Annotated in this window: 51 protein-coding genes and 1 riboswitch (2 of these 52 cut by a window edge); of the genes, 19 read left to right on the top strand and 32 right to left on the bottom strand. The window is 70.2% G+C overall.

Annotated features, from left to right (window positions below; translation table 11 throughout):
• On the bottom strand, positions 1-405 hold the start of the coding sequence (locus BUE42_RS14895; protein WP_083614154.1) for a peptidase inhibitor family I36 protein. 1,278 nt of this gene lie to the left of the window's left edge; 405 of the gene's 1,683 nt are visible here — the first part of the coding sequence; the start codon lies at positions 403-405; its stop codon lies beyond the left edge, outside the window.
• Here BUE42_RS14895 and BUE42_RS14890 point away from each other — a divergent pair.
• Positions 404-1,936 (top strand): YifB family Mg chelatase-like AAA ATPase, encoded by a 1,533-nt coding sequence (locus BUE42_RS14890; protein WP_073465889.1) that lies wholly within the window; start codon positions 404-406, stop codon positions 1,934-1,936. The genes BUE42_RS14895 and BUE42_RS14890 overlap by 2 nt on opposite strands.
• 37 nt (positions 1,937-1,973) lie before the next feature.
• Positions 1,974-2,894: a DUF72 domain-containing protein gene (locus BUE42_RS14885; RefSeq protein WP_073465888.1), complete on the top strand. Its 921-nt coding sequence runs from the start codon at positions 1,974-1,976 to the stop codon at positions 2,892-2,894.
• Here BUE42_RS14885 and BUE42_RS14880 read toward each other — a convergent pair.
• From BUE42_RS14880 to metH, 14 genes are all read right to left on the bottom strand, one after another.
• The gene (locus BUE42_RS14880) at positions 2,857-3,069 is read right to left on the bottom strand and encodes a hypothetical protein (RefSeq protein ID WP_073465887.1); all 213 of its coding nucleotides are present in this window, start codon (positions 3,067-3,069) and stop codon (positions 2,857-2,859) included. The genes BUE42_RS14885 and BUE42_RS14880 overlap by 38 nt on opposite strands.
• A gap of 68 nt (positions 3,070-3,137) precedes the next feature.
• Positions 3,138-4,949, bottom strand: a complete 1,812-nt coding sequence (dsbD, locus tag BUE42_RS14875; protein WP_073465886.1) for a protein-disulfide reductase DsbD — start codon at positions 4,947-4,949, stop codon at positions 3,138-3,140.
• 12 nt (positions 4,950-4,961) lie between these two features.
• Entirely contained in the window at positions 4,962-6,098 is a 1,137-nt protein-coding gene (locus tag BUE42_RS14870) for a DUF3570 domain-containing protein (RefSeq protein ID WP_235002367.1), read from the bottom strand.
• Positions 6,085-6,309 (bottom strand): DUF4266 domain-containing protein, encoded by a 225-nt coding sequence (locus tag BUE42_RS14865; RefSeq protein ID WP_073465885.1) that lies wholly within the window; start codon positions 6,307-6,309, stop codon positions 6,085-6,087. Before BUE42_RS14865 ends, BUE42_RS14870 begins: the two co-directional genes overlap by 14 nt.
• 28 nt (positions 6,310-6,337) lie before the next feature.
• Positions 6,338-6,844, bottom strand: coding sequence for a TlpA family protein disulfide reductase (locus tag BUE42_RS14860; protein ID WP_073465884.1), 507 nt, complete (start codon positions 6,842-6,844; stop codon positions 6,338-6,340).
• Positions 6,841-7,230 (bottom strand): hypothetical protein, encoded by a 390-nt coding sequence (locus tag BUE42_RS14855; RefSeq protein WP_073465883.1) that lies wholly within the window; start codon positions 7,228-7,230, stop codon positions 6,841-6,843. The genes BUE42_RS14860 and BUE42_RS14855 overlap by 4 nt, the downstream gene beginning before the upstream one ends.
• Positions 7,227-8,654, bottom strand: coding sequence for a S8 family serine peptidase (locus tag BUE42_RS14850; RefSeq protein ID WP_073465882.1), 1,428 nt, complete (start codon positions 8,652-8,654; stop codon positions 7,227-7,229). Before BUE42_RS14850 ends, BUE42_RS14855 begins: the two co-directional genes overlap by 4 nt.
• Positions 8,651-9,205, bottom strand: coding sequence for a hypothetical protein (locus BUE42_RS14845; RefSeq protein WP_073465881.1), 555 nt, complete (start codon positions 9,203-9,205; stop codon positions 8,651-8,653). Before BUE42_RS14845 ends, BUE42_RS14850 begins: the two co-directional genes overlap by 4 nt.
• Positions 9,195-9,830, bottom strand: coding sequence for a sigma-70 family RNA polymerase sigma factor (locus BUE42_RS14840; RefSeq protein ID WP_073465880.1), 636 nt, complete (start codon positions 9,828-9,830; stop codon positions 9,195-9,197). The genes BUE42_RS14845 and BUE42_RS14840 overlap by 11 nt, the downstream gene beginning before the upstream one ends.
• 53 nt (positions 9,831-9,883) lie before the next feature.
• On the bottom strand, positions 9,884-10,594 hold the full coding sequence (locus BUE42_RS14835; RefSeq protein ID WP_073465879.1) for a TorF family putative porin: 711 nt from the start codon (positions 10,592-10,594) through the stop codon (positions 9,884-9,886).
• A gap of 4 nt (positions 10,595-10,598) precedes the next feature.
• The gene (locus BUE42_RS14830; protein WP_073465878.1) at positions 10,599-11,210 is read right to left on the bottom strand and encodes a glycine zipper 2TM domain-containing protein; all 612 of its coding nucleotides are present in this window, start codon (positions 11,208-11,210) and stop codon (positions 10,599-10,601) included.
• 84 nt (positions 11,211-11,294) lie between these two features.
• Positions 11,295-12,767 (bottom strand): DUF1501 domain-containing protein, encoded by a 1,473-nt coding sequence (locus tag BUE42_RS14825; RefSeq protein ID WP_073465877.1) that lies wholly within the window; start codon positions 12,765-12,767, stop codon positions 11,295-11,297.
• Positions 12,768-12,789: 22 nt separating this feature from the next.
• Positions 12,790-14,550, bottom strand: a complete 1,761-nt coding sequence (locus tag BUE42_RS14820; RefSeq protein WP_235002365.1) for a DUF1800 domain-containing protein — start codon at positions 14,548-14,550, stop codon at positions 12,790-12,792.
• Positions 14,551-14,809: 259 nt separating this feature from the next.
• A complete protein-coding gene (gene metH / locus BUE42_RS14815) occupies positions 14,810-17,590 on the bottom strand; it encodes a methionine synthase (RefSeq protein ID WP_073465876.1) in 2,781 nt (926 codons plus the stop codon).
• A 58-nt stretch (positions 17,591-17,648) separates the two neighbouring features.
• Positions 17,649-17,723, bottom strand: a riboswitch (S-adenosyl-L-homocysteine riboswitch).
• Between the two features lie 203 nt (positions 17,724-17,926).
• Between metH and BUE42_RS14810 the strand changes: the two genes are divergently transcribed.
• A complete protein-coding gene (locus tag BUE42_RS14810) occupies positions 17,927-18,472 on the top strand; it encodes an OmpA family protein (protein WP_083614152.1) in 546 nt (181 codons plus the stop codon).
• 12 nt (positions 18,473-18,484) lie between these two features.
• Here BUE42_RS14810 and BUE42_RS14805 read toward each other — a convergent pair whose 3' ends face one another.
• The 9 genes from BUE42_RS14805 to BUE42_RS14765 form a co-directional block, all read right to left on the bottom strand.
• Complete coding sequence (locus tag BUE42_RS14805; protein ID WP_073465874.1) at positions 18,485-19,342, bottom strand: DUF3037 domain-containing protein; 858 nt, start codon at positions 19,340-19,342, stop codon at positions 18,485-18,487.
• Position 19,343: 1 nt separating this feature from the next.
• Positions 19,344-20,141: a HipA domain-containing protein gene (locus tag BUE42_RS14800; protein WP_143171510.1), complete on the bottom strand. Its 798-nt coding sequence runs from the start codon at positions 20,139-20,141 to the stop codon at positions 19,344-19,346.
• Positions 20,142-20,216: 75 nt separating this feature from the next.
• Complete coding sequence (locus BUE42_RS14795; RefSeq protein WP_073465872.1) at positions 20,217-21,281, bottom strand: homocysteine S-methyltransferase family protein; 1,065 nt, start codon at positions 21,279-21,281, stop codon at positions 20,217-20,219.
• 96 nt (positions 21,282-21,377) lie between these two features.
• Complete coding sequence (locus BUE42_RS14790) at positions 21,378-22,121, bottom strand: zeta toxin family protein (RefSeq protein WP_073465871.1); 744 nt, start codon at positions 22,119-22,121, stop codon at positions 21,378-21,380.
• Complete coding sequence (locus BUE42_RS14785) at positions 22,118-22,480, bottom strand: hypothetical protein (protein ID WP_073465870.1); 363 nt, start codon at positions 22,478-22,480, stop codon at positions 22,118-22,120. The genes BUE42_RS14790 and BUE42_RS14785 overlap by 4 nt, the downstream gene beginning before the upstream one ends.
• An 85-nt stretch (positions 22,481-22,565) precedes the next feature.
• Positions 22,566-24,620 (bottom strand): putative bifunctional diguanylate cyclase/phosphodiesterase, encoded by a 2,055-nt coding sequence (locus tag BUE42_RS14780; RefSeq protein ID WP_073465869.1) that lies wholly within the window; start codon positions 24,618-24,620, stop codon positions 22,566-22,568.
• 138 nt (positions 24,621-24,758) lie between these two features.
• On the bottom strand, positions 24,759-27,065 hold the full coding sequence (locus BUE42_RS14775) for an ATP-binding protein (protein WP_073465868.1): 2,307 nt from the start codon (positions 27,063-27,065) through the stop codon (positions 24,759-24,761).
• A 90-nt stretch (positions 27,066-27,155) separates the two neighbouring features.
• A complete protein-coding gene (locus BUE42_RS14770; RefSeq protein ID WP_073465867.1) occupies positions 27,156-27,428 on the bottom strand; it encodes a BTH_I0359 family protein in 273 nt (90 codons plus the stop codon).
• A gap of 66 nt (positions 27,429-27,494) precedes the next feature.
• Positions 27,495-28,469 (bottom strand): DUF3108 domain-containing protein, encoded by a 975-nt coding sequence (locus BUE42_RS14765; protein ID WP_073465866.1) that lies wholly within the window; start codon positions 28,467-28,469, stop codon positions 27,495-27,497.
• A gap of 109 nt (positions 28,470-28,578) precedes the next feature.
• Here BUE42_RS14765 and BUE42_RS14760 point away from each other — a divergent pair, with 109 nt between their 5' ends.
• Positions 28,579-29,580 carry a fumarylacetoacetate hydrolase family protein gene (locus tag BUE42_RS14760; protein ID WP_073465865.1) on the top strand — a complete coding sequence of 334 codons (1,002 nt, stop codon included), beginning with the start codon at positions 28,579-28,581 and terminating at the stop codon, positions 29,578-29,580.
• Positions 29,581-29,702: 122 nt separating this feature from the next.
• Here BUE42_RS14760 and BUE42_RS14755 read toward each other — a convergent pair whose 3' ends face one another.
• Positions 29,703-30,116: a VOC family protein gene (locus tag BUE42_RS14755; RefSeq protein ID WP_073465864.1), complete on the bottom strand. Its 414-nt coding sequence runs from the start codon at positions 30,114-30,116 to the stop codon at positions 29,703-29,705.
• A 41-nt stretch (positions 30,117-30,157) separates the two neighbouring features.
• On the opposite strand from BUE42_RS14755, the gene BUE42_RS14750 reads away from it, so the two are divergent.
• A complete protein-coding gene (locus BUE42_RS14750) occupies positions 30,158-31,138 on the top strand; it encodes a TraB/GumN family protein (protein WP_073465863.1) in 981 nt (326 codons plus the stop codon).
• Between the two features lie 89 nt (positions 31,139-31,227).
• Here the strand turns inward: BUE42_RS14750 and BUE42_RS14745 are convergent, their stop codons facing one another.
• Complete coding sequence (locus BUE42_RS14745; RefSeq protein WP_083614150.1) at positions 31,228-33,042, bottom strand: S8 family peptidase; 1,815 nt, start codon at positions 33,040-33,042, stop codon at positions 31,228-31,230.
• Between the two features lie 228 nt (positions 33,043-33,270).
• Between BUE42_RS14745 and BUE42_RS14740 the strand changes: the two genes are divergently transcribed.
• From BUE42_RS14740 to BUE42_RS32210, 8 genes are all read left to right on the top strand, one after another.
• On the top strand, positions 33,271-33,951 hold the full coding sequence (locus BUE42_RS14740; protein ID WP_073465861.1) for a PhaM family polyhydroxyalkanoate granule multifunctional regulatory protein: 681 nt from the start codon (positions 33,271-33,273) through the stop codon (positions 33,949-33,951).
• Between the two features lie 13 nt (positions 33,952-33,964).
• On the top strand, positions 33,965-35,197 hold the full coding sequence (locus BUE42_RS14735; RefSeq protein WP_073465860.1) for an FIST signal transduction protein: 1,233 nt from the start codon (positions 33,965-33,967) through the stop codon (positions 35,195-35,197).
• Positions 35,194-35,748 carry a GNAT family N-acetyltransferase gene (locus BUE42_RS14730; protein ID WP_073465859.1) on the top strand — a complete coding sequence of 185 codons (555 nt, stop codon included), beginning with the start codon at positions 35,194-35,196 and terminating at the stop codon, positions 35,746-35,748. Before BUE42_RS14735 ends, BUE42_RS14730 begins: the two co-directional genes overlap by 4 nt.
• A 55-nt stretch (positions 35,749-35,803) precedes the next feature.
• A complete protein-coding gene (locus tag BUE42_RS14725; protein ID WP_073465858.1) occupies positions 35,804-37,309 on the top strand; it encodes an FAD-linked oxidase C-terminal domain-containing protein in 1,506 nt (501 codons plus the stop codon).
• Positions 37,309-38,400: a glycolate oxidase subunit GlcE gene (gene glcE / locus BUE42_RS14720; RefSeq protein ID WP_073465857.1), complete on the top strand. Its 1,092-nt coding sequence runs from the start codon at positions 37,309-37,311 to the stop codon at positions 38,398-38,400. Before BUE42_RS14725 ends, glcE begins: the two co-directional genes overlap by 1 nt.
• 16 nt (positions 38,401-38,416) lie before the next feature.
• Complete coding sequence (gene glcF / locus BUE42_RS14715; protein WP_073465856.1) at positions 38,417-39,664, top strand: glycolate oxidase subunit GlcF; 1,248 nt, start codon at positions 38,417-38,419, stop codon at positions 39,662-39,664.
• 126 nt (positions 39,665-39,790) lie between these two features.
• Entirely contained in the window at positions 39,791-39,994 is a 204-nt protein-coding gene (locus tag BUE42_RS14710) for a CsbD family protein (protein ID WP_073465855.1), read from the top strand.
• Positions 39,995-40,076: 82 nt separating this feature from the next.
• Positions 40,077-40,286, top strand: coding sequence for a hypothetical protein (locus BUE42_RS32210; RefSeq protein ID WP_143171509.1), 210 nt, complete (start codon positions 40,077-40,079; stop codon positions 40,284-40,286).
• On the opposite strand, the gene BUE42_RS14705 is transcribed toward BUE42_RS32210, so the two are convergent.
• The 3 genes from BUE42_RS14705 to BUE42_RS14695 all read right to left on the bottom strand — a co-directional run bounded on the left by BUE42_RS14705 (position 40,264) and on the right by BUE42_RS14695 (position 45,293).
• Entirely contained in the window at positions 40,264-41,244 is a 981-nt protein-coding gene (locus BUE42_RS14705) for a DMT family transporter (RefSeq protein WP_143171513.1), read from the bottom strand. The genes BUE42_RS32210 and BUE42_RS14705 overlap by 23 nt on opposite strands.
• Before the next feature lie 78 nt (positions 41,245-41,322).
• Positions 41,323-42,654 (bottom strand): alpha/beta hydrolase family protein, encoded by a 1,332-nt coding sequence (locus tag BUE42_RS14700; RefSeq protein ID WP_073465853.1) that lies wholly within the window; start codon positions 42,652-42,654, stop codon positions 41,323-41,325.
• Positions 42,654-45,293, bottom strand: coding sequence for a tannase/feruloyl esterase family alpha/beta hydrolase (locus BUE42_RS14695; RefSeq protein ID WP_073465852.1), 2,640 nt, complete (start codon positions 45,291-45,293; stop codon positions 42,654-42,656). Before BUE42_RS14695 ends, BUE42_RS14700 begins: the two co-directional genes overlap by 1 nt.
• Before the next feature lie 164 nt (positions 45,294-45,457).
• On the opposite strand from BUE42_RS14695, the gene BUE42_RS14690 reads away from it, so the two are divergent.
• The gene (locus BUE42_RS14690) at positions 45,458-46,387 is read left to right on the top strand and encodes a LysR substrate-binding domain-containing protein (RefSeq protein WP_073465851.1); all 930 of its coding nucleotides are present in this window, start codon (positions 45,458-45,460) and stop codon (positions 46,385-46,387) included.
• On the top strand, positions 46,384-47,361 hold the full coding sequence (locus tag BUE42_RS14685) for a Bug family tripartite tricarboxylate transporter substrate binding protein (RefSeq protein WP_073465850.1): 978 nt from the start codon (positions 46,384-46,386) through the stop codon (positions 47,359-47,361). Before BUE42_RS14690 ends, BUE42_RS14685 begins: the two co-directional genes overlap by 4 nt.
• Here the strand turns inward: BUE42_RS14685 and BUE42_RS14680 are convergent.
• Entirely contained in the window at positions 47,333-48,190 is an 858-nt protein-coding gene (locus tag BUE42_RS14680; RefSeq protein ID WP_073465849.1) for an AraC family transcriptional regulator, read from the bottom strand. The two genes, BUE42_RS14685 and BUE42_RS14680, sit on opposite strands and share 29 nt — an antisense overlap.
• 27 nt (positions 48,191-48,217) lie before the next feature.
• Between BUE42_RS14680 and BUE42_RS14675 the strand changes: the two genes are divergently transcribed.
• Positions 48,218-49,417 (top strand): hypothetical protein, encoded by a 1,200-nt coding sequence (locus tag BUE42_RS14675; protein WP_143171508.1) that lies wholly within the window; start codon positions 48,218-48,220, stop codon positions 49,415-49,417.
• 17 nt (positions 49,418-49,434) lie between these two features.
• Here the strand turns inward: BUE42_RS14675 and BUE42_RS33015 are convergent, their stop codons facing one another.
• Positions 49,435-49,572, bottom strand: a complete 138-nt coding sequence (locus BUE42_RS33015) for a hypothetical protein (protein WP_159445422.1) — start codon at positions 49,570-49,572, stop codon at positions 49,435-49,437.
• Positions 49,573-49,618: 46 nt separating this feature from the next.
• On the opposite strand from BUE42_RS33015, the gene BUE42_RS14670 reads away from it, so the two are divergent.
• From BUE42_RS14670 to BUE42_RS14660, 3 genes are all read left to right on the top strand, one after another.
• A complete protein-coding gene (locus tag BUE42_RS14670) occupies positions 49,619-50,857 on the top strand; it encodes a CaiB/BaiF CoA transferase family protein (RefSeq protein WP_073465847.1) in 1,239 nt (412 codons plus the stop codon).
• A gap of 29 nt (positions 50,858-50,886) precedes the next feature.
• Entirely contained in the window at positions 50,887-52,662 is a 1,776-nt protein-coding gene (locus tag BUE42_RS14665) for a sensor histidine kinase (RefSeq protein WP_073465846.1), read from the top strand.
• A 296-nt stretch (positions 52,663-52,958) separates the two neighbouring features.
• Positions 52,959-55,640, top strand: coding sequence for a TonB-dependent receptor plug domain-containing protein (locus BUE42_RS14660; protein WP_073465845.1), 2,682 nt, complete (start codon positions 52,959-52,961; stop codon positions 55,638-55,640).
• 58 nt (positions 55,641-55,698) lie between these two features.
• On the opposite strand, the gene BUE42_RS14655 is transcribed toward BUE42_RS14660, so the two are convergent.
• A protein-coding gene (locus tag BUE42_RS14655) for a helix-turn-helix domain-containing protein (RefSeq protein WP_073465844.1) crosses the window boundary here: on the bottom strand, positions 55,699-56,181 show its 3' portion. It continues 255 nt past the right edge of the window; 483 of the gene's 738 nt are visible here — the last part of the coding sequence; the start codon falls outside the window, past its right edge; its stop codon occupies positions 55,699-55,701.

The raw sequence follows: 56,181 nt of genomic DNA, 5'->3' as shown, positions 1-56,181 counted from the left end.
TGTCGGCACCGTCGGTGCGAGCACGCGGTACGACGACAGCGCATCGTTGAAGGCGCGGTTGACCAGGTTCGGCTCGTCCGCCGTCAGCGCCAGCGCGGCGCCGCCCTGCCCGATGTGCTCGTACAGCGTCACCGACCAACCGGCCGGCACCCGCACCGACGACACCCGGTCGTTCCAGCCGCCGGGTGTGGCCGCGGTGCCGGCCTCGGCACACCAGCTTGCCCCCTGGTAGTTCGCGTGCTCGCAGAAGCACACCGACGCCGCCTGAGAAGCTGCAACCTGCGGCTGGTGGATGTAAACGCAGGGTCGTTCAGGCTTGTCCAGAGGGACAGATGCCCCGTGTCGGTGGATCACCTCCCTGGGCAGAATCGCGCGCCTCTCACCTCCGAAGCAGGGAACGCGCATGACATTGGCCGTCGTCCACAGCCGGGCCCTCGATGGCCTGGCGGCACCCGAGGTCACCGTCGAGGTGCACCTGGCCAACGGCCTGCCGAACTTCACGCTGGTCGGGCTGGCCGACACCGAGGTCAAGGAAGCGCGCGAGCGGGTGCGCGCCGCGCTGCAGAACAGCGGCCTGGCCTTCCCGCACAACAAGCGCATCACGGTGAACCTGGCACCGGCCGACCTGCCGAAGGAGTCGGGCCGCTTCGATTTGCCGATCGCGCTCGGCATCATCGCGGCGCAAGGCGGGCTGGACCTGCAACGCCTCGCACGCTACGAATTCGCCGGCGAGTTGTCGCTCGCCGGGGACCTGCGGCCGGTGCGCGGCGCGCTGGCCATGGCGCTCGCGCTGCAGACGCAAGGCCCACCGGCCCGCGCGCTGGTGCTGCCGGCGGCGAGCGCCGAAGAGGCGGCATTGGTCGCGGGCATCGAGATCCACGGCGCGAAGCACCTGCTCGAGCTGGTCGAGGCGTTGCGGCCGGATGACCCCGACAACCCGACGCCGCGCGAGCCGCTGCCGCGCGCGCTGCCGCCGCGCATCGGCACGCCACCGACCTTGCCGGACATGAGGGACGTCAAGGGCCAGAGCGGTGCCAAGCGCGCACTCGAGATCGCCGCGATCGGCGGCCACAGCCTGCTGATGATCGGCCCGCCCGGCACCGGCAAGTCGATGCTGGCGCAGCGCTTCGCCGGGCTGCTGCCCCCGCTGACCGCGCAGGAGGCGCTCGAATCGGCCGCGGTGCTCAGCATCAGCGGCGGCTTCCGCGCCGAGCACTGGCAGCAGCGCGTGATGCGCAGCCCGCACCACGGTGCGTCGGCGGTGGCGCTGGTGGGCGGCGGGTCGCCGCCGCGGCCGGGCGAGATCTCGCTCGCGCACCACGGCGTGCTGTTCCTCGACGAGTTGCCCGAGTTCCCGCGCGCCGCGCTCGAAGCCTTGCGCGAGCCGATGGAAACCGGCCGCATCACGATCTCGCGCGCAGCGCGGCAGGCCGACTTCCCGGCGCGCTTCCAGCTGATCGCCGCGATGAACCCGTGCCCCTGCGGCCACCTCGGCAACCCGCAGCGCGCGTGCCGCTGCTCGCCTGATCTCGTGCTGCGCTACCAGGCCCGCATCAGCGGCCCGCTGCTCGACCGCATCGACCTGCAGGTCGAGGTGCCAGCGCTGCCGGCCGAGGCAATGGCCGCGGCCCCCGATGGCGAGGCAAGTGCGCCGATCGCGCGGCGCGTCGAGGTGGCGCAGCAGCGTGCACTGGCACGCCAGGGCTGTCGCAATGCGCAGCTGGCCGGGGATGCGCTCGACCTGCATTGCGCGCTCGACACCGCCGGTGCGGCCTTCCTGCGTTCGGTGTCCACCAAGCTGGGCTGGTCGGCGCGCAGCTTCCACCGCGTGCTGCGGATGGCGCGCAGCATCGCCGACCTGGCGGGCCGTCCCGCCATCGCGACGGCCGACCTGGCCGAGGCCATCCAGTACCGGCGCGCGCTGGCGCCCGGCTGAGCCCCCATCGCAGGCACGCGGCTTGCCGCTCCGTTGCATGGCCACCGGCATCGTTCGAATCGGCATCTCGGGCTGGCGCTACGCGCCCTGGCGCGGCGTCTTCTACCCGCCGAAACTGCCGCAGCGGCAGGAGCTGTCCTTCGCGTCGCGCATGCTGCCGAGCATCGAGATCAACGGTTCGTTCTATTCGCTGCAGCGGCCTTCGTCCTACGAGGCCTGGCACGACGACACGCCCGGCGATTTCGTGTTCTCGGTCAAGGGCCCGAAGTACATCACCCACCTGCGAAAACTGAAGGACGTGCGCACGCCGCTGGCCAACTTCTTCGCCTCCGGCGTGCTGGCGTTGCGCACGAAGCTCGGGCCGGTGCTGTGGCAGTTCCCGCCACAGCTGGCCTTCGACGCGGAGCGCTTCGACACCTTCTTCGCGATGCTGCCGCACGACACCGACGCCGCGCGCGCGCTGGCCCGCGAGCATGACGACCGCCTCGACGACCGCAGCTGGCTGAAGGCCGGCCCGGCGCGGCGCCTGCGGCATGCGGTGGAGATCCGGCACGACAGCTTCGTCGACCCGGCCTTCATCGCGCTGCTGCGCCGCCACCACATCGCGCTGGTCGTCGCCGACACCGCGCAACGTTGGCCGCTGCTCGAGGACCTGAGCGGTGACTTCGTCTACCTGCGGCTGCATGGCGACAAGGAGCTGTACGCCAGCGGCTATGGCGATGCCGCGCTCGACCACTGGGCGCAGCGCATCGAGGCGTGGCGACACGGTCGGCAGGTGCCGGATGCGCGGCTCGCGTCGCCGCGTGCGGCACCCCGGCGCGCAAAGCGCGACGTGTTCTGCTACTTCGACAATGACGTGAAGGTGCACGCGCCGTACGACGCAGCCCACCTGGCCGCGCGGCTCGGCCTGCCGACGGGGCTCAGCTCATCCGCGCCGGCGGCAGCACCGGCATCCTGAACAGCCTCCCGTCGGGCAGCACGACGTAGTGGCAGGTGCTGCCCGGCCTCTCGGTGACGGTCATCGACGCGCTGCGCCACGAGCGCATGTCCTTGGGGTGGGGATCGTGCAGGTCACGCAGCGTGAGGGCGGCGTGGGCCGGCGCGGAATTCGGAGCGGCTTGATGTGTGTTCATGTGTTCATTTTGTTGAGCACATGCAAGAACACGGCATCACCGGCGAACCGGCGTGCAGCGGCGCGAAGTCAGCGCCGCTGGTCGAGGTGCTCTCGGAAGCTCGCCGCATCCAGGAAGCCCACCACGCGCGCGTCGCTGCGCTCCTCGCCGCCCGGCGGGAAGAACAGCAGCGCCGGCGGCCCGAACAGGCCGTACTTGCGCATCAGGGCCTTGTCCTGCGCGTTGTTGGCCGTCACGTCGACGCGCAGCAGCGTCATGCCGGCCAGCCGCTCGCGCACCGCGGCATCGGTGAAGGTCAGCGACTCGAACTCCTTGCAGGCGACGCACCAGTCGGCGTACAGGTCGACCATCACCGGCTTGGTCGACGCACGCACCGCGGCATCGAGTGCCGTGAGGTCGGCCACCGGCTGGAACGGCAGCGCGGTCTCGCGCGTGGCGCCTGGCTGGCCCGAGCCGGCGAGGTGCTGCAAGGGCTGCAGCAGGTCGCGCCCGCCCGATGCGATGCCGGCCAGTTGCAGCACCGCGAGCACCGCCAGCAGCAGCCCGACGCCGCGCGTCGCCGCGCGCCCCGGCGACATGCTGCCGCCATCGAACGCGCCGAGGTACACCGCGCTTGCCAGCAGCAGCGCGGCCGCGCCGAGCATCAGCCCCCACGATGGCAGCACCGGCGACACCATCCACAGCGCCACCGCCAGCAGCATCACGCCGAAGAAGTGCTTCACGCGGTCCATCCACCCGCCGGCGCGCGGCAGCAGCGATCCGGCCGACACGCCGACCAGCAGCAGCGGCACGCTCATGCCGGCGGCGAGCGAGAACAGCGCGATGCCGCCCAGCCACACGTCGTGCGTGCGGCTGATGTAGACCAGCGCACCGGCCAGCGGCGCCGCGACGCAAGGGCCGACGATCAGCGCCGACAGGCCGCCCATCACGAACACGCCGAGGTAGCGCCCGCCCTGCAGCCGGCCCGACACCTCGCTCAGCTTGCTCTGCAGCGCATTCGGCAACTGCAGCTCGTAGACGCCGAACATCGACAGCGACAACCCGGCCAGCAGCAGCGCGAACGCGCCCAGCACCCAGGCGTTCTGCAGCGCGGCCGCGAGCCCTTCGCCGAGCAGGCCGGCCGTCATGCCGAACGCGGTGTAGACGAGCGCCATGCCGAGCGCATAGGCCGACGCCAGCGAGAAGCCGCGCCAGCGCGACACCGTGCCGCGCTGGCCGACGATGATCGACGACAGGATCGGCAGCATCGGCAGCACGCAGGGCGTGAACGACAACAGCACGCCGGCCAGCAGGAACACGCCGGCGACCGTCAGCAGGCTGCGCGATTGCAGCGCGCTCGCGAAGCGGCCGGTCTCGGGGGCAGCGGGCGCAGTCGTGGCCGGCACGGCCACGGAGGCCATCGGCGCTGTGGCGCTGTCCGCATCGGCCACCGCCGCGACGGTCCATCCACCGGCTCGCGGCTTCAGGTCGAACGCATGCGTCGCCGGCGGGTAGCACAGGCCCTTCTCGGCACAGCCCTGGTGGCCCACGGTGAGACGGAACGGCGGCGCATCGGCGGCGATGGGCAGCACCATCGTGAGCTCGTCGTGGAAGTACTCGACCTCCTTCTGGAAGGTCTCGTCGAACTTGGTCTTGCCGCGCGGGATCGCCACGGCCGCGCCCGCCGCCGCGGCCGGCGCGGCCTGCACGCTCAGGCGTTCGCGGTACAGGTAGTAGCCCGGTGCGATCGCGAAGTGCATCGCGACGTGCTGCGCGTCCTGCGCCTGCACGGTCAACCGGAACGCGGCTTCCGGGTCGAGGAAATCGTCGGCCGCAGCGGCGGCCGGCAGAGGCAGCAGTGCCGCCATCAGCCACAGCGCCCGCAACATCAGGTTCTTCATCGATGCTCTCCGTCAGAATTGGCGGCTCACACCCAGCTGCACCGAGCGTGCCCGGAACGGCTCGAGGTTCGGCGACCCGTCGCCACCGGCGCGCCAGCTGCCGCGCTGCTCGTAGGCCTCGACCTTCGCGTCGACCGACCACAGCGCGTCGAGCTTGTACTCGGCCTTCAGCCCCAGCGTGAACGCGCCGAACGCCGACAGCCGCTGGTCGCCCGAGTTCAGCTGCCCCGGTGACAGCGCCGGGTAGACCGGCGCGCCGTTCGCATCGACCTGCGCCCTGGCGTAGAAGTCCGCCGCGCCCTGCGTGTAGTAGCGCAGCAGCGGCGTCAGCGCGAACTGCCCGCCGAACGGCTGCACCCACTCGGCCTGCAGCGTGTGGGCGCGCACGCCGTAGCTGTCGCGGTACGCCCGCCAGCTGCTGCGCAGCGTCGCGCCGAGGTCGGCGAGGTGGTGGTTCCAGCGCGCCAGCAGCGAAGCCTGGCGCCGCCGGTCGGGGCGGAAGTCGAGGTCCTTGTACGGATCGTCGAAGTAGCCGTGGCCGAGGCTGTGGCTCAGGTCGAGCTGCACCAGGTCGACCGGCGACACCGCCTGCGTGACGCCGACGATCACATCGGTGCCGCTGCGCGTGCGGCGGTCGATGCCGACATTGCCGCCGTCGGTCGGGTGGATGCGGTCGCGGTTGCCGCCGATGCCGGCATGCCAGGTGGTGTTGTTGTCGTCGCTCGACCAGCTGCCGTTGAACGACAGCGCGTCGGAGTCGTAGTCGTGCTCGCGCGAGACGCTCGCGCCGATGGAATAGGTCGCACGATCCAGGTAACGCGTGACCCGCACATCGCCGGCGCGCCGCGTCTCGTGCATCGTCGATGCGCTGGAGACTGCGCTCTGCCAGCGCGGCGTCGCGCCCGACAGCGAGTCCAGCACCGCGGTGCCCTCGACCGACCAGCCGGGATTGATCGGTGCCAGCAGGTAGAACGACGGCGAGTCGACGGTGATGCGGTGCAGCCCGGGCTGCGAGTCCTCGTAGTGCAGGTGCTTGATCGCGACCAGGCCGTGCTCCGGCGCGCCCTGCGCCTGCACGCTGCCGGCCCACACGCCGGGCAGCGCGAGCGCCGCCAGCACCAGCGCGCCGCGTGCGTCAGTTGCAGCCACAGCCGCCTCCGCCGACGCCGTAGCCGCCAGAGGCCGCTTCCTTGCTCGCATAGATGTGCTGCGCATAGCGCTCACCGAGCGCATCGCCGCCCATCGTCATCTCGGGGCGAGCCAGCTGGCCCTTCTCCCACGGCTGGGGCGGCGCCCAGGCGGAACATCCGCCGAGCACGGCCAGGCACAGGCAGCCCGCTGCCCGAAGCATCGATCGCATCGAAGATCCTTGAATTGAAAAGAGAGAACTACGGTGTCGCGAGCGCCGCCGCCAGCCTGGTTTCCAGCGCCTGCCGCTCGTCCTCGCGGAAGCCCTGGTGCACCATCAGCACCTCGCCGTTGCGCCCGATCAGCACCGAGGTCGGCATGCCCTTCACGCCGAAGCGCTTGGCCGAGGCACCCGCCGCATCGAACGCAAGGCCGAAGCGCGCCGGCACCTGCGCGAGGAACGCGTCGGCATCGGCCCGCTTCGCATCGAGGTTGATCGCGACCACCTGCAGGCCCTTGGCGCCGTACTTCGCCTGCATCTCGTTCATCCACGGGAACGACTGCCGGCACGGCCCGCACCACGAGGCCCAGAAGTCGACGTAGACGAGCTTGCCCTTCAGCGCCGACAGCCGCGGCGCCGCATCGACGGCGGCCGGCAGCTCGACGTCGGGCGCCGGCTGGCCGGCCTCGACCGCGAAGGCCACCGGCAGCACACCGATCCCGGCCGCCGCGAGCAGCGCGGCGGCCAGCGTGCGCTGCCAGCTCATGAGCAGCTGGCCGTGACGACGTGGTCGTGCTGGGCGCCGAGCGTCGAGGTCACGGACACCGCCTGCCCGGCCTTCAGCAACTGCAGCTGCGCCGGCGTGAAGGTCACGCTGTGGGCGTGCGACGCCGTGCCGGTGATGTTGTAGGTCTTGTCGGTGGTCGAGTCGAGGTCGGCGGTCGCGATGGCCAGCACGTGGCCATGGTTGCCGGCGATCTGCCCGCCGGACGAACCGCAGCTCTGCGGGCCCGGACCGGGCGGCGGGGCGGGGGCCGGCCCCGGAGCGGGCGCCGGGCTGTAGTCGCTGCCACCGCCACCGCAGGCCTGCAGGAACAGCAGCACCGTGCTGCCGGCGGCAGCCCCCAGGAATCCCTTGCGTGTCATCGTCATTGCATCGCTCCTCTTGGTCTTTCATCGACCGGTTCGACAGGCGGGCCCGTCGGCCCGCGGCGGGAAGCGCACGGTCCGCGACCGTCCTGCTCCTGTCGGTGTGTGCGGGTGGGAGCGAAAAGAGTTGCAAGCGCTTCGCACGCATTGATCGACGCGCCGCTGCGGCCACGTTCGAGCGCGCTGCGCACCGCGGCGGCGTCCTGCGACGGCGCGGCCTCGAGCAGCAGCGCCGCGACCGCGCTCGCGTGCGCGGCGGCCAGCGACGACCCGGAGCTGTAGTCGTAGCGGCCGCCGGGCTCGAGCGTCAGGATGTCGCGGCCCGGCGCGCGCAGCACCGCGTCGGGGGTACCGTCCTTCGCACGGTCCGTCGTGCTGTCTGTCGTGCTGTCGACCGCGATCACGCCGGCGATGCCGGTCGGGAAGCCATGCGGCCGGCCGTCCGGCGGCATCGCGCCGATCACGATGCGCCCGCGGCCGAGTGCGTTGCCGACCAGCCGCGTGAGCAGCGGATCATCGGGCCCGCCCAGGCTCAGGTTGATGATGCGGGCGCCGTCGTCGATGCTCGCGCCCAGCGCCTGCGCCAGCGTGAACGAGTTGCAGCGCGCCCCGCCGCCGTCGGCAGCGCTGCGCTGCCAGCACGCCTTGTAGACTGACAGCATCGCCTGCGGCGCGATGCCGACGATGCCCTGCCGGTTGTTCGCGACCGCGGCGATCACGCCGGCCACCTCGGTGCCGTGGCGGTCGGCATCGAACTGCGCCGCGTTGCCGTCGACGAAATCGCGCGTCGCGGCGATGCGGCCCTGCAGGTCGGGGTGCGTGGTGTCGACGCCGGTATCGATCAGCGCGATGCGCACGCCCTGGCCGCGCGCGAGCTGGTGGGCGTCGACGGCGTCGAGTTCGGCGAAGCCGCGCTGCAGGTCGACGTACGGGTCGTTGTAGGCCGCGACGGACGCAGGCGACGCGGGCAACGCGCGCGCGGCCTCCGGCGCCGCCAGCGTGTCGAAGTCCTGCAGCGGCTGCGCCAGCTCGACGCGCGGATCGCGCGCCAGCGCGGCCAGCACCTGGTCACGCTCGGCACCCGGCGCGATCTCCAGCACGACGCAGTGCACATGCAGCGCGCTGATCGGCCACGCGGCGATCTCGCGCAGGCCGTGCTCGCGTTCGATCGCCTCGAGCACCGACCGCGCCTCGCTGCCGGCACCGTAGCGCTGGCTCGCGTTGTAGGAGGCCAGCGTCGAGCCGGCCTGCGTCACGACGCGCTCGCGCGGGTTCGCGACCGCGACCACGATCAGCCGTTGCGGATGCTCGCGCAGCAACTCGGCATCGGCGGCGTCGCGCGGCAGCGCCGCCGACGGCGCGGCACAGCCGGACAACAGCACCAGGCCCGCCGCTGCCGCGAAGGCCGCGGCCAGCGCGCGGATCATCGTGGGCCGCCGACCGGCTCGACCAGCCGCATGCCGGGCGCCGCGCGCAGCGCCGCCACCTTGGCAGCCACCTGCTGCGCACTCGCAACGCGCGCCTGCAATGCAAGCCCATAGGCGCCGGCCGCGTTCGGCCCGCTGACGATCTGCAGCTCGAGCCCGCGCAGCAAGGCCTGCAGCTCATCGGCGCGCAGCGTCGGCGCCGGCGCGATGCGCAGCGCCACGGTGGCCGGCTCGCCCGCCGGGGCCGACAGCGTCTGGTAGGCCGGTGCCGCGTCGCGCCACAGCAGTCCGGCGCCGAGCACCGACAGCCCGATCGCCTCGACGACGACCGCGGCGACGAGCCACTGCACCAGCGGTCCGCCGCTGCGGCGACGCCCACGGCGCTCTGCCGGCGCGGACTCCGCTTCAGATTCGGTCTCGTCGATGCGCCGCATCAACCGCTTCAGCCCCGCGTCGGCATCGGTGAGCGGCGGCTGCGGCTCGGCCATCGCCTGGCGCAGTGCACGCTGCCAGGCCAGGTCGGTGGAGCCATCATCGGCGTCATGCTTCATCGTCGTACTCCTTGCGTCCCGCGGGGCGCCCCTTCGACAGGCCGGCCAGCATCGGCAGCACCTGGCGCAGCTTGACGCGGGCGTGGAACATGCGCGCCTTCACGGTGCTGAGCTCGCAGTCCATGATCTGCGCCACTTCCTCGAGCGAATGGCCGGCACCGTAGGCCAGCTCCATCGTCGCGCGCTGCTCGGCGTTGAGCCGGCGCATGCCCTTGGCGACCCAGTCGGCCAGCTCGTGGCGGGCGTGGGGGTCGTCGAGGGCATGCAACTGGTGGGCCGATTCATCGGCCGGCGCCTCGGCCGGCTCCTTGCCATGCTCGCGCAGCGTCTTCAGCGCGCTGCGCCACGCGATGCCGAGGATCCAGGTCGACACGCGCGACTCGCCGCGGAACTCGCCGGCCTTCTGCCAGACGATCCAGAAGGTGTCGTTGATCACCTCCTCGACCACGTCGGCGCGGCGCGTCAGCCGGGCCAGGAAGCGGTCGAGGCGGCGGTGGTAGGCCCGGTACAGCGCCTCCAGCGCCGCGCGCTCGCCGTCGGCGATGCGGCGCAGCAGCACGGCCTCGTCCGCATCGTCGAGGCGGGCGGGGGCGGGGCGGGCGCGGATCAGCGAAAGCAGCGGCATGTCGGTGTGTACGCGCGAGCGCCGCGAAAGTTGCAACTATTTTTCGGTGCCGATCAGAAACCGAGCGCGAGGCTGCCGACCCAGCGGGCGTCGGCCGCCGCGCCGAACCACTCGCGCGCCCGGTGGTCGCTCGCCACCCGCGACAGTTCGACCTGGACCTTGCTGCCGATGCGCCCGCTCAGGCCGACATGCCCGTAGTCGTAGCTGAAGCCGGCGCGGCGCTGCTGGTCCTGGTGGCCGAGCCCGGCCGTCAGCGCGAAAGAGACGCCGCCCGCCCTGCCGAGCGGCTCGCGCAGTACCAGGTCGGCGGCCCAGCCGCTGCGGTGGCCGTTCGGCGACGCGGTGGTCTGGCGCAGCGCGGTGACCGAGCCGAACACGCGGTCGCGCCATGCGAGCGTGGCACCGAACTCGTCGCGGTCGAAGCTGCGCAGGTAGTCGTCGAACGGGTAGGCGTAGTGCGTCGCCGCGAGCTGGGCGCTCCAGTCGTCGTCGAGGCGGAACGCATAGCCGGCGCGGGCGTACAGCTGGGTCGTCCAGCCCTGGTCGGTGGAGGGCCGCAGCGTGGCGATCCCGACGCCCGCCAGCCAGCCGTCGGTGGTGTCGACCGCCACGCCGGCCTGCAGCGCCGGCTTGGCATTGCCGAGCGCGATGCCGCGCACCAGCAGCGCCGAACTGGCGCCCAGCGTGTAGTCGACCTCCTGGGCCCAGGCACCGGACAGGGCCAGTGCCGCTGCGGCCGTCGCGACGGCGCGCAGCAGGGACATCACGTCAAGCCTTCGGCAGCGGGATCGCCTTCAGCGTGCTGCCTTCGACCTCGAAACGGCCGCCGACCGCGGGAGCGGTCTGTTGCGTGACGGTGCGAATCGTGCCGTCGTCCATGCGCAGGCGCACCTGGTAGACGGTGGTGCTGCGGGCGCGCTTCTCGACCTCGTGGCCGGCAAAGCCGCCGCCGACGGCGCCGAGCACCGTCATCGCCTTCTTGCCGTTGCCGCCGCCCATCTGGTGGCCGACGACGCCGCCGAGCACGCCGCCGGCGACCGCGCCGAGGCCGGTGCCTTCACCCTTGCGGGTTTCGGTCTTCACGCTCTCGACGGTGCCGCAGGTCGCGCAGATGTCGGCGGCCGCGGTGGTGGTGGCGGCTGGGGCTGGCTTGGCGGCGTGCGCTGTCTTGCCCTTGGCGGGGGCCACCGCCGCGACCGGTGCGGCCGGCTCGACCGGGGCCGGCTTCGGCGCGGAAGTCAGTGCAGCGGCGAGCGCGCCGGCGCCGACCACGCCCAGGCCGCCGGCGACCCACCAGGCGGTGCGGCGCGGTGCGGCCGCGGCGGCCCCCGGCGTGGCCGAGGGATCGAGGGCGAGGCTGCTGGAGGTGGTGTTGTCCATGGGGAATCCTGGTTCAAGAAAAAGAAGTCGTCGGAAAGGCGGTCGGGACCGCCGCGGGGCGCCCGAGCGTGGCAGGCGTGATCATCAACCCAGGAAGCCCAGATTTCGTTTCGAAAAGTTGCCGAGGTTCGGAAAAACCATGTCGAGGTTGGCATCGCTGACGCCGAACCACTTGCCCAGCGTCGCGCCGACCTGGTCGACCGCGATGCCCGGCAGCAGGCTGCCCGAGCCCACTTCGTCGTCGTGGTTGATGCCGACCTGCGGGAAGCGGCCGTAGAGTTCGCCGCCCTTGACCGCGCCGCCATGCACGAAGTGGTGGCCGCCCCAGCCGTGGTCGGTGCCGTCGCCGTTGCTGGTGAAGGTGCGGCCGAAGTCCGATGCGGTGAACAGCGTCACCTGGTCGCGCACGCCCAGCGTGCCGAGCGTCGCGTCGAAGTAGTTGATCGCGTGCGAGATCCGCGCGTACAGGTCGGCATGCGCCCGGTTCTGGTTGTCGTGCGTGTCGAAGCCGCCGATGCTGACGAAGAACACCTGCCGCTTGGTGCCGAGCGCGGTGCGCGCGCCGATGATGCGCGCCACCGTCTGCAGCTGCTGCGCGAGGCCGTTGTTGGCGTTCGCCCGCTGCGCCGGGTTGAAGTACTGGGTCGGCGCGGTGACGGTCGACGCGGTGAAGGCGCTCTGGAACGCGGCCTGCGCGTCCATCGAGCGGCGCACGATCACCTGGTGCTCCTTGCCGAGCAGGTTCTGGTTGTCGGCGGTGATGATCGACTTGAAGGCGGTGGTCGCCGCGGTCGAGCCGAACAGCGAGCCGGTCAGGCCGCCGATCGCGGTCGCGCCGTTGTTCGTCACCTGGTACTGGAACACCGAGTTGCCGGCCATGTAGACCGCATTGCCCTGCACCGAGATGTTGGTGAAGGTCGAGGTGCTGTTGTTGCCGGCCAGCAGGTCGCCGAAGCGGCCGCCCCAGCCGACGCGGGCGCCTTCCGGGCCGAGCGCCTGCCACATCGACTGCTGGTCGTTGTGCGAGAACAGCTTGGCCGGGCGCGTCTTCGTGCCCTTCTGGTAGTCGGCCTTGGTCAGCGGCGTCACCAGCGGCCCGGCGTTGGCGATGATGCCCAGCCGGCCTTGGTCGAACAGCGCCTTCGTGTCGGTCATGCTCGGGTGCAGCGCGAACTTGCGCGCCGCGTTCTCCGGGTTCGCGAGGTTCTTCGGCGCGATCGACAGCACGCCGCCGAGCGCTGCCGGCGAGCCGGCCGCGCCGGTCGCGTCGGCCACGGTGCCGACCGGCTTCAGCGCGATCGGGTCCGGCGCGGTCGCGCGCAGCGTGCTGTAGGTCTGCCACGACGCGTCGTCCCACGGCAGCACCATGTTGGCGGAGTCGTTGCCGCCGTACATGAACAGGCAGACGATGGCCTTGTAGTCGCTCGCGGTCTGCGCGACGGCCGCGCCCATCGTGGCCATGTTCAGCGCGAAGGGCAGGCCGGCCGAACCGACGGAGCCCGACAGGATCGTCGCGCGGCGCAGGAATTCGCGGCGGGAGGCTTGGTTGTTGGACATGTCGCTGTTCCTCACTTCTGCGTCACTTTTGGGTCAGGTAATCCGACGAGGCCATCGTCAGGAAGACGGCGATGGCCACCCGGTCCCGCGTGGCGGCGTCGATGTCGGTCTGGTTGATGACCTTGCCCGCGGTGTCCTTGCGGACCGGCGGGATCATGCGGCCGTTGACGGCCGACAGCAGCTGCGCGCGCAGCGTCGTCGGCATCTGCCCGGACATCATCAGCAAGTTCAGCCGGTCCAGCAGGTCGTCCGGCTTGGCGGCCAGCGCCTGCTCGGCCGAGAAGTCGATCTGCACGTCGCGCCCGGTGTTGATCGCGATCCAGCCGCGCAGGTAGTTCAGGTAGCCGGCCACCGACACCTCGTTGGCCAGTTGCAGCTCCGGCGCGACCAGGTCGGCCGCCTCGATGCTGGTGTTCGGCGGCGTGTAGCCCGGGCGGTAGAAGTTGAACACCGTTGGCGAGCGCATCGCGGTCTGGCCCAGGCGGTTGGCCGGGTCGTCGGTGTTGTCGATGCCCTGGAACTTGCCGGTCGTCGACGTCGCGTGGAAGGTGCGCAGCAGGTGGGCCAGCCGCATCACCGGCTCGCGCAGCTTGCCGAAGTCATTGCGCGAGGTGTCGACGGTGCGCGCCTCGGGGTCCAGCAGCACCGCGCGGAACACCGCGCCCAGGTCGCCGCGCACGCCGCTGCCGTTGTTGTTGAACACCTTCGCAACCCGCTCGACATAGGCCGGGCTCGGGTTGCTGGTCACCATGCGCTGGATGATCTGGCGGCCGAGGAAGGGGCCGACGTTCGGATGGTTGAACAGCGTGTCGAGCACGACCTTGATGTCGCCCTCGACGTCCGGCTTGTCGGTCGCGGCAATCGTCTTGCCGAGGAACTTCTTCTCGGTGTTCGAATGGAAGTCGGTGTTGCTGGCGTACTTGTTGTAGCCCTGCATCGGCTTCCAGTCGCGGTCGGCATTCACGTCGCCGCCGAAGAAGCGGTTGCGCGTGCGGTCGGCGGTGTTCGGGCCGGCGTACCAGCTCAGGCCGGTGAACACCTTGGCCAGGCCGGCGATGTCGTCGTGCGTGTAGGTCTCGGGGTTGCCGCTCTTGACCGTGCCGTCGTTGTTCAGCTGGTACAGGCCGATCGAGAACAGCTGCATGATCTCGCGCGCATAGTTCTCGTCCGGCACGCGGCCGGTCTTCGCGTCTTCCTTCTGGTTGCGCAGGCTGGTCAGGTAGGCCCCCATCATCGGGTGCATCGTGATCGCCTCGAGCAGGTCGCGGTAGTTGCCGAACGCATGCTGGCCCAGCGTGTCGTAGTAGCCGGCCACGCCACGCGGCAGGTTGCTCAGCGTCGAGTCGACGAACGACACCACGAAGATCTGCGACAGCACGTAGGCCGCGCGCTGGCGCAGCTGGTCGTCGCCGGTGATCGCCTGTGCCCAGTACGACTCCATGAAGTTGCTGGACGTCACGTTGGTGCCGGCCGCCGCGGCGGCATTCATCGCCGCCGTCATGTAGTCGCGATGCAGCTTCTGCGGCTTGGCCATCTGCTGCTCGAGCCAGCGCCGGTAGCCGATCTGCGCGAGCTGGTCGATGTCGGCCGCGGTCGGGCCGTAGGTGGCCTGGGTCAGGAAGCGCGCGGCCTCCTCCTTGGTCGGCGGCGTGCTGGTGTCGATGGCGGCGGCGTCATCGTCGTTCTTGTTGCCGCCGCAGGCGGCCAGCAGGCTGATCAGCAGCGCGCCGGCCCACAGGCGGGATGTCTTGCGGAATGCGGATGTCGGTGGAAGCGATTTCACTTCAGTCTCCCTCGGTGCGGTGCGTACGACCTGATACGGGTCGATTGCGTGCAGGAGACATACCAGCGACGTCGTCGGACACCGCCTACAGGGTGTCGGCTGGGGAATGCGTCAATCCTTGACAGATGGACGTGGCTATCTGGCGCCGAGGACGACGCCGACCTGACGTGAACCGTCGGCGATGCGTTCGGATGCTTCTGGTGTAACGAGCAGCAACGCGAGCTACCGCGTCGCCGTCATCGCACCGTCATCGCCGCCGTTACATCAGCGCGGCCAGCGAGCGCTTCACCAGCGACGCATCCTGACCGCTGCGGGCGGCCCAATCCTGCAGCTGGTCGTCGCCGATCTTGCCGACGTTGAAGTAGGCCGCGTCGGGGTGCGCGAGGTAGAAGCCACTGACGCTCGCGGCCGGCGTCATCGCCAGGCTCTCGGTCAGCGCCATGCCGATGTCGGCGCACTGCAGCACGCGGAACATCTCGGCCTTCACGGTGTGGTCCGGGCACGCGGGGTAGCCGGGCGCCGGGCGGATGCCGCGGTACTTCTCGGCGATCAGCTCGTCGTTGCGCAGCGCTTCATCGGCCGCATAGCCCCAGAACTCGGTGCGCACGCGCTGGTGCATGCGCTCGGCGAAGGCCTCGGCCAAGCGATCGGCCAGCGACTTGAACATGATCGCGCTGTAGTCGTCGAGGTCGTCGAGGAACTGCTTTTCCTTCTTCTCGGTGCCGATGCCCGCGGTCACCGCGAACAGGCCGATGTGGTCCGCCACACCCGAACCCTTCGGTGCGATGAAGTCGGCGAGGCAGCGGTTCGGACGGCGCACGCCATCGATCACCGGCCGCTCGCTCTGCATGCGCAGCCCGCGCCAGGTCATCAGCACCTCGCTGCGCGTGTCGTCGGTGTAGATCTCGATGTCGTCGTCGTTGACGGTGTTGGCCGGGTACAGCCCGATCACGCCGTTGGCCGTCAGCCAGCGGCCCTCGATCAGGCGCTTCAGCATGCGCTGGCCATCGCTCAGCACGCGGCGCGCCGATTCGCCGACGATGTCGTCGGTGAGGATCGCCGGGTACGGGCCGGCCAGGTCCCAGGTCTGGAAGAACGGGCTCCAGTCGATGCACTGCGCGATCTCGGCCAGGTCCTGGTTGCGGAACACGCGGCGGCCGGTGAACTTGGGCGCCACCGGGACGTAGCCCGCCCAGTCGATCGGCGTCTTGTTGGCACGCGCCTGCGCCAGCGACACCAGCGGCGTGGCCTTCTTGTTCGCATGCTGCTCGCGCACCCGCACGTAGTCGGCATTCAGCTCGGCGATGTAGGCGGTGGCCTTCTCATCGCTCAGCAGGTCGCTGCAGACGCTGACCGAGCGGCTCGCATCGGGCACGTAGACGACCGGGCCGTCGTAGTGCGGCGAGATCTTCACGGCGGTGTGCACGCGGCTGGTGGTGGCGCCGCCGATCAGCAGCGGGATCTTCCTGATGCGGAAGTGCTCGTCGCGCTGCATCTCGGCGGCGACGTACTGCATCTCCTCGAGGCTGGGCGTGATCAGGCCCGACAGCCCGATGATGTCGGCGCCCTCGACCTTGGCGCGCGCGAGGATGTCCTGGCAGGGCACCATCACGCCCATGTTGACGACCTCGAAGTTGTTGCACTGGAGCACGACGGTGACGATGTTCTTGCCGATGTCGTGCACGTCGCCCTTCACGGTCGCGATCACGATCTTGCCCTTGGCCTTGGCCTCGCCGCCGGCATCGATCAGCAGGCGTTTTTCTTCCTCGATGTAGGGCAGCAGGTGGGCCACCGCCTGCTTCATCACACGCGCGCTCTTGACCACCTGCGGCAGGAACATCTTGCCCTGGCCGAACAGGTCGCCGACCACGTTCATGCCGTCCATCAGCGGGCCTTCGATCACGTGCAGCGGGCGGCCGCCGCCGGCCTTGATCTGCTGGTAGACCTCTTCGGTGTCTTCGGTGATGAAGTCGTTGATGCCGTGCACCAGCGCATGGCTCAGGCGCTCGCGCACCGGCTTGGCACGCCATGCGAGCCGGGCGCTGTCGTCCTTCGCGGCGCCCTTCGCGGTCTCGGCGATCTCGATCAGCCGCTCGCCCGGCGTCAGCATCGCCTCGCCCGGCTGGTAGACCGGCTGGCGATTCAGCACCACGTCCTCGACGCGCTCGCGCAGCACCGGATCGAGGTCGTCGTACACGCCGACCATGCCGGCGTTGACGATGCCCATGTCCATGCCAGCCTGGATCGCGTGGTACAGGAACACCGTGTGGATGGCCTCGCGCATCGGGTCGTTGCCGCGGAAGCTGAAGCTCACGTTCGACACGCCGCCCGAGACCTTGGCGCCGGGCAGGTTCTGCTTGATCCAGCGCGTCGCGTTGATGAAGTCGACCGCGTAGTTGTCGTGCTCCTCGATGCCGGTCGCGATCGCGAAGATGTTCGGGTCGAAGATGATGTCTTCCGGCGGAAAGCCGACCTCGTCGACCAGCATGCGGTAGGCCCGCTCGCAGATCTCGACCTTGCGCTCGAAGGTGTCGGCCTGGCCCTTCTCGTCGAAGGCCATCACGACGGCGGCGGCGCCGTAGCGGCGCACCAGCTTCGCCTGGTGGATGAAGGGCTCGACGCCTTCCTTCATCGAGATCGAGTTGACGATGCCCTTGCCCTGGATGCACTTCAGGCCGGCCTCGATGACCTCCCACTTCGAGCTGTCGATCATGATCGGCACGCGCGCGATCTCGGGCTCGCTGGCGATCAGGTGCAGGAAGCGCACCATCGCGGCCTTGCTGTCGAGCATGGCCTCGTCCATGTTGACGTCGATCACCTGGGCGCCGTTCTCGACCTGCTGGCGCGCCACGCTGAGCGCCTGCTCGAACTCGCCGTTCAGGATCATCCGCGCGAAGGCCTTCGAGCCGGTGACGTTGGTGCGCTCGCCGATGTTGACGAACAGGCTGCCGTCGCCGATGAGCACCGGTTCCAGCCCCGACAGCTTCATCGGCGGAACGGCGGGGGCGGCGGCGGGGGTCGACGAAGAGGAGGCGGTCATGGCGGGTCGGCTGGCACCGCCCCGGAGCTCACCCGGGGCGCATGCGTGGATCATCATGCGGGGGTGAGCGTGGTTGCAAGCGTCCAAGCCTGGCAGCAGCCGATCGGCCACCGTCGCAACGCTCCTTGGAGGGGTGCATTTTATGCGGCCGGCCCCGTCGAATGCCTTGGTTACAACTTGGCAAAGCCCTGATGCGGTCGTGGTGCACGGAGCGTGTCCAATCCGGGCTCCCACGACTGGACTTCTTCTGCCGTGAACAACAAACCACGATTCTTCGCTCTCGCACTCCCGGCCCTCGTAGCGGCTGCCCTGCTCGTCGCCTGTGGCTCTCCGCCGGTGAAGCCGCTGCCGGCCCCGGGGCCTTCGGTGCCGGGTTCCGCGCCCGGCCCGGTCTACGACCAGGCGGCCTCCGGTGCCGCGCGCAGCTGGTCACCGCAGATGGAGGCCGTCGAGCGGCAGCTCGCCTCCAGCCTCGGCGGCACGCCGATGGTGCTGGCGCGCACGACCGACGAACGCCTGTGGCTCACGTTGCCGGGCGATGTGGCCTTCGAGCCGAACCGCTCGGCGCTGAAACCGGCGGCCACCGGGCTGCTCGACAAGGTGGCCGCCGTGCTGCGCAGCCAGCCGCAGCTGGAGCTGCGCATCGTCGGCCACACCGACAGCAAGGGCTCGGCGGCTGGCAACGACGCCCTGTCGCTCGACCGCGCGGCCAGCGCGCGCGACTGGCTGGTGGCGCGCGGGTTGTCGCCGGTCAAGATCGGCGTGGCCGGGCGCGGCTCGCGCGACCCGGTGGGCAGCAACGACGATGACGCCGGCCGCGCAGCGAACCGGCGTGTGGAAATCCTGATCGGGGAGCGGGCGCTGCGATCCGGCAGCAAGTGACGCTGCGTCCTTCTACGCCCGGATCGGCAGTAGCTCTCGTTCGACCTTCAACGATCGAGAGACGAAGTCGGCGAACCATTGCCGATCCGCCTGGCTTTCCATCGCGACAACCACATCGGCGTACTTCCTGACAAGGCCTATCAGAGGGCGGACCTTGCTGTAGTCGTCAGCGGCCGTCACTGCGATTCGTTGACCGACGCCCTGCAGAGACTGTCTCGCTTGATCGAAGAGGACCGCAGTGACGCCTGCCTCTCCGCGCAGCCCCTTCGTCACTCGCTCAATTCCTCGATAGTCCAGCGCCTCAATGATGTGCACTGCACCGTTCATCAGCGCAAAGTCCGCATAGAGGTCGTCAGAAACATCGACCGGATAGCTGGGCACGACCTTGTTGTTGCTCAAGTCGGAAACCCGAGGCGAGAACACCTTGGAGGCCCGGAACCATCCACGCAGATGGGTATTGAGTCGGGTTTTCGACTTTGGGGGCTGCGCAGGCGCGGCAACCGTTCGCTGGGGAATCTCGATCATCCTGGCCGCGAGCTCGGATATGGCGCGTTCCAACGCAACGTCATCGGCGGACTCAAGGCGCCCCAAGGAGTCATCGCAATACACGGCACCCAATGAACCGCTCTGTAGCCAGCCCAACTGAGCCTCCATGCTGTCGAACTCGGCAAGCGCGTCCTCAAGCTCTTCACCCCACGCATCCCAATCGATGCCATCGAGATTGGGGTGCAAAACCCGCAAGCGCCACGAGGAAGCCCCCATGCGCACCCTGGTTCGATCAGGATGGAAGGCGATCAAGCCGACATTCAGCTGCTCACCGCGAAGTTCATCGGGTCGAGCTCGGAGGAAGGTGAACGGAGTCTTGATCATGTCAAAGAAGGTCGTAAATCGCGTTCAAACGCTCGGTAAATGCCGGGGAGTCCCACCAGTTGAGCAGCAGCTGCCTACGTTCTTGAGGTAGCCACTGCTCGGGCATCTCGTTGCACCAGTGGAGAACGTGTTCGGCCGAAACGCCCTGCAAGGTGCTCAAAGAAAATATAGCGAAAGGCCCTTGCCATAAGCCAGAGGCTTTCATCAGTTTGATGGTGCTGCGGGTGTTGCTCGACTCGGGAACAGGAAATGTGTCGTTCGGAAAATCACGAACCAGCAGGGCACGCGAATAATCGATCGCCAGAGGCGCCCACTGCTCTTGATAGTTCTTGCGAAACAAGAAGTTGTTTCGGTGTCGATCCTCGTTGCCGACAAACAGATCGAAAGCAAGAGCCGCCGACACCTCTTTGGCTGCTTGCTTGAACATCTCCAACCCTCGAGTCGGGCCTTGCGCGGTGAGTTCCGTCGCGCCGCCCTCGAAGCGAGAACCGAAAAAGTAGCGCCCCGCGGAGTCAGTCAACACGGCAGAGAACGGAACCGCGATCTGACAGGCAGACGCCAGCTGATAGCAGAGGTATTCGCTCGCCGGGAGGAGTGGGTGCACAGTCTGCGACTTCACTGCATAGAAGTGACCGTCGCGGGCTCTCACGACTTTCTTCAAATCTGCCGTAGCGAAGCGGGACTCGAACTCAGCGTCAATCTGCAATGGCAGCAGGCTCAACTGCGGTGCTTGCGCATCACCAGTCGATCGGATCGGCACAACGACCGCCGTCCCCGTCCGTGAAGATTTCGTTGCCATCGCGCGAGTGTGCAACAAGTCCGGCCCGACTCGCCGAATGCTTGCCTTCGGTTGATCGAGCAATGGCGGCGACCTCTACGCCGACTCTGTCTCCACCGCCACCAACCCGCTGAACAGCGGATCGTGCCGCGAGCGCGGACGATAGTTCCCGACCCGCTTCGCGATCTCGGCGATGTGCGCCGGCGTCGTGCCGCAGCAGCCGCCGGCGATGTTCAGGAAGCCGGCGCGCGCGAACTCTTCCACCAGGCTGCCGGTGATCTCCGGCGTCTCGTCGAAGCCGGTGTCGCTCATCGGGTTCGGCAGGCCGGCGTTCGGGTAGCAGCTGATGAAGGTGTCGCTCGCCACCTTCGAGAGTTCCTCGATGTACGGCCGCATCAGCGTCGCGCCGAGCGCGCAGTTCAGGCCGATCGCGATCGGCCTGGCGTGGCGCACGCTGTGCCAGAACGCGCTGACCGTCTGCCCCGACAGGATGCGCCCCGAGGCGTCGGTCACCGTGCCGGAGATGATCACCGGCAGCCGCTCGCCGGTGTCTTCCATCAGCTCGTCGAGCGCGAAGATCGCGGCCTTGGCGTTCAGCGTGTCGAAGATCGTCTCGACCAGGAACAGGTCGCAGCCGCCTTCGAGCAGCCCTGCCGCCTGCTCGTAGTAGGCCTTGCGCAGTTCGTCGAAGCTGACGTTGCGCGCGGCCGGGTCGTTCACGTCGGGGCTGATGCTCGCGGTGCGCGGCGTCGGGCCGAGCGCGCCGGCCACGAAGCGCGGCTTGTCGGGCGTGCTGTACTTGTCGCAGGCCTCGCGCGCCAGCCGCGCGCCCACCACGTTCATCTCGCGCGCCACCGCGCCCAGGCCGTAGTCGTCCTGGGCGACGCTGGTCGCCCCGAAGGTGTTGGTCTCGATCAGGTCGGCACCGGCCGCCAGGTACTGCTCATGGATCTCGCGGATCACGTCGGGCCGCGTGAACTGCAGCAGCTCGTTGTTGCCCTTCAGGTCCTTCGGGTGGTCGGCGAAGCGCTCGCCGCGGTAGTCGGCCTCGCCGAGCTTGTAGCGCTGGATCATCGTGCCCATCGCGCCATCGAGCACCACGATGCGTTGCGACAGGATCTGCGGCAGGGCCGCGCCACGGGTGTAGACGGGAGCGTTCATCGGGCGATTGTAGGAAACCTCCGCAACCCCATCGTTTCAATGACACGGTGACCACGGAGACATTGTTGTCGCCGCGGCCCGGCAGGGGGCATCGTTCTACGGGACCGCCTGGGGACTGATGACGTTCAGCCACTCGCCAATTTCACCGGGGATTCGGCGTCGCGCGCCACTGCGCATGTCGAAGGCCTCACGCTCGCCGATCTGGATGCGACACACCGTGAAGGCCTGCCGCTTGCCGCGGCTGTTGTCGGTGAAGACGGTCGCGTCAGCCACCGAGGCGGCAACGCCGATCGCCCGCTGCGTGCGCGGAAACCGCTCGATGAGCTTGTCGACATCGACGTTGTGGCCACCCTCTGCGACGCGGGTCATCACCCGACCGATCGACAACCGGACGTTCGACAGCCCGACGAAGAACAGCAGCACGAAGTAACCGGCAGCCTGCATTTCCCGGATGAGGTCGACCTTGGACGCGAACTTGCCGTCGGGCAATGCTTCCCAGTAGGAGAAAACCGTTTCCATCGCAAAGGGAACGCCCCGCGCCATCGCCTGGGCGACGAAGGCCTCGACACCCTTCTGGGCCACCTTCATCCAGCTCCCGTCGGTGTCGCGCAGTTCCTGGGCCCACTTGATCAGGCGACCTTCACGATCGGCTTCGGGCAGGATGGACAACATCATCCGGTCGGCGTTGACCAGCGGGATCCGGAAGCTCGGCGAGAGATGCCGCAGCCACATCGTCGATTTCCCCGAGCCGTTGTGACCCGCGAGAATCACCGCCAACGGCTTTCCGGCACGCCGCTGTTCGCGGCGGACTTCCTCGACGGCCTGCGCCAGCGAAGTCATCGCTTGGTGCTCACCACCTTGAACTTCCCGTTGACGAACGTGCCCGTCGAGACTCTGCCGTTCACCTCGCGGATCAGGCGGCTCGGGTCCCGCGGATCGGCACGGAAGAGCGGAGTTGATTCCGCCGTCTTGAATGCAACCCCCGGCTTCACCAGCTTCGGCATCGCACGGGCCATGGCGGCCTGGCCGATGGTGACGTTGCGCCGCAGTTCACCCACCTTGGGCGAAGCCGCCTTCACGCTCACCTCACCGAAATTGATCGTCGCAACACCTTCTCCCCTCAGGGCGGTGTTCACGATGACTTTGCCGATGTCCCGGCGAACGGTCTTGGCGGCGATCGGTGGCTTCTTTGCGGACATTGCAGTGTCGGTGGCTGCGCGGGTTGACTGGCGTCGTGCCGGCATTGTGCCCAATCGGCGACCGCGATGCCCGCGCTCCCTTCGATCAGAGCGCGGCCGACGAGATCGTGTCGCTGAACAGCGAGGCCCGGAAGTCGATCGGCGCCGGCCCTTCGTCGTTCATCGCCCACAGCGCCAGCGCCTTGGCCGACATCGGCTTGGCGAACAGGAAGCCCTGCAACTCGTTGCAGCCGAGCGAACGCAGGATGTCCTGCTGCTGCTCGGTTTCGACGCCTTCGGCCACCACCTTCAGCCCGAGCGCCTGCGCGAGCTTGACGACCGCGTCGACGATCGCGCGCGCATCGGGGCTGCTCTCCAGGTCGAGCACGAAGCTGCGGTCGATCTTCAGCTCCTCCGACGGCAGCTTGCGCAGGTAGCTCAGGCTCGAGTAGCCGGTGCCGAAGTCGTCGATCGACAAATGCACGCCGAGCGCCGACAGCTCCTCCAGCACCTGCAGGTTGGCGCGCGTGTCGTCCATCGCGGCCGATTCGGTGATCTCGCAGGTCAGCAGCGAAGGCTCGATGCGGTGCGCGCGCAGCGCCGCCTCGATGCGCTTGGGCAGGTCGGGCTGGCGCAGCTGGTGCACCGACAGGTTGATCGCGACGCGCATGCGCAGGCCCTGGTCGCGCCACAGGCGGATCTGCCGGCACGCGTCCTCGATCAGCCAGTTGCCGAGCGCGTTGATCAGCCCGAAGCGCTCGGCCAGCGGGATGAAGACGGCCGGGCTCACCATGCCGCGCTGCGGGTGGTGCCAGCGCATCAGCGCCTCGGCGCCGGTGATCTGGCCGCTGGGGGCGTGGATCTTCGGCTGGTAGTACAGCTCCAGCTCGCCGTGCTCGATCGCGCGGCGCAGGTCGTGCAGCAGCTCGACCTGGTCGCGCGCGCCGGCCACCATGCGCGGCTCGAAGAAGCAGTGCGCCGCGCCGCCGGTGCGCTTGACGGCATTCATCGCGGCGGCCGCATGCGGCACCAGCTTCGACAGCGCGCCGTCGTCGGGGTAGATCGCGATGCCGATCGAGCAGCTCAGCGGCACCTCGTGCCCGTCGAAGCGGCAGGGCTCGCTCAGCGCCGCCATCACGCGCGACGCGAGCCGCCCGGCCACGTCCTTGTCGGGCGCGCCTTCTAGCAGCACCAGGAATTCGTCGCCACCGGCGCGCGAGACCATGTCGCGCTCGCCGGCCAGCCGGGTCACGCGCTCGGCGACCTCGCGCAGCACCGAATCGCCGCTCGCCTGGCCGAAGGATTCGTTGATGGCCTTCAGCCCGTCGAGGTTGCAGAACAGCAGCGCGAGCCGGTGCCCGTGGCGGTCGGCGCGCAGCACCGCGCGCTGCAGCCGCTCGTCGAACATCGCGCGGTTCGGCAGGCCGGTCAGCCGGTCGGTGTAGGCCGCCACCTGCAGGTCTTCGCGGGCACGCCGCAGCATCGAGCGGAAACGCGCCTCGAGGATCGAGGTCAGCAGCAGCAACACCAGCAGGATCGGCACGCCGACCACGGCCAGCGCGGTGACGGTGGCGAGGCTCACCTCGTCGGCGGTCGGCGACAGCGCCAGCATCGGCACCTGCGCGCCCATCACGACCGCGGCATTGCCGACGGCCATCGCGGTGCCCAGCACCACCGAGACGATGGCGCGCCAGCGCAAGCCGACCGGCGCGATACGCCGGCGCCAGGCCATCAACCCCAGCCCGCTGCCGCCGATCGCGCAGGCAGCCAGCCAGCCGGGCGCCAGGATGCGCCAGTCCCATTCGACATGCGGTTGCAGGCGCAGCGCGAACAGCGCGACGACGGAGGTCGCGCACAGCGCGCTGCCGATCGTCAGCGCGGCGAGCAATCCGTCACGCACATGCAGGCCGGCGCGGCTGCCGAGCGTGCAGGCCAGCAGCGAACCGGCATAGGCCACCGCCAGCGAGCCGAACACGATCCAGCCGCTGTAGCCCATGGGGAACGGCAGCGGACCCGACGCCATCACGATGAAATGCAGCGCCCAGGTGCCGACCGCCAGCGCAAGTGCCGAGCCGGACAGCGCGCGCAGCGAGGTCGCGCGGTGGCTGGACGCCACGCCGCGGGCCAGGTCGAGCGCGACGTACGCGGCAAAGACGGCCATGCCGAAGGAAGCCGCCCACAGCTCAGGCCGGAACCTCCAAGGAATGAATGCCTCGTCCATCGAACTCGCCGCTCCAGGTCGTTCGGTCGTTATCGGCCGGGACGACGCGGGCTTGAGGCGCGCGCGGACGATTCGGCGTCAATGCATGAAGCCGATCCCGCGGCGGTGCCGCACCTCGGGTTTCACGCGGTGTTCCGATTCAAGCTGGGACAGGAATTCGGCCGGAGTGAACGCTTCCCCCAGCACGTCGATCTGGCGCCGCACCGCGGCGAAATCGCCGGGCGCGAGCAGGTCGAGCACGGCCAGCCGGCCGCGCTGCTCGTCGTCGAGCAGCGCCGCGTCGCCGCCCAGCGCCTCGGCGACGAACATGCGCTCGCGCTGCGCGGCGGTCAGCGGCAGGAACCGGATCTTGAAGGTGAAGCGGCGCAGCGCCGCCTCGTCGAGGTCGTCGAACAGGTTGGTGGTGCAGATGAAGACGCCGCTGAAGCGCTCCATGCCCTGCAGCATCTCGTTGACCTCGCTGACCTCGTAGTTGCGCTCGGCCATGCGGCGGCTGCGCAGGAAGCTGTCGGCCTCGTCGAGCAGCAGCACCGCCTGCTCGGACTGGGCCTCGTCGAACATGCGCGCCATGTTCTGCTCGGTCTCGCCGACGAACTTGCTGACGATGTCGGAGGCCTGGCGGATCAGCAGCGGGCGCTGCAGTTGCTGCGCGATGTGCTCGGCCAGGGCCGTCTTGCCGGTGCCCGGCGGCCCGTGGAAGCACAGCGTGCCGTGGCCCTTGCGGCGCAGCGCCTCGATGATGCGGACCAGCTCGAAGCGCGATTCGGTGTTGACGAGGCCGAGGTCGTAGGTGGTGACCACGTGGCGCGCGCCGCGGCCGGCGATGCCGTTGCCGAGCGCCTTGTCGGCATGCCCGAGCTGGCGCTCGATCAGCGCCTCGATCGCGGGGCCGGCGTCGTCTTCGGCGGCCAGCCGCGCAAACTTCACCGCGGTGCGCACCTGCGCCGGCGTCAGCCCGCGCCGCTCGGCCAGCCGCGCGGCGAAGCCCTCGGACACCGCCACGTCGACCAGCGCGCGCGTCACCAGCGCCTCGCGCGCGCCGGGCGGCGGCGATTTCAGCTCGAGGTGGTACTGGAAGCGGCGGCGGAACGCCGGGTCGATCTGCTCGATGCGGTTGGTGACCCAGATCACCGGCACCGGGTTGGTCTCGAGGATCTGGTTGACCCAGGCCTTGCCGCTGACGCTGCCCGAGACGACGCCGTCGCCGGTGTCCATGCGCGCCATCAGCTGGGCGGCATCGGTGGAGATCGGCGGGAACACGTCCTCGACCTCGTCGAACAGCAGCGCGACGAGGTTGCCGCCCTTCAGGAACACCTGGCTGATCTGCAGCGAGCGGTAGCGGTCGCGGCCGGACAGCGAATTGCCGTCGCGGTCGGCGTACTCGACCTCGTACAGCTCCAGGCCGGCCGCCTGGGCCGCCACCTTCGCGAGCTCGGTCTTGCCGGTGCCGGGCGGGCCGTACAGCAGCACGTTGACGCCGGCCGCCTTGCGCGCGACCGCATTGCGCAGCAGCGCGGTCAGCACGCGCTGGTCGTCGCCGACGTAATGGAAGTCGCCGGGCTGCAGCTCGCTGCGCGTGGCCGGCCGGGTGAACACCGCCATCAGGTCGGACGGGCCGGCGTAATGGCGCATCAGCACCGGCGGCAGCTGCTCGCTGACCTTCATCAGGTCGGCCAGGTCGGTGATGTTGTGCTCGGAGATCAGGTTCTCGACCATGCCGATGCGCTCCAGGCGCGAGCCGGCCCGCAGCGCCTCGGCGACGTCCTGCTCGTTGACGCCGGCCACCGCGGCGATCGCGGCATAGGCCTCCTGCGCGTTCGACACCTTGAACTCGACCAGCAGCCCGCGCAGGTCGCGCTGGTAGCGGGCGAGCGTGCCGTACAGCAGCAGCGCGCGCTCGGCCGGGTTCAGCTGCAGCAGGCCGGCCAGCGCGTCGATGTTCTTCTCGACCAGCGTCGATTCCTTCTTCAGGCTGCGGTCGAGCCAGTCGGCGGTGGCGCCGAGCACCGCGAGCAGGTCCTTCGGCGCGTCCTTGATGTATTCGTCGACGTAGAAGAACAGCGTGCCTTCTTCATACGGGCCGCGCCAGGCGCCGTGGCGCGCCATGAAGGCCTCGTCGGCCAGCGCCTCGTGGCCACGCCAGTGCTCGTTGCCCTTGCAGCGGGTCTTCAGGAAATCGCGCAGCCGCCCCAGCACGCTGGCCGGCCACACCAGATGGCGCCCGGTCAGCGACAGCAGGCTGTTCCAGTCGCGGCGCAGGTTGAAGCGCCCGGCGTGCCGCACGGTGAGCGTCAGCACGAACTGAGAGCACATGCGGTCGAGCACCGGCGCCTCTTTCAGGCCGGGCGACAGCAGCATGCGGGCCTCGAGCTGGCGGGTTGCCATGGATCCTCCTCGGTGCGGGCGATCTTGGCGCAGCCCGCGCCGGGGGGCAAGCCCCATCGGCCGGGGGAGGTGCCCGGCTTTACAAATCTGTCAATGAAGAACCAAGGGGTGCTGCATCAGCGGCGAGAAGCGCTCGAGGTAGTCGTCCATCTCCTCCTCGGTGGGCGAGCTTTCGATCAGCGCCTCGACGCCCTGCTTGAAGCTTTCGGCGAGCGCCCCTTCGATGAAGATCTCCTTGCGGGCGAACTTGTCGACGATCTCGTAGCCGCCGCGCATCAGCGATTCCTCGCGCACGGCGCTGGCGCCCTGGGTGGTGTCGAACTGCACCACGACGAAGTTCTCGGAGTTGTAGAGCATGTGCATGGAAGGCTCTCCTTCACTGGGAGGTGGTGGGGCGTGGCTGGTTTTCAAGTCGCGCCCCCATGCGGGTCAGGAGGCGATCTGCATCTCTTGCAGGATCAGGTCGAGCACGTCGCTCGCGCCATCGCTGCTTTGCCGGTAGCGCACCGGCAGGAAATGGCGCGCCGGGTCGAGCCAGACCTCGATGCGCGTGTCATGCGGCTTGCGCGGCTCGCGCGTGAAGCGCCAGGCGGGCGTCGCCTGGTCCTGCAGGTTCACGCTCTGCAGGCCTTGCGAAACGAAGTGCCAGACCTCGCCCTCGCCCTTGGCGCCGGCCACGAAGAACGACAGCCGCTCGCCGGCGGCCGGCGGGGCGCTGCGCGCATTCAGCACCGCGCCGAGCTGGATCATCCAGCTGAGGCGGTCTTGCGCGCCTGCGACCAGCGGGTACTCGGTGCTGGGGCCGGAGAACGTGATCTTGCCGGCCTCGCGTTGGAAATTGGCGGCCTGCAGCGACTTGCCGCGGCGCTCGTCGGTGAAGCGCAGCGGCGCGATGCCGGCCTTGTCGACGCGCCCCTGGCTGGCCCAGGTGAAGACGCGGAAGCCGGCGACGCTGCCTTCGAGCCGTGCCTGGTATTGGCCCTGGCCGCCGAGGTTCTGCCACTGCAGCTCGCTGCGCCCGCTGAAGCCGCTGCGGCGCAGGTCGAAGCGCAGCACGGCCGACGGCGGCAGGCGGGTCGGGTAGACCGGCGCGACCTCGGCGTCGTTCGGCGCCGCGGCCGGCGCGGACGCGGCAGAGGCCGCGGCCAGCAGCGTCGGCGCGTCAGATGAGGGGGGCCTGGGTTCGGTCCTGACGGGGGCCTCGCGGCGCGGCGCGGCCGGTGGCGGCGCGATGACCGTGGCAACCGCTGCCGCAACCGGTACCGCCTCGACCGTGCGCACCTGCATTGCCGACACCACCAGGTCGGAGCGCCCGGCCGACGCGCCACCTGCGACGCCCTGCCACGCGGCGGCATGCATCAGCAGCACGAGGGACAGGGCGGTGAGCGGCGGCAGGATTCGCAAGGGGGCGGGGCGACGGGACGTCAAGTTGGGGGATGGGCGGTAGGTGGGGATCGTTCAGGCATCGACAATACGGCAAACCGCATACCTTCCCCGATCCTACGGACACCCGATGAAACTCGCCACCTACAAGGACGGCTCGCGCGACGGCCAGCTGGTCGTCGTCTCGCGCGACCTGAGCACCGCCCACTACGCCACCGGCATCGCCACCCGGCTGCAGCAAGTGCTGGACGACTGGAACTTCCTGTCGCCGCAGCTCGAAGACCTGTTCGTCACGCTGAACCACGGCAAGGCGCGCCATGCCTTCGCGTTCGATCCGAAGCAGTGTGCCGCGCCGCTGCCGCGCGCCTACCAGTGGGCCGACGGCTCGGCCTTCATCAACCACGTCGAGTTGGTGCGCAAGGCGCGCAACGCCGAGGTGCCGGAGAGCTTCTACACCGACCCGCTGATGTACCAGGGCGGCAGCGACGACTTCATCGGCGCCTGCGACGACATCGTCGTGCCGAGCGAGAAGATGGGCATCGACTTCGAGGCCGAGATCGCCGTCGTCACCGGCGACGTGGCGATGGGCACGACGCCCGAGCAGGCGCTGGAGGGCGTGCGGCTGCTGATGCTGGCCAACGACGTGTCGCTGCGCCACCTGATCCCGGCCGAGCTGGCCAAGGGCTTCGGCTTCTTCCAGAGCAAGCCGGCCACCGCGTTCAGCCCGGTCGCGGTGACGCCCGACGAGCTGGGCGGCGCGTGGAAGGGTGGCCGCGTGCACCTGCCGCTGCAGAGCACCTGGAACGGCAAGAAGGTCGGGCTGTGCGATGCCGGCGAGGAAATGACCTTCCACTTCGGGCAGTTGATCGCGCACATCTGCAAGACGCGCAACGTCCGCGCCGGCAGCATCGTCGGCAGCGGCACGGTCAGCAACAAGGACTGGTCGCGCGGCTACAGCTGCATCGCCGAGAAGCGCGCGATCGAGACCATCGAGACCGGCGAGCCGAAGACCGAGTTCATGCAGTTCGGCGACACGATCCGGATCGAGATGAAGGGGCCTGACGGGAATTCATTGTTCGGCGCGATCGACCAGCAGGTGCGACAGAGCGGCACTGCGCCCGAGGAGGCCTGACGGAGCCTCCAAAACCCGTTCGCCCTGAGCCTGTCGAAGGGTGTGGCCGAAGCGTGCGGACAGGGCTTCGACAGGCTCAGCCCGACCCTTCGACAAGCTCAGGGCGAACGGAATTCAGGCACTCAATGGTCGTAGACGCTGTCCAGCGACCGGAAGCCCTTGACCTCGATCGGGTTGCCCGACGGATCACGGAAGAACATCGTCCACTGCTCGCCCGGCTGGTTCTCGAAGCGCACGCCGGGAGGCAGCACGAATGCCGTACCCGCGGCCTGCAGCCGCGCCGCGAGCGCCTGCCAGTCGGGCAGCTCCAGCACGACGCCCAGGTGCGGCATCGGCACCAGGTGGGCGCCGACGCGGCCGGTGTTCGTGGTCGCGAACGGCTCGCCCCGATGCAGCGACAGCTGGTGGCCGAAGAAATCGAAATCGACCCAGGTGTCGGTGCTGCGGCCCTCGCGGCAACCGAGCACGCCGCCGTAGAAGCGGCGCGCGGCATCGAGGTCGGTGACGTGGAAGGCGAGGTGAAACAGGCTGCGCATGGTGCGAGAGATTGTGGCGCAGCTTGGCTACAGTCGCAGGCATGACGCCTTCCCTCTCCGCTCTCGCGCGCCGGCTGCTCGCCGCCCTCCCGTTGCTGTGGTTCGCCGCCACCGCACCCGCGCAAGAGGCGGGCGCGGCCTGCGCGCAGCAGGCCGCCGCGCAGGCGGCGCGTGCGCTGAAGGCGCAGTCCGAGCCCGGCGGCTCGCGCGACCGCGGCTTCCTGTGGCGCGTCAGCAAAGGCGGCCATGACTCGTGGCTGTACGGCACGATGCACGTCGCGCGACCCGACTGGGTGATTCCGGGGCCGGCCGTCGCGGCCGCGCTGCGCGAAAGCCAGCGCATCGCGCTCGAACTCGACATCACCGATGCCGACATCGCACGCCGGCTCGGCGCGGCGCAGGCGCCCGGCGGCGGCGAGCCGCTGCCCGAGGCGCTGGAGCAGCGGCTGCAGGGCCAGGCGCGCGCCGCCTGCATCCCCGACGCGATCAGCCAGTCGCTGAGCCCGGTGCTGCTGGCGCTGAACCTGGCCGTCACGGCCGGCCGCGCCGACGGGCTGGACCCGGCCTACGGCATCGACGCCTTCATCGCGCTGCTCGGGCACCAGCTCGGCAAGCAGGTCGATTCGCTCGAGACGCCGGAGATGCAGCTCGAGATGCTGACCGGCGGCACGCCGGAGGAACGCGTCGAGATGATCGACCGCACGCTGGCCGAGCTGGAGAAAGGCCAGACGCGGCGCATGCTGAAGCGCATCGCCGACGTGTGGTCGGGCAGCAAGCTCGACGAGCTGGAGCGCTACGCGAGCTGGTGCGATTGCATGAAGACCGCCGACGACCGGCGCGACATGAAGCGCATGCTCGACGAGCGCAACCCGGCGATGGCCGAGCAGGTCGCGGCCTGGCACGACGGCGGCGAACGGGTGTTCGCCGCCGTCGGCAGCCTGCACATGATCGGGCCCCAGGGCCTCCCGGCCCTGATGAAGGCCCGCGGCTACCGCGTGGAACGCATCGTCTTCAAACACTAGCGATCAAGCGGCCGCCGCGGAACCGGCTTTGCCGGGCCGCTGGCGGCGCCCCCTTGAGGGGGAGGCGCCGCAGGCGCTTCGGGGGTGGGTCAGTTCACGCCCAACGTGTACTTGCCGTTGGTGGCACCGGTGCCGCCGCTGTAGTACAGCACGCGCACGTAGTACGTCGCCGAGGCACCGCTGTTGGTCACCGTCACCGCGTCGACCTGGCCCGTGCCCTTCTCGCTCAGGCCCACCTGCGTGCCACTGCTGTTGTAGACGTAGAGGTCATAGTCGGAGCTGCTGTTCGGCGTCAGCGTCGCCGTCAGCGACGTGCCGCTGGCCACCGTCACGCTGAAGTAGTCGGTGTCGCTGCTGCTGCCGGCGGTACCGGCGATCGTCGTGCCCTTGGTCACCGCCTGCGCCGTGGCGCGGGTGTTGTTGGACTCCACCTCCGGCGTCGTCGTCGGCGGTGTGACGCCGCCGCCCGCCGCATCCACCGCCGCATTGGCATCCACCAAACCTGCTCCGCACTGCGAGCAGGTGGCAGGGAAGGCCCGCGACGACGACTTCAGCAGCGTCTCCACCTGGTCCGGCGTCAACGACGGATTCTTCGACAGCATCAGCGCCACCACGCCCACCACGTGCGGCGTCGCCATCGACGTCCCCTGGTAGTAGGCGAAGCTGTCCGCGCCCGGCGTCGTGGCACCGTTGTTCAGCGTCGACAGGATGCCGTTCGCCGAACTCGTGCGCACGTCGCCGCCCGGGGCCGCCACGTCGACGAGGGCGCCGAAGTTCGAGTAGTACGCGCGCCCACCGCTGCGGTTCGTGGCCGCCACGGTGATCACGCCGCTGCAACTCGCCGGCGAGTAGCCGGAGGCGTTGGCATTGCTGTTGCCGGCCGCCACCACCACCACCGTCCCGCGGCTGCGGGCCGAGGTGATGGCGTTCTGCGACGTGGTGTCGCAGGCCCCGGGTCCCCCCAGCGACATGTTGATCACGCGCGCCGGGTTGGCATTGGCCGGCACGCCGCTCACCGTGCCGCCCGAGGCCCAGATGATGGCCGCCGCGATGTCCGAGGTGTAGCCACCGCACTTGCCGAGCACGCGCGCCGGCACGACCTTGGCGTTGAACGCCACGCCGGCCACGCCGCTGCCGTTGTTGGTGACCGCCGCGATGGTGCCGGCCACGTGCGTGCCGTGCCAGCTGCTCGATTCGGCCGCGACGCCGGCACCGCATTCGCCGGCGGTGATCCAGTCGCCGGGATCCTTGGGATCGCTGTCGCGCCCGCCGCCGTCGTTGGCGGTGGCGGTGTCGGCGATGAAGTCGTAGCCGGGCAGGATGTTCGCCGCCAGGTCGGCGTGCGGCCGGTAGCCGGTGTCGATCACCGACACCACGACGCCGGTGCCGGTGGACTTGTCCCACGCGGCCGGCAGGTTCAGGCCGGCCGTGGCCTCGAAGTACTGCCATTGCTGGCCGTACTGCGTGTCGTTCGGCGTGAACAGCGCATGCAGGATGCGGTCGGGCTCGGCGTACTCGACGTTCGGGTCCGAGGCCGCGATGTCACGTGCGATCTGCGCGACGTCGGCCTGCGGCAGGCGGCGGTCGAACTTCATCACGTGGGTGTCGAACGCGCCGACGCGCAACAGCTGCATCTGCACACCGGCCCGCAGCGCGACATCCTGGGCGCTGCGGTGCAGCACGCTGCGTTCGGTGGTGGAGGCGGTGGAAGCAGCGCCGGCTGCGCCGCTGCGGTACTTGATGATCAGCCGGTCGGTGGGGGTTGCCACGTCGGCCTGGGGTACTGCGGTGACGCTCTGGGCCGCCGCTGCTGCCGACAGGACGCCGGCATGGACCGGGAGCGCGGTGGCGCCCGTCAGGACCAGCAGGGCTGACAACACCCCGCGCAGAGAGTTTCGATGCATGGATCGCTTTGTCATGTTCATCCCTTGTGAGGTTGGAAGCAAACGCGCCGACAGTCAGCGGCGCACCCCCAGCGTCGGGCACAAGCGGGGGTCGCGTCAACGCCGCTCGTCCCTCACCTGCAAGAGTTTTCAGGTGTAGGGGTGCTAGGGGTTGCGCGTGTGTGCGACCCGTGCAAGGCGTGCACAATCGACTGTCCAAAAGACGACAGCTGCTTACAAGGAGACACCATGGCCGAGGCCCCGAACTTCACGAAGCTGGTGCCCGGTTTCGATTTCCTGCAGGGCCTCGTGAAGAACGCCGGCGCGGCGCTTCCGAACATCGGCCAGTGGGTCGCACCGACGCTGAACCCCGAGGAACTCGAGAAGCGCATCGAGGAGCTGCGCACCGTGCAGTTCTGGCTCGAGCAGAACGCCCGCATGCTGGGCGCGACCATCCAGGCGCTCGAGGTGCAGCGCATGACGCTGTCGACGCTGAAGACGATGAACGTGCAGATGGAAGACCTGCGCGATTCGCTGACCGCGCGGCCGGCTGCGGCACCCGAGTCCGAGCCGGCGCGCAAGCCCGCGGCGAAGGCCGCCACGGCCGCGGCGGACCCCGCCCCCGTCGACCCGATGCAATGGTGGGGCGCGCTGACCAAGCAGTTCACCGAACTCGCCGCCACCGCGATGAAGGACAGCGCCTCCGATGCGGCGCGCAACCTGGCCGGCGCGCTGGTCAAGCAATCGGTCGATGCCGCGGGGCAGACGCTGAAACGCGCCGCGACGATGCCGGGCCAGATGGCGGTCAAGACCGCAAAGGCGGCTGCCGGCGTGGCCGCCAAGACGGTGGCGAAATCGACCGCGAGGTCCGCTGCCAAATCGGCCGCCAAATCGGCCGCTGCCCGCAAGCGCGCCGCGCCGCGGCCGTGAGGAGCGTGCCGCGATGAAGCTGTTCGCCCACGCCCATGCGACCCATCCCGACTGGCGCATGGCGCTCGCGCTGTCGGCGGCGCAGATCGATGCGCAGCGCGCCGATCCCGGTGGCGCGCACATCAGCGAACCGACGCTCGGCTGGGTCTACCTGAGCGACCACTACGCGCCGCATGCCGCCGAGCTGCTGGCCGAGCTGCGCCAGCGCTGGCCGGGCGCGGCCTGGGTCGGCGCGGTCGGCGTGGGCATCGCGGCCAACGGCGTCGAGTACTTCGACGAGCCGGCCCTCGCGTTGATGCTGTCGGACCTGCCGCGCGATCAGTTCCGCGTGTTCTCGGGTGCTGCGCCATTGAGCGTCGGCACCGCCGGCTTCGCGGCCAGCACCGCGCTCGTGCATGCCGACCCGGCCGCCACCGACCTGGCCGAGCTGATCGCCGAGATGAGCGACCGCACCGCCACCGGCTACCTGTTTGGCGGGCTCGCGTCGGCCCGCACGCAGGCACTGCACATCGCCGACGGCGTGTTCGACGGCGGCCTTTCCGGCGTCGCGTTCAGCCGCGAGGTGACCCTGGTGTCGCGCGTGACGCAGGGCTGCCAGCCGGTCGGCCCGGCGCGCCGCATCACGCAGGGCGAGCGCAACGTGGTCGCGCAGCTCGACGGCGAGCCGGCGCTCGACTGCCTGCTGCGCGACCTGGGGATCGACGGCGACGAGCCGCGCGAGGCGCTGCCGCGGCTGCGCCAGACGCTGGTCGGCCTGAGCGACCCGCGCGACGACCTGATGGCGCGGCCCGGCCAGTTCGGCACCGACACGCGGGTGCGCCACCTGGTCGGCATCGACCCGCAGCAGCGCGGCGTCGCGGTCAGCGACCAGGTCGAAGCCGGCATGCACCTGGCGTTCTGCACCCGCAGCACCGAGGCGGCGCGGCGCGACCTGGTGCGCATCTGCAGCGAGATCCGCGAAGAGCTGGAGCCCGAGACGATGCCGCGCGAGACCGCGCTCGCGCTGCAGCAGGGCGCCGACGGCAGCTCGACGCCGCACGCGGCGCGCCGCATCGCGGGTGCGGTCTACGTGAGCTGCGCCGGCCGCGGCGGCCCGCATTTCGGCGCGCCGTCGGCCGAACTGGCGATCGTGCGGCGCGCGCTCGGCGACGTGCCGCTGGTCGGCTTCTTCGCGGCCGGCGAGATCGCGCGCCATCACCTGTACGGCTACACCGGCGTGCTCACGGTGTTCACGACCTCGGCATGAGCCTGCATGCCGCGGCCACGCTGCGCGGCGAGCGCGTCGCGCTGCGCCCCTGGCGCGACGACGACCTCGCGCCGTTCGCCGAGATGAATGCCGATGCCGAGGTGATGCGGCACTTCCAGGCTCCGCTGACGCGCGAACAGAGCGATGCCCTCGCGCGGCGTGCACGCCTGCACGTCGAGCAGTTCGGGTACGGACTGTGGGCACTCGAGGTCCCCGGCCGGTCATTCGCCGGCTTCGTCGGTCTCGCCCGGGTGCCGTTCGAACTGCCGCTGCCGGGCTTCGCGAAAGACCCGCACGAGATCGGCTGGCGGCTGACCCGGGCGGCGTGGGGACGAGGCTTCGCGAGCGAGGCGGCCCGGCTGGCACTGCAGCACGCGTGGGATGCGTTGCGGCTGCCGCACGTCGTCTCTTTCACCGCGCAGGCCAACCGGGCGTCGCAGGCGGTGATGCAGCGCATCGGCATGACGCCGCGCGGCGAGTTCGAGCATCCCCGCATCCCGCAGGGCCAGCCGCTGTGCCCGCATGTGCTGTACGCGATCGATGCGCCCTGAGCACGCGCTACAGTCGCAGGCTCGATGAACAGGCCGATGTCGGAGACCTGAGCTTGTGAATGCCCCCCTGCCTGCGGCTGCCCTCCCGAGCGCCGACGAACGCACCCAACGCCGAGCACAGGTCGTCGCCGAACTGGCGCCGCTGCTGCCACCGCATGCGCTGCTGTCGCGCGGCGAAGACACCGTGCCCTACGAATGCGACGGCCTCACCGCCTACCGCCAGCAGCCGCTGGTGGTGGTGCTGCCCGAGACCGAGGACCAGGTGGCCGCGGTGCTGCGCGCCTGCGACCGGCTCGGCGTGCCGGTGGTCGCGCGCGGTGCCGGCACCGGGCTGAGCGGCGGCGCGCTGCCGCATGCGCTCGGCGTCACGCTGAGCCTGGCCAAGTTCAACCGCATCCTGAAGGTCGACGTGCTGGCCCGCACCGCCACCGTGCAGTGCGGCGTGCGCAACCTCGCGATCAGCGAGGCCGCGGCGCCCTACGGCCTGTACTACGCACCCGACCCGAGCAGCCAGATCGCCTGCACGATCGGCGGCAACGTGGCCGAGAACTCCGGCGGCGTGCACTGCCTGAAGTACGGGCTGACGATCCACAACGTGCTGCGCGTGCGCGGCTACACCGGGCAGGGCGAGGCGGTGGAGTTCGGCTCCGAGGCGCTCGACGCCGCCGGGCTCGACCTGATGTCGGTGCTGGTGGGCAGCGAGGGCATGCTCGCGGTCATCACCGAGGTCACCGTGAAGCTGGTGCCCAAGCCGCTGCTCGCGCGCTGCATCATGGCCAGCTTCGACGACATCCGGCAGGCCGGCGATGCGGTCGCCAACGTGATCGCCGCCGGCATCATCCCGGCCGGGCTCGAGATGATGGACAAGCCGATGACGGCCGCCGTCGAGGATTTCGTGCATGCCGGCTACGACCTGAACGCGCAGGCCATCCTGCTGTGCGAAAGCGACGGCACGCCGGAAGAGGTGGCCGAGGAGATCGGCCGCATGCTCGACGTGCTGGCCGGCAGCGGCGCGTCGCGCATGGAGGTCAGCAAGGACGAGGCGCAGCGGCTGCGCTTCTGGAGCGGGCGCAAGAACGCCTTCCCGGCGAGCGGGCGCATCAGCCCGGACTACATGTGCATGGATTCGACGATCCCGCGCAAGCGGCTTGCCGACATCCTGCTGGCGATCGGCGAGATGGAGAAGAAATACGGGCTGCGCTGCGCCAACGTGTTCCATGCCGGCGACGGCAACCTGCACCCGCTGATCCTGTTCGATGCGAACGACCCCGACCAGTTGCACCGCTGCGAGCTGTTCGGTGCCGACATCCTCGAGACCAGCGTCGCGATGGGCGGCTCGGTGACCGGCGAGCATGGCGTCGGCGTCGAGAAGCTGTCGTCGATGTGCGTGCAGTTCTCCGACGCCGAGCGCGAGCAGATGCTGGCCGTCAAGCACGCCTTCGACCCGGCCGGGCTGCTGAACCCCGGCAAGGTGATCCCGACGCTGGTGCGCTGCGCGGAGTACGGGCGCATGCACGTGAAGCGCGGCCTGCTGCCGTTCGCCGACATTCCACGCTTCTGATGATCAACGACCCCGCGCTCCAGATCCTGATCGACAAGGTCGAAGCCGCCCGCGCCGCCGGTGCGCCACTGCGCATCCGCGGCGGCGGCACCAAGGACTTCTACGGCGAGCCGCCGCAGGGCGAGATCCTCGACACCACGGTGCTCGAAGGCATCTCCAGCTACGAGCCGACCGAGCTGGTCGTCACCGCGCGCTGCGGCACCTCGCTCGCGACGCTCGAGGCGGCGCTCGCCGAGAAGAACCAGTACCTGCCGTTCGAGCCGCCCCACTTCGGCCCCGGCGCCACGGTCGGCGGCATGGTGGCCGCCGGCCTCTCGGGCCCGCCGCGCGCGGCGGTCGGCGCGGTGCGCGACTACGTGCTCGGCGCGACGCTGCTGAACGGCCGCGCCGAGGTGCTCAGCTTCGGCGGCCAGGTGATGAAGAACGTCGCCGGCTACGACGTCTCGCGGCTGCTGGCCGGCTCGCTCGGCACGCTCGGCGTGATCCTCGAGGTCTCGCTGAAGGTGTTGCCGCTGGCGCCGGCCACCGCCACCGTGCGCTTCGAGCTGGCGCAGATCAGCGCGATGCAGAAGATCAACGAATGGAGCGGCCTGCCACTGCCGATCAACGCCAGCGCCTGGTGGGACGGCATGCTCGTGGTGCGGCTGCGCGGCGCGCTGGCGGCGGTGCAGTCGGCGCTGGCCGCGCTCGGCGGCGACGTGATCGAGCCGACGCAGGCCAGCACGTTCTGGCGCGGCCTGCGCAACCAGACCGACGAGTACTTCGTGAAGGCACGCCACGCGGTGGAGCACGGCGGCGCGCTGTGGCGCTTGTCGGTGCCGCCGACCGCGCCGCCGCTCGGCGTGTCGGGCGAGCAGCTGATCGAATGGGGCGGCGCGCAGCGCTGGCTGTGCACCGCGGCGCCGGCCGCCTCGGTGCGCGACGCGGCCACGCTGGTCGGCGGGCATGCCACGCTGTTCATGTCGAACGACAAGTCGGCCGGTGCGTTCGCGCCGCTGCGCACGCCGCTCGACCGCATCCACCGCGAGCTGAAGAAATCCTTCGACCCCGCGGGACTGTTCAATCCCGGCCGGCTCTACCCCGGCCTCTGATCCACGCCGTACACCGATGCAAACCAGGCTGTCTTCCGAGTTCAAGGGAACGCCCGACGGCGACGCCGCCGAGGCGATCCTGCGCAAGTGCGTGCACTGCGGCTTCTGCACCGCGACCTGCCCGACCTACCAGCTGCTCGGCGACGAACTCGACGGCCCGCGCGGCCGCATCTACCTGATGAAGCAGGTGCTCGAAGGCGAGCCGGTCACGCGCAGCACGCAGCAGCACCTGGACCGCTGCCTGACCTGCCGCAACTGCGAGAGCACCTGCCCGTCGGGCGTGCAGTACGGCGAGCTGGTCGAGATCGGCCGCAAGCTGGTCGACGCGCGCGTCGAGCGCCCGCGCGGCGAACGCGCGGTGCGCTGGCTGCTGAAGGAGGGGCTGACCTCGCCGCTGTTCGCGCCGGCGCTGAAGCTCGGCCAAGCGGTGCGGCCGCTGCTGCCGGCCACGCTGCGCAACAAGGTGCCGCCGCGCGCCGCTGCGTCGGCGCACCGCTGGCCGACGCGCCAGCACCCGCGCAAGATGCTGCTGCTGATGGGCTGCGTGCAGCCGGCGATGGCGCCCAACATCAACAGCGCGACCGCGCGCGTGCTCGATGCCGCCGGCATCCAGACGGTGGTGGCCGACGAGGCCGGCTGCTGCGGCGCGATCCGCACGCACCTGGGCGACATCGACGGCGGGCTCGACGACATGCGCCGCAACATCGACGCCTGGTGGCCGCTGGTGCTGTCGAACCAGGTCGAGGCGATCGTGATGAACGCGTCCGGCTGCGGCGTCACCGTGAAGGACTACGGCCATGCGCTGGCGCGCGACCCGGCCTATGCCGAGAAGGCGCAACGCATCGCCGATCTGACCTGCGACCTCAGCGAGCTGCTGCCCGAGCTGGTGCCGCGGCTGAAGCCGCGCATGAAGCTGCGGGACGGCAAGGCGGGGGTGCGCTCGCTGGCCTTCCACCCGCCGTGCACGCTGCAGCACGGCCAGCAGCTGCGCGGCGGGGTCGAGACGCACCTGACGACGCTCGGCTTCGAGGTGCGCGTCGCGGCGGTCGAGAGCCATTTGTGTTGCGGCTCGGCGGGCACGTACTCGGTGCTGCAGCCCGAGCTGGCCTACCAGTTGCGCGACCGCAAGATCGGCCACCTCGACGCGCTGCAGCCGCAGGCCATCGTGTCGGCGAATGTCGGCTGCATCCAGCACCTGCAGAGCGGCACCGCGATCCCGGTGCGGCACTGGGTGGAAGTACTCGACGAGGCCCTTGCAGCCTGACCCACAGAAACGGACGGATTTGTCCGACATCGAACGCGGCTGCGTCCGACAGACCTGCCCCGGTCCGACACCGACACTGTATTCACCGCAGCGCACACCGCGCTGCCTTGAACAAGGAGTTCAGTGATGAACAAGGACCAAGTCAAGGGACGTGTCGAGGACGTCAAAGGGAAGATCAAGGAAGGCGCCGGCAAGGTCGTGGGCAATGACCGCCTGCGCTCCGAAGGCGTCGCCGACCAGATGGCCGGCAAGTCGCAAGCCGCCTACGGCGATGCGAAGAAGAAGGTCGCCGACGTCGCGAAGGACCTCGGCAAGGACATTGACAGGTGATCGCGACTGATTGCGAGTGATCACACCGGCCCGGGCCGCGCAGGGCGCGACCGGGCTGTTTCAACTTCAATGCCGACGAATCATGAACATCGAAACCCTGCAAGCCGCGGAGCGCGTGAGCGCCTGGTACCGCAACCGCCGTGCCGTCACGGCCGCGCATGCCCATCCTGCCGCGTTGCCGATCACGCATTCCATCCCGTGCGCCGATGCGCGCGCCGCCAACGACGCACCGATCGCCGACAGCCATCGGCCGCGGCCGACCTCCCCTCTCAGGGATGCAGCTCCGAGGTGAGTTCGCTGGGCGCAGGCGCCGCCTTGCTGCGCAGCGCCCACGACACGCCGGCGATCAGCAGCGCCACGCCGGCCAGCGTCTCGGCGTGCGGCCAGCTGCGGCGCAGCACGAAGGCATAGGCCAGCGCTGACAAGGTCTCGAACACGATCAGCTGGCCCGCCAGCGCGGTCGGCAACCGCTGGCTCGCTTCGTTCCAGCACAGCGTGCCCAGCCAGGACGCGAACAACCCGATCGCGAACATCAAGCCGATGAAGTCGCCGGGGCGCGGGCCGAACGGCATCGCGAACGCATTCCCCTGAACCACCATCCACGCCCAGGTGCCGGCATAGCCGACGGCGGCCAGCGGCAGCGTCGCGAGGCCTTGCGCGGTGGCCCAGCTGCGCGGGCTGCGGTGCGGGTGGGCACGCAGCCAGTCGGCATTGCGCAGCGGGTACCAGGTCCAGCACACGACGGCGCCGAGCGCGAGCGCCGCGCCCCACGCATAGCGCGCGAGGTCGGCCTGCGGGTCGGCGCGCAACTGCGTGATCTCGACATGGTTGACGAGCCCGATGCCGGCGCCGATCAGCAGCAGCGACGGCAGCAGCCGTGCCCACGCGATCGGCGCGCCGCCGGCCGCGCTGCCGCGCAGGTTGGCGCTGACCGCGATGACGACCGGCAGCGTGCCGATGATCATCGTCGGCAGCGGCCCGCCGGCGCGCTGGATCGCGCTCGCGAGGAACAGGTAGTAGACGACGTTGCCGACGGCGGCGAGCTTCAGCGCCTCGATCCAGTCGGCGCGGGTCAGCTGCGACAGCCGCGCGCGGTCGAGCCAGCCGAGCGGCAGCGCGATCAGCCCGAACGCCAGGTAGCGGCCGAAGGACTGCAGCGTGGCCGGGTACTCCGGCAGCATCAGCGGGCCGACGAACACCAGGCCCCACATCAGGCCGGCGGCGAGGGCGAACAGGGTTCCGGTGAGCAGGGCGGGGCGCGTCGTCATCGGCGCAGTGTCGCGCCTCGGCGGTCGCCGGTCTTGTACGAGATTGCCGTCCGGTGAGGCTCAGGGCGCCCGCGCCGGGACGCGCGACGACAGCGGCGGGGGGTGGTACTCCGGCCGGATCTTGCAGCCGCTGCCGAAGCGTGCCTCGTTCGCCGCGCACAGCTTCGCGACGCCCTCGGGCGACGGCCGCTCGCCGTCGTCGACCCAGCGCAGCAGCGCCGTCATCAGCGCCGGGTACTCCGGGTCGCCCAGGTAGCTGTGGTCGGCCTCGTCGCTGAAGGTCTGCACCAGCCACGACGATGCACTGGCCGCGTCGACGATCTCACGGTAGGCGCTCTCCAGCTCGACGAAGGCGGTCGGGTCGTGGATCGCGTGCAGCGTCAGCACCGGCAGCTTCAACCGGCCGGTCGGGCGGCTGTCGGCCGCCAGCGCGGCCACCGCCTGCGGGTCGGCGGCGTAGCGCAGCACCTGCTTGTTCAGCGCGGCATCGTCGCCCGAGCCGCTGTAGACCACCTTCGCGTTGTCGAACGGGTTGCGGCCGCCCAGGCGCTTCTGCGTCAGGTCCTGGAACAGCCAGGTGCTCCATTGCAGGTGGCTGAGCAGCGTGCGCTCGGGGATGTGCACCACCGACAGGATGGTGTGCAGGCGCGCCGCCTGCTCGGGCGTGCGCTGCGCGGCCGGCAGGCCGACGCCGGTGCAGTCCTTCACGCGCTCGGCCAGCTCGGCGCGCGTCAGCTTGGCGTCCGGCGGCAGGCCCTGCCACAGCGGGTAGGCCGGCTCGTCGGGCTTCGGGTGGTTGTGGCAGACCTGCTGGTAGACCACCCGCAGGTCGAGCCGGAATTCATAGGCGTTGTTGCCGCCGCCCAGCACGCCGCTGGTCAGCAGCACGCCGTCGTAGGCCGGCGGGCCGACCAGCTCGGCCGCCTTGGCCGCGACGCCGGCGCCATAGCTCTGCCCGTGCAGCACGGTGCGGCGCGGCTTGCCGAAGCGCTCGACGAACAGCTGGCGCAGCCGCTCGGTGTCTTCGGCGGCCATCGTGACGCCGTAGCCGCCGCGCCGGTAGGTCGAACCGGCCCAGGCGTAGCCGGCCTTCACCATCACGGCCCAGCGCTGCAGGTCTTCGGCGCCGCGCGCGAGCGTCGGCGTGCCGACCTCCGGCCCGCCGTGCGCATGCACGACCAGCACCTTGTTCCAGTCCGCGGGGATTGCGATCCAGTACAGCGCGCCCTCGGCATCGCGGCCGTTGTAGCAGCGCGCGTCGGACGCGACGCCTTCGGGGCAGGGCGCCGACTGCGGCTCGGCCTTCGGTTCGGCATGCGGGGCCGAAGCCGCCACAGCCAGCATCGCAGCCAGGGCCCAGGCCCGCCAGGGCCCCGAGGCGTTCTTCTTCATCAGTTCTTGATCCCGAGTTGGTAGACCGCACCCGTGCCGGTTGACAGGTAACCCAGCACGCCGGCATTGAACACGAAGTTGCCCGCGGCGGCACCACTGCTCTGCGCGACGCCCAGCACCGGCGCATCGTAGGCCAGCGTGCCGGCGTTGCCACCCAGCGTGAGGCTCGTGCCCGACACCACCGCATCGGCCTTGCTGCCATCGCTCGCGGCGAGCGCGAAGTGCCCGTCGGCGCTGCCGGCGGCCAGCGGCGTCTGCGGCGCATACAGCCGCAGGCCGTGCGCACCCGACGGATCGCGCACCAGGAACAGCGGCACCGTGGTCGCGCCGACCTGGCCGAACACGACCGAGCCCGACAGCGTGCCGCCGGTGGTGGTGGCACCGCCGGTCGGCGAGGTGGTGAACACGTCGAAGGCGTTGCGCGTCGCGTTGTAGGTGACGTAGCCCTTCGCGGTCGACGTGCAGGCGGCGTCGTAGGTCATGAAGCGGCCGCTCGCCGGGTCCTGGCAGTGCTGGAAGGTGCCGGCATTGCGCACCCGCGACGACGCGGCGTAGGCGCTGGCGACGCCATCGGCGCCGTACTGCACGCCGGTCACGTCGAAGATGTTGGCGACCGGGTTGAACACCGCCGGCGTCGCGCCGTTCTGGAAGGTGTTCTGGAACGCCACCAGGCCGATGGACGTGCTGCCGGTCGGCGCCGCGACGCCGCCCTGCAGCAGCCCGCCGGTGCCGAACGTGAAGTCGGCCCCGTTCTCGCCGCTTGCGAACACGCAGTTGCCGCGTGGCAGCAGCGCACCGCTGCGCTGCGTGCTGGCCGCGCGCTGCCCGCTGGCGTCGATCGTGATGGTGTAGCCCATCGTCGCCGGGTCGAGCGCGACGCTCAGTTCCTCGCCGAACAGGTTGCCGCCCTTGTAGGTGGTGGCGGAGGCCGGCAGGTTCGGGCAGGCCAGCGGATCGGCCGTTTCCTGCACGCAGCTGTAGTTGGACGCGGCATCCACGCTGCCGCTGCCCTTGTACTTCGGCCACGCCGGGAAGCGGCACAGCGGGCGCGTGCGGCCGGCGGTCGCGGCGACGCTGTCGGTCACGATGGCGGTCTCCGGCGCCACGCCCTTCTCGACCCAGGTCTCCAGCGCGGCCAGCGAATCCCAGCTCGGAATGAACACGCCGGTGCCGTGGCCCATGCCCGGCACGGTGTAGAAGCGGATGCCCTGCTCGGTGGCCGCGTCGCCGACGGTGCTCTTCACGCGGCCGTAGTACTCGATCGTCGAGTTGTTGCTGATCACCTCGTCGGCCAGGCCGTGCAGCAGGATCAGCCGACCGCCGTGCGCGAGGAACGGCGAGAGATCCGGATCGAGCGCGTCGGTGAGCGCCGAGACCGCCGCGATGCGCGTCGCCCACGCGCCGCCCGTGACCGGGTCCAGCGTCAGCGTGTCGAAGCCGGCATCGCGGGTGACGAAGTACTTGGCCCACTGGTCGCCGGTCACGAAGACGTTGGCATCGGCGGTGCTGGCCGGGTTGCCCGGCACCGGGCGCGTACCGAGGTCGCGCGAGGTATAGGGGCCGGCCACCAGCGTGCCTTCGAGGATGTTGTAGCCGCCGGCGCGCGTGGTGTTGGCGGCCAGCGTGTAGCCGCTGAATTCGAGCGGCGACTCGATCGTGCGGATGGTGGTGAGCTGCGCATCGGACAGGCAGGTGTCGCCAGTGTCGATGCCGCCGGCACAACGCAGCGTCGCGAGGATCTGCGGGTTCAGCCGGCGGCAGCTCTCGACGTTGCTGACGATGCCATCGGTGGCGCCATCGAGCTTGTCGCACGCGGACAGCACGGTCTTCTGCACCAGCAGCGTCTTCGCCAGGTTGACCCAGCCGGCGCCACCGTTCGCGTACAGCGCACGGCCGACGGCCACGTTCGACAGCCGCGTGCCGCTGTAGTTGAGCGCCGGCTCGTTGGCGACCACGCCGTCGTAGTCGGCTGGCCAGCGCTGGATGTGCAGCAGCGCATCGCGGCCGCCGGTCGAGGTGCCGAGGAAGTAGGCCTTCTCGGGCGCACTGCCGTAGCGCGTCTTCACCAGCAGCATCGCGACGTCGTGCGTCTTTTTCAGCGACTGGCCGCCGTAGTTGGCAAGCGCCTCGTCGTTGGCGGCGAACGTGCCGTCGGTGATGCTGCTGCTCTGGTGGCCGCCGTCGTCGCCGAAGGTCGCGTAGCCGAGCGCGAGCGGCGCAGACTTGCCGGCGGGGCCGAAGCGCAGCGGCTCGGTGCCGTCGATCAGCGTGCCGTTGAAGCCGCCGCCGCCGAAGTGGATGGCCTTGTGGTTCCACTGCTCCGGCAGGTTGACGGCAAAGGTGATCGCCGGCGCCGTCGGGTCGACCGGCAGGATGCTGCCGCGCACGCGGCAGTAGTCGCCGCGCGAGTTGCCGGCGTCGGTGGCCGCGACCGGCGTCGCGCTGGTCACGCTGGCGCCCTGCGTCGGCAGGCCGATCTGCGCCGCGGTGATCTGCAGGCCGGCAAGGGCTGCGCACGAGGTGCCGGTCGCGACCGGCGGAGTGTCGGACGGCGGCGTGCCGTCATCGCCACCGCCGCCGCAAGCGGCGAGCAGCGCGGACAGCGCGAGGGTGGAAAGGAAGGGACGGATGCGTTGCATGACGCGTCCATCCATGCGGCGGCCTGGGCCCATGGTCTTGTCTCCGGTCTGAGGCCTCGAGGGCCTTCTGTTGAACAGCGCCGCGACGATAGGGGCGAGCCTGATCTGCGGTCAAATAAAATAAGCAGGCCATTCCGATACGAAAAAAATATGGAGACGACGACATGGAGATGAGACAGCTCCGCTATTTCGCGGCCGTCGCGCAGACCGGCCACATGACGCGCGCGGCCGAGCTGCTGGGCATCCAGCAACCGCCGCTGAGCCAGCAGATCCACACGCTGGAACGCGAGCTCGGCATGTCGCTGTTCCGGCGCCATCCGCGCGGCATGGCGCTGACCGACGCGGGTCGGCAGTTCCAGGTCGAGGCCACGCGGCTGCTGCAGGGCATGGAGGCGATGTCGCAGCGCATGGCGCGCGTCGCGCAGGGGCAGGAGGGGTCGCTGGCCATCGGCTTCACCAGCTCGGCGGCGGCGCACCGCTTCATGCCCGAGGTGCTGCGGGCCTTCCGGCGCCTGCACCCGAAGGTCGAGCTGCAACTGCGCGAGGAGAACGCCGCCGAGCTGACCGAGGCGCTGTCGGCCGGCCGATTGCATTGCGCATTGCTGCGGGTGCCGGTCGCGCGGCCCGAGGGCCTGCACTTCGAGACGCTGCTGCGCGAGCCGGTGATGGCCGCGATGCCGAGCGACCATGCGTTCGCGGCGGCGGCCAGGCGGGTTGGTGTGACCGCCAGGCCGCTGACGCTCGCGCAGCTGTGCTCCGAAGGGCTGATCCTGGTGCGCCGGCCGGGTGCGCCGGGGCTGTACGCGGAGCTGCTCGCGCTGTGCCATTCGAAGGGCCTGCGGCCGCGCATCGTCGCCGAGGTCGATCGCATGATGACGAACCTGAACCTGGTGGCCGCCGGCGCGGGGCTGTCGGTGGTGCCAGCGTCGATGACCGGCGCGCACCCGCATGCGATCGCCTACCGCCGGCTGGCCGGCAGCGGGCCGCTCGATGCGCCGCTGACGCTGGTGTCGCGCAGCGATGAAGACAACCTGCCGGCGCAGCGCTTCGCGGCCTTGGCGCGCGAGCTGGCATCGAAGCAGGGGAAGGCATGAACGCGACGCGTCGACAGATCGTTCGCGCGGCGCTGGCGTGGCCGGCCTTCGGTGTGGCCGCGGCACCGGCAGCGCCCTGGCCGAGCCGGCCGGTGCACCTGATCGTGGTCTACCCGCCGGGCGGCGTCAGCGACGCGATGGCGCGCACGCTGGCCGAGCCGCTCGCGCAGGCGCTGGGCGTGCCGGTGGTCGTCGAGAACCGTGGCGGGGCCGGCGGGGCGCTCGGCATGGAGGTGCTGTCACGCGCTGCGCCCGATGGCTGCACGCTCGCGTTCTCGGCCGTCTCGCCGCTGACGCTGCAGCCGCTGCTGGCCGGTGGCCCGCGCGACCTGCTGGGCAGCGTGGTGCCGGTGGCCGGCGTGATGAACACGCCGGTGCTGGTGGCGGGCACGCCGGCGTTCAGCGGCCAGAGTTTTGCGGACCTGATCGCGCAGGCGCGCGCGCATCCGGGGGCGGTGCGCTGGGCCACGTCGGGCATCGCGACCAGCGGGCACATGGTGCTCGCGCAGACACGGCTGCAAAGCGGCGTCGACATCACGCACGTGCCCTACCAGGGCGGCGGGCCGCAGATCAACGATGCGCTCGGCGGGCAGTTCGAGGTGTTGTCGACCAATGTCGCGGCAGCGCAGTTGCAGCTGTTGGCGGCGGGGCGGCTGAAGGCGCTGGCGGTCGGCGCGCCGACGCGGCTGGAGGCGCTGCCGCAGGTGCCGACGCTGGCGGAGCTGGGGTATCCGCAGGCCAACATCGGCTCGCTGTTCGGGCTGTTCGCGCCGGCTGGCACGCCGGCGGCGGTGGTGACGCGGCTGAATGCCGAGATCGGGCGGCTGCTCGCGAGCGATGCGGTGGCGTCGCGGCTGCGTGAATCGCACAACCTGCCGGCGGGTGGGACGCAGCAGGATTTCGCGCAGCAGATCGCGGCGGAGCGGCGGCGCAATCAGGTGCTGGTCAAGCGGTCGGGGGGCTTGCTGGACTGAGGCCGGCGCGCGCCTGCTGCTGGTAGCGCGCCGGCGTGATCCCATACATGCCCGCAAAGCGCCGCGTCAGGTGGGCTTGGTCGGTGAGCCCGTTGTCGGCCGCCACCAGCGCCGGCGCGAGGCCGGCGGCCAGCTGCCGCTTCGCGCGGAACAGCCGCAACGCCATCAGCATCTGGTGCGGCGTCGCGTGGTGTCGCGCCTTGAAGCGGCGCTGGAAATGGAACGGGCTCAGCCCGGCGGCCTGCGCCAGATCAGCGAGCGTCAACGGGTCGGCGAGGCGATCGTGCATCAGCTCGATCGCACGCTGCAGCGGCACGTCGACTTCGCTCGCGCGTTCGGATGATCCGCGGCGCGCATGCGGTTGCACCGCCTGCAGCAGGTCCAGCAGCGCACCATCGAACGCGAGTGGCGAGTCGGCCGCCCACAGCGCCTGCAACGCCGCGCCCGCGCGCTGCGTGCTCGCCTGATGCCGCAACACCGGCTCGGCGAACGACCAGTCCGCCTCGCCGCTCACCTCGCGCAGCAGCGCCGCATCGAAATACGCCATGCGGTAGCGCCAGCCGTGCTCGGTCTCGGCACGACCGGTGTGCAGCACGTCGGGGTTCATCAGCACCAGTGATTGCGGCGGCGCCAGGTGGTCGCTGCCGCGGTAGCGGAAACGCTCGACGCCGGCATCGATCACGCCGAAGCCATAGGCCTCGTGCGTGTGCGGCTCGAACGCGTAGCGCACGATGTGCGCGCGGTACAACTCGATGCCGCCACGGTGCGCGGGCTGCTTGAACTGCGCACGGTCGCTGGCATGCTCGAAACGGTCGGGGACGGCTTCCACCGCATGATGATGGCATGCTGGGAGGCGATGAGTGCCCTGCCCATCCTCCCGCTCCACCCCGCCGACAGCTTGCGTGTGTCGGACCAGGAGCGCGCCAGGCTCGCGCAGTTCGTCACGCTGTCGATCGTGCTGCACGTGCTCGCGGTGATGTGGGTCGGCACGCAGACCGGCCAGCCGAACGGTGGCGCTGCGCCGCGCGCCGAGGCCTGGGGGCCGCTGCGGGTCACGCTGGCGCCACCGCCATCGCGATCAGCTGCGCGCGTGGCGCCGGTGGCGCCCGTTGCACCGCGCGTGCCCGTCGCTCCACCACCACCGCGCGCTGTCGCCCCGCCGCCGCCGGCCCCCGTCGCGAAGGCCGTGGCACCGGTGCCCGCGCCTGCGCCTCCACGCGTCGAAGCACCGCCGCCGGCGCCACCGAAGGTCGAGGTTCGGACGATGCCGGCGCCGACACCAGCCGCACCGCGCATCGACCGCCCCGCGCCCGCGCCACAGCCGGCCGTGACGGAAGCGGCCGCGTCGGCACCGGAGCCGGCGGCGTCGCAACCCCTGCCGCCGATCCTGGCGCAGCCGCTGCCCGCAACCGCTGTCGCGCCGCCGATCGCGATGCCCGTGCCGACACCCGTGCCGTCGCTGCCCGAGGCGTTGCCGGAGCCCATCCGGCGCCCCGAGCCGGTGGAGGTGGTGCCGCCCCTTCCCGTGCCGCCACCGGCGCCTGCACCGGCGCCCGTTCCTGCACCGGTCGTCGCGCCGGTCCCTGCGCCCGTGCCTGCACCCGTCCCTGTGCCGCCCCCCCCAGCCCCGGTCCCCGCGCCTGATGCGGTGTTCACGCCCCCGCCCGCGCCGCAGCCCGCCCCGCCCTCCACGCGGCGGGTCAGCCCCGGCAACACGGCCGAGCCTGCGACGGCCCCGTCTCCGGTCAGCCCGGTCACGGGCCTGAACGGCCTGCCGGGCGATGGCCGCGACGCCACCGCCCCGCCAGGCGCTCCCGGCGAGCCGAAGTTGAACCTGAACCTGCCGAGCCTGCGCAGCCGCGGCAGCAGCTTCGGTGGCGCGGCACCCGGCGTGCTGCCGCTGCTGCCGCCGCCGCCCGAGCGCAAGGCCAAGATCACCGAGGAGCTCGACAAGGCCGGCCGCGCCGACTGCCGCACCGCCTACAACGGCATGGGCCTGCTGGCGGCGGTGCCGCTCGCGGTCGATGCGGTCAAGGGCAGTGGGTGCAAGTGGTAGCGGGCCGCACGCTCCGTTCAGCGCGCCGGCACCGCCGCCAGCGGCGCGGCCACCACCACCTCCTTGTCGATCGCGCGCTCGGCAGCGGCGGCAGGCACGGCGGCCGCCGCAAGCAGCAGCAGCGCGCATGAGACTCCGAGAGCGATGAAGCGCATGGCTTTCTCCGGCGATCTGGCGGCGCCAGACACTACCATCGCGGGCATGCCTGCTCAAGCGCCCCTCCAAGCGCCCACCTCCCCCGGTCCCCTCGCGGGCCTGAAGGTGCTCGAACTCGGCCAGCTGATCGCCGGCCCGTTCGCCGCCAAGACGCTGGCCGACTTCGGCGCCGACGTGATCAAGGTCGAACCACCCGGCAGCGGCGACCCGCTGCGCCAATGGCGCCTGATGCACGAAGGCACCAGCGTCTGGTGGGAGGTGCAGTCGCGCAACAAGCGCAGCCTGGCGCTCGACCTGAAGCAGCCCGAGGCACGCGACATCGTGCGCAGGCTCGCCGCCGAGAGCGACGTGCTGGTCGAGAACTTCAAGCCCGGCGTGATGGAAGCCTGGGACCTCGGCTACGAGACGCTGTCGGCCGCCAACCCGGGCCTCGTGATGCTGCGCATCAGCGGCTACGGCCAGACCGGCCCCTACAAGGACCGGCCGGGCTTCGGCGTCGTCGCCGAGGCGATGGGCGGGCTGCGCCACCTGACCGCGGAGCCGGGCCGCGTGCCGGTGCGCGTGGGCGTCAGCATCGGCGACACGCTGGCCTCGCTGCACGGCGTGATCGGCATCCTGATGGCCTTGCAGCACCGGCACGCCAGCGTGTCGCCCGATACGCCGAAGGGGCGCGGGCAGGTCATCGACGTGGCACTCTACGAAGCTGTCTTCAACTGCATGGAAAGCCTGCTGCCCGAGTACAGCGCCTTCGGCACCGTGCGAGAGCCGGCTGGCTCGGCGCTGCCCGGCATCGCCCCGAGCAACGCCTACGCCTGCCACGACGGCTGGGTGCTGGTGGCCGGCAACGGCGACAGCATCTTCAAGCGGCTGATGGCCGCGATCGGCCGCGACGACCTCGGCCGCGACCCGGCGCTGGCCGGCAACGCCGGGCGTGTCGCGCGGGTCGCCGAGATCGATGCGGCGATCGGCGCCTGGGCCGCGCCGCGCAGCGTCGCCGAGGTGCTCGACGCACTGAACGCCGCGCATGTGCCGGCCGGGCGCATCTACACCGCGCGCGACATCGCCGACGACCCGCACTACCGCGCGCGCGGCATGTTGCAGCGCATCACCAGCGCGCAGGGCCTGTCGCTCGAGACACCGGGTATCGTGCCGAGCCTGAGCGCGACGCCCGGCTCGATCCGCCGCCGGGCCCCGACCCTCGGCGAAGACAGCGAGGCGGTGCTGCGCGAGATCGGCGTGACCCCCGAGCAACTGGCTGCGCTGCGCGAGCGCGGCGTTCTCTGATCCACGCCTCCAGAACCGGAGCGATCCTCATGCAAGAGCGCCCCCACCGCAGCCCCGTCGTGCTGGTCCTCGCCTACCTGGCGGTGGGCACGGCCTGGGTGCTGTTCTCCGAGCATGCGGCGCTCGCGCTGACCAGCGACCCGCGCCAGCTGACGCTGGTGCACACGATCCAGGGCCTGCTGTTCGTCGCGATGTCGGGTTGCCTGCTGATCCTGCTGCTGCGCTCGCTGACCACGCGTGCCAGCACCGAAGACACGGTGCTGCACGAGATCGCCGTCAGCTACGAGCAGATGTTCCACGCCAACCCGCAGCCGATGTGGATCTACGACGCGCTGTCGCTGCGCTTCCTCGACGTGAACGGCGCGGCGATCGCGCAGTACGGCTGGTCGCGCGAGGAGTTCCTGCAGATGACGCTGGCCGACCTGCGCCCGCCGGAGGATGTCCCGGCGATGGAAGCGCAGGTGCGCCTGGCGCGCGCACCCGATGCGGCCGGCGTCACGTCGTCGGGTCCGTGGCGCCACCGCTGCAAGGACGGCCGCGAGCTGCTCGCGCGCATCAGCGCGCACAGCCTGCAGTTCGGCGACCGCAGCGCGCGGCTGTGCCTGGTGACCGACGTGACGGCGCAGCAGGCGCTGGCCGCCGAGCGCGAGCAGATGATCACGCAGCTGCAGCATTCGCGCGAATGGCTCGATGCCGCGATCGACGGCGGCCGCATCGGCCTGTGGGCACGCGACCTGCGCAGCGGCGTGCTGACACTCGGCGGGCGCTGGGCCGACCTGATCGGAACGACCCCGGACGATTTCAACTCACGCTTCGGCGAGATCGCCGCCGACAGCTTCGAGAAGCTGTGCCACCCCGACGACCTGCCGGGGGCTGTCGCACGCTTCCGCGCCTTCCTGCGCGACCAGAGCCAGCCCTATGCCGACGAATACCGGCTGCGCCATGCCGACGGCCACTGGGTGTGGGTGCTGAGCCGCGGCCACGTCGCCGAACGCGATGCCGACGGGCGCATCCTGCGCATGGTCGGCAGCTTCGCCGACATCAGCGACGTGAAGGCCGCCCAGGCGGCGCGCGAGCAGCAGCATGCGGCCGAGCAGGCCAACGCGATGAAGTCGCAGTTCCTCGCGCGCGTGAGCCATGAGCTGCGCACGCCGCTCAATGCCGTGCTGGGTTTCTCGCAGCTGCTGCGGCTGGACACCGCGATGCCGCTGCAAGCCCCGCAGCTGGAGCGCGTCGACCACATCGAGCGCGCCGGCCAGCACCTGCTGCGCCTGATCACCGACCTGATGGACCTGAGCAAGGTCGAGGTCGGCGCGATGGACATGCACAGCGTGCCGGTCGACCTGCAGGCGCTGGCCGACGAGGCGCTCGCGATGGTGGCGGGCGACGCCGGCCGGCGCGGCATGCACATCGAGCGTGCGTTCGAACCCGGCCTGCCACTCGCGCTGGCTGACCCGCTGCGGCTGAAGCAGTCGGTGCTGAACCTGCTGTCCAACGCGATCAAGTACGGTGCCATCGGCGGAACCATCCGGGTGACGCTGCACCGTGCCGAAGCAGGCGCACTGCAGCTGGCGGTCTGGAACAGCGGGGCCGGCCTCGGCGACGAGCAGCTCGCGCGCCTGTACGAGCCGTTCAACCGGCTGGGCCGCGACACCGGGGCCGAGCCCGGCAGCGGCATCGGCCTGGCGATCAGCCGCCAGCTCATCGAGAGCATGGGCGGGCGCATCGAGGCCCGCAGCCAGCAAGGGGCCTGGGCCGAGTTCACGCTCACGTTGCGCAGCGCCGCGCCAGCCTCCGCCGGCTGAAATCCGGCCGCGCCGGCGTGCCGCGCGGCGCCGCATCCAGCGGCCCGGACCATGTCATGGCCCACCATTTGCTTTGCTGTTTTTCACACGGGTGACACAAATGCCTACCCGTTCGTGAGGAACTTGAGCAGTTGCTGTTTCCCCGAGATCACAAGCGGGGGCGCTCTGATCAGGATGGAGGCTGAGCAAGGGGGCGGCGAATTGTCCGGCCTCGGGCATATGGCGGCAGCGGAGGGATCCTTTCGCTGCCTTTCTTTTGGCGCCAGAAGATCCTGGCACTTGATCGAAGGATGCGAATGTTCCGCTTGAAGTACGTGAGCGCGACCGTCATGGCGCTGTGCGCCGCCGGCGCCACCCCCGCATGGGCTCAGACGACGGACACCCCGGCCCCCGAGACGCCGAGCGCGGCACAGAAGACGCTGCAACGCGTCGAGGTCACGGGGTCGCGCATCAAGCGCATCGATGCCGAGACGGCGTCGCCGGTGCAGGTCATCACCCGTGAGCAGATCGACCGCTCCGGTGCGCAATCGGTCACTCAGCTGCTGAACCGGTTGCCGGCCAGCAATGCCGGCAACTTCAATTCGAACGCGGTCGCGAGCTTCACGCCCGGCGCCGGCGGCGTCTCGCTGCGCGGCCTCGGTTCGCAGTCAACGCTGGTGCTGATCAACGGCCGACGAATGGCGCCGTACGGCTTCGCGTCGGGCGGCCAGCAATCGTTCTTCGACATCAACTCGATCCCGCTCGACGTCGTCGAGCGAGTGGAAGTGCTGCTGGACGGCGCATCGGCCATCTACGGCTCCGATGCGATCGCCGGCGTCATCAACGTGATCCTGCGCAAGAACTACAACGGCCTGTCGCTGTCGGGCAGCGGCGCCCAGTCGGGCTACCACGACGGCGAATCGGGCAAGTTCAGCACCACCTGGGGCAAGGGCGACCTCGACAACGACAAGTACAACTTCTTCCTGAACTACTCGCACGAGCAGCAGAACTCGGTGAAGGCCTCGCAGCGGCCGATGACCTCGAGCGCCGACTTCCGCCGCTTCGGGCTGAACGACCTGCGCTCGGCCTACGGCTACCCGGGCAACCTCTACGACCCGACCACCGGTGCGTTCCTCGGGCCGATGCCGGGTTGCAAGCCGCTGAACGAGCCGGGCGCCGCCACCAACGGCCGCTGCTACTACCAGGGCACCGACCACCAGGACCTGGTGCCGGAGACCAAGCAGGATGCGCTGTTCGGCGCCGGCACGCTGGACCTCGGCGGCGGCTTCGAGCTGTTCGGCGATGCGCTGTTCGTGCGCAACAAATACAAGGGCGAGTCGCCGTCGTACAACACCGGGACCTACCAGGGGCAAGGCACGCTGCCCAACATCTTCATCACGCTGCCGGCCAACCACCCGCAGAACACCACCGGCGCCGACGTGGGGCTGCGTTATCGCTTCATGGACGTGCTGCACACCACCGAGGTGACGGCGGATACGGCGCGGTTGGTCGTGGGCGGGCGCGGCACCGTCGCTGGCTGGGATGCCGAGAGCGCGCTGATGTTCTCCGGCACGCGCGCACGCGTCACGACCCGCGGCCTGATCAACGATTCGGTGCTGACCGGCGGCCAGGTGGTCGATGCCAATGGCGTCGCGAACCCGAACTTCATCTTCGGCAACCCGGGCGCGAACGATCCGGCGCTGATGGCAGCCCTCTACCCGACGCTGCGCGACGAAGGCAAGACCAGCACCACGTCGATCGACCTGCGCGGCTCGCGCGAGCTGATGAAGCTGCCGGCCGGCGGGTTGGGCCTGGCGCTCGGCGTCGAGCTGCGCCGCGAGTCGTTCAAGAGCACGCCGGACACGCTGACCGCGACGGACCAGATCAGCGTCCTCGGTGGCGCCTCGTCCGACGGCTCGCGCAACGTCAGCGCGATCTATGCCGAGCTGTCGATCCCGATCACCAAGACCTTCGAGGCCTCGCTCGCGACGCGCACCGACCATTACAGCGACTTCGGCAGCGCCACCGTGCCGAAGGCCGGTCTGAAGTGGAAGGTGCTGCCGAACGTGGCGCTGCGCGCCACCTATGCCGAGGGCTTCCGCGCCCCGTCGCTGACCGAGACGACGCAGTCACCCGTCAAGGCCTTCTACACCGGCATCCGCGATCCGAAGCTCTGCCCGGATCCGAACAACCCCAACCCCGATCCCAACCCCAACTGCGACCTGTCGCTCGAGGCACTGTCGGGCTCCAACCCGAACCTGAAGCCCGAGAAGTCGAAGAGCTTCACAGCCGGCCTGGTGTTCGAGCCGAGCGAGAACGTCTCGCTGTCGTTCGACGCCTACAAGATCAAGCGCCGTGACGAGATCTCGTCGATCGATCCGGACTACCTGCTGGCCAACGAGGCGAACTACCCGGGCTACGTGGTGCGCAACCAGGCCGGCGAGATCGACGGCCTGAACCTGCAGTACACCAACCTCGGTTCGACCCGGATCTGGGGCTACGACATCGAGTTGAAGGCGCGCCAGGATCTCGGCTCGGCCGGCCGCGTCGGCCTGACCGTCGTCTACAACAAGATGCCGCGCTACCTGGTCGCGAACGTGAAGGACGCACCGGAAGTCGACTACGCCGGCACCTACAACCAGCCGAAGGAGCGCTTCAAGGCCGGCATCGACTGGGACATCGGCGACTGGTCGACCACGCTGAGCGGCAACTACACCGGCGGCTTCCTGCGCGCCTTCACGCCGGCCGACCTGAGCTGCTCCTACGCCAGCGGTGCGCACCCGGACCTGTGCCGCGTGAAGGCCTGGTCCACCGCCGACCTGTTCGTACAGTACAAGGGCTTCAAGAACCTGATGCTGAGCGTGAACGTCGACAACATCGAGAATCGCGAACCGCCGATCGACGAGCGCCTGGTCACCCGCTACATCGCGTACAACCCGGGCTACCACAGCCAGATGGGCCGAACCGTGACGCTGGCGGCCAAGTACACGTTCTGGTGATGCAGGGCGGCACCGGCCGCCCACCGCAACGAAGGGGACCCGCGAGGGTCCCCTTTTTTCATGCGTCCCTCTTCAGGTCCCGGAAGGCCGCAAACAGCCACGAGCGCATGCCGACCACCAGCGTGTAGGCGCGCCGCTGGTCGGCCGGCAGCTTCTGGTCGGCCAGGTGCTGCTGCGCGAAATCCTGCCCGACGCGCTGCAGCCGCTCGACGAAGCTCGACGCCAGGCTGGTGCCGATCTGGCCGTGCACCAGCATCAGCATCTCGCCCTCGCCGTCGAAGCCGCTGTTGAAGTAGTCGTCGGCAACGTGCTCGCGGAAGAACGCCATCACCGGGCCGTTCGGCCGCCAGCGGAAGGTCTTGGCCACCTGCAGCCGGTAGCGGTTCATCGGCCGCAGCTCGATGATGCCCAGCCGGTCGAGCTGCAACAGGTAACGCACGCAATCGGCCTCGTTGAAGGTGTAGGTGCCGATCATCTGCTCGAAGGTCCACTGGCTCATGCAGCAGATCGCCAGCAGCAGCAGGCGGCGGTCGGCCACCAC

The organism is Rhizobacter sp. OV335, from assembly GCF_900142965.1.
Taxonomy (GTDB): domain Bacteria; phylum Pseudomonadota; class Gammaproteobacteria; order Burkholderiales; family Burkholderiaceae_C; genus Rhizobacter.
Note: the sequence above shows the minus strand (reverse complement) of the source record. Positions and strands in the feature narration are given on the sequence as shown.

Excerpts from the sequence above, each read along its gene's own strand:
- BUE42_RS14855 (WP_073465883.1), bottom strand. The coding sequence starts at position 7,230 with ATGACGATGACACGCAAGGGATTCCTGGGGGCTGCCGCCGGCAGCACG.
- BUE42_RS14880 (WP_073465887.1), bottom strand. The coding sequence starts at position 3,069 with ATGAACACACATCAAGCCGCTCCGAATTCCGCGCCGGCCCACGCCGCC.
- glcE (WP_073465857.1), top strand. The coding sequence starts at position 37,309 with ATGATCAACGACCCCGCGCTCCAGATCCTGATCGACAAGGTCGAAGCC.
- dsbD (WP_073465886.1), bottom strand. The coding sequence starts at position 4,949 with ATGAAGAACCTGATGTTGCGGGCGCTGTGGCTGATGGCGGCACTGCTG.
- BUE42_RS14850 (WP_073465882.1), bottom strand. The coding sequence starts at position 8,654 with ATGATCCGCGCGCTGGCCGCGGCCTTCGCGGCAGCGGCGGGCCTGGTG.
- BUE42_RS14665 (WP_073465846.1), top strand. The coding sequence starts at position 50,887 with ATGCAAGAGCGCCCCCACCGCAGCCCCGTCGTGCTGGTCCTCGCCTAC.
- BUE42_RS14885 (WP_073465888.1), top strand. The coding sequence starts at position 1,974 with ATGGCCACCGGCATCGTTCGAATCGGCATCTCGGGCTGGCGCTACGCG.
- BUE42_RS14865 (WP_073465885.1), bottom strand. The coding sequence starts at position 6,309 with ATGCGATCGATGCTTCGGGCAGCGGGCTGCCTGTGCCTGGCCGTGCTC.
- BUE42_RS14860 (WP_073465884.1), bottom strand. The coding sequence starts at position 6,844 with ATGAGCTGGCAGCGCACGCTGGCCGCCGCGCTGCTCGCGGCGGCCGGG.
- BUE42_RS14775 (WP_073465868.1), bottom strand. The coding sequence starts at position 27,065 with ATGGCAACCCGCCAGCTCGAGGCCCGCATGCTGCTGTCGCCCGGCCTG.
- BUE42_RS14685 (WP_073465850.1), top strand. The coding sequence starts at position 46,384 with ATGAACGCGACGCGTCGACAGATCGTTCGCGCGGCGCTGGCGTGGCCG.
- BUE42_RS14785 (WP_073465870.1), bottom strand. The coding sequence starts at position 22,480 with ATGTCCGCAAAGAAGCCACCGATCGCCGCCAAGACCGTTCGCCGGGAC.
- BUE42_RS14890 (WP_073465889.1), top strand. The coding sequence starts at position 404 with ATGACATTGGCCGTCGTCCACAGCCGGGCCCTCGATGGCCTGGCGGCA.
- BUE42_RS14745 (WP_083614150.1), bottom strand. The coding sequence starts at position 33,042 with ATGCATCGAAACTCTCTGCGCGGGGTGTTGTCAGCCCTGCTGGTCCTG.
- BUE42_RS14710 (WP_073465855.1), top strand. The coding sequence starts at position 39,791 with ATGAACAAGGACCAAGTCAAGGGACGTGTCGAGGACGTCAAAGGGAAG.
- BUE42_RS14840 (WP_073465880.1), bottom strand. The coding sequence starts at position 9,830 with ATGCCGCTGCTTTCGCTGATCCGCGCCCGCCCCGCCCCCGCCCGCCTC.
- BUE42_RS14700 (WP_073465853.1), bottom strand. The coding sequence starts at position 42,654 with ATGAAGAAGAACGCCTCGGGGCCCTGGCGGGCCTGGGCCCTGGCTGCG.
- BUE42_RS14695 (WP_073465852.1), bottom strand. The coding sequence starts at position 45,293 with ATGCAACGCATCCGTCCCTTCCTTTCCACCCTCGCGCTGTCCGCGCTG.
- glcF (WP_073465856.1), top strand. The coding sequence starts at position 38,417 with ATGCAAACCAGGCTGTCTTCCGAGTTCAAGGGAACGCCCGACGGCGAC.
- BUE42_RS14800 (WP_143171510.1), bottom strand. The coding sequence starts at position 20,141 with ATGGCAACGAAATCTTCACGGACGGGGACGGCGGTCGTTGTGCCGATC.
- BUE42_RS14760 (WP_073465865.1), top strand. The coding sequence starts at position 28,579 with ATGAAACTCGCCACCTACAAGGACGGCTCGCGCGACGGCCAGCTGGTC.
- BUE42_RS14780 (WP_073465869.1), bottom strand. The coding sequence starts at position 24,620 with ATGGCCGTCTTTGCCGCGTACGTCGCGCTCGACCTGGCCCGCGGCGTG.
- BUE42_RS14845 (WP_073465881.1), bottom strand. The coding sequence starts at position 9,205 with ATGAAGCATGACGCCGATGATGGCTCCACCGACCTGGCCTGGCAGCGT.
- BUE42_RS33015 (WP_159445422.1), bottom strand. The coding sequence starts at position 49,572 with ATGCGCTTCATCGCTCTCGGAGTCTCATGCGCGCTGCTGCTGCTTGCG.
- metH (WP_073465876.1), bottom strand. The coding sequence starts at position 17,590 with ATGACCGCCTCCTCTTCGTCGACCCCCGCCGCCGCCCCCGCCGTTCCG.
- BUE42_RS14670 (WP_073465847.1), top strand. The coding sequence starts at position 49,619 with ATGCCTGCTCAAGCGCCCCTCCAAGCGCCCACCTCCCCCGGTCCCCTC.
- BUE42_RS14660 (WP_073465845.1), top strand. The coding sequence starts at position 52,959 with ATGTTCCGCTTGAAGTACGTGAGCGCGACCGTCATGGCGCTGTGCGCC.
- BUE42_RS14805 (WP_073465874.1), bottom strand. The coding sequence starts at position 19,342 with ATGATCAAGACTCCGTTCACCTTCCTCCGAGCTCGACCCGATGAACTT.
- BUE42_RS14690 (WP_073465851.1), top strand. The coding sequence starts at position 45,458 with ATGGAGATGAGACAGCTCCGCTATTTCGCGGCCGTCGCGCAGACCGGC.
- BUE42_RS14825 (WP_073465877.1), bottom strand. The coding sequence starts at position 12,767 with ATGTCCAACAACCAAGCCTCCCGCCGCGAATTCCTGCGCCGCGCGACG.
- BUE42_RS14795 (WP_073465872.1), bottom strand. The coding sequence starts at position 21,281 with ATGAACGCTCCCGTCTACACCCGTGGCGCGGCCCTGCCGCAGATCCTG.
- BUE42_RS14835 (WP_073465879.1), bottom strand. The coding sequence starts at position 10,594 with ATGTCCCTGCTGCGCGCCGTCGCGACGGCCGCAGCGGCACTGGCCCTG.
- BUE42_RS14770 (WP_073465867.1), bottom strand. The coding sequence starts at position 27,428 with ATGCACATGCTCTACAACTCCGAGAACTTCGTCGTGGTGCAGTTCGAC.
- BUE42_RS32210 (WP_143171509.1), top strand. The coding sequence starts at position 40,077 with ATGAACATCGAAACCCTGCAAGCCGCGGAGCGCGTGAGCGCCTGGTAC.
- BUE42_RS14730 (WP_073465859.1), top strand. The coding sequence starts at position 35,194 with ATGAGCCTGCATGCCGCGGCCACGCTGCGCGGCGAGCGCGTCGCGCTG.
- BUE42_RS14755 (WP_073465864.1), bottom strand. The coding sequence starts at position 30,116 with ATGCGCAGCCTGTTTCACCTCGCCTTCCACGTCACCGACCTCGATGCC.
- BUE42_RS14735 (WP_073465860.1), top strand. The coding sequence starts at position 33,965 with ATGAAGCTGTTCGCCCACGCCCATGCGACCCATCCCGACTGGCGCATG.
- BUE42_RS14740 (WP_073465861.1), top strand. The coding sequence starts at position 33,271 with ATGGCCGAGGCCCCGAACTTCACGAAGCTGGTGCCCGGTTTCGATTTC.
- BUE42_RS14675 (WP_143171508.1), top strand. The coding sequence starts at position 48,218 with ATGAGTGCCCTGCCCATCCTCCCGCTCCACCCCGCCGACAGCTTGCGT.
- BUE42_RS14830 (WP_073465878.1), bottom strand. The coding sequence starts at position 11,210 with ATGGACAACACCACCTCCAGCAGCCTCGCCCTCGATCCCTCGGCCACG.
- BUE42_RS14750 (WP_073465863.1), top strand. The coding sequence starts at position 30,158 with ATGACGCCTTCCCTCTCCGCTCTCGCGCGCCGGCTGCTCGCCGCCCTC.
- BUE42_RS14790 (WP_073465871.1), bottom strand. The coding sequence starts at position 22,121 with ATGACTTCGCTGGCGCAGGCCGTCGAGGAAGTCCGCCGCGAACAGCGG.